At 72.5% G+C, this 57,671-nt stretch carries 26 protein-coding genes; 10 read left to right on the top strand and 16 right to left on the bottom strand.

Features of this window, described 5'->3' with window-relative positions:
• Positions 1 to 2 precede the first annotated feature (2 nt).
• From ACFVQ0_RS23170 to ACFVQ0_RS23115, 12 genes are all read right to left on the bottom strand, one after another.
• Positions 3 to 779, bottom strand: coding sequence for a 4'-phosphopantetheinyl transferase family protein (locus ACFVQ0_RS23170; RefSeq protein WP_390090897.1), 777 nt, complete (start codon positions 777 to 779; stop codon positions 3 to 5).
• Between the two features lie 45 nt (positions 780 to 824).
• On the bottom strand, positions 825 to 2,117 hold the full coding sequence (locus ACFVQ0_RS23165; protein WP_390090895.1) for an MFS transporter: 1,293 nt from the start codon (positions 2,115 to 2,117) through the stop codon (positions 825 to 827).
• Entirely contained in the window at positions 2,114 to 3,580 is a 1,467-nt protein-coding gene (gene argH, locus ACFVQ0_RS23160; protein WP_390090893.1) for an argininosuccinate lyase, read from the bottom strand. The genes ACFVQ0_RS23165 and argH overlap by 4 nt, the downstream gene beginning before the upstream one ends.
• On the bottom strand, positions 3,577 to 4,842 hold the full coding sequence (locus ACFVQ0_RS23155; protein ID WP_390090891.1) for an ATP-grasp domain-containing protein: 1,266 nt from the start codon (positions 4,840 to 4,842) through the stop codon (positions 3,577 to 3,579). Before ACFVQ0_RS23155 ends, argH begins: the two co-directional genes overlap by 4 nt.
• Positions 4,839 to 5,888: a PLP-dependent cysteine synthase family protein gene (locus tag ACFVQ0_RS23150; RefSeq protein WP_390090889.1), complete on the bottom strand. Its 1,050-nt coding sequence runs from the start codon at positions 5,886 to 5,888 to the stop codon at positions 4,839 to 4,841. The genes ACFVQ0_RS23155 and ACFVQ0_RS23150 overlap by 4 nt, the downstream gene beginning before the upstream one ends.
• Before the next feature lies 1 nt (position 5,889).
• Entirely contained in the window at positions 5,890 to 6,735 is an 846-nt protein-coding gene (locus tag ACFVQ0_RS23145) for a kinase (RefSeq protein WP_390090887.1), read from the bottom strand.
• Between the two features lie 265 nt (positions 6,736 to 7,000).
• A complete protein-coding gene (locus tag ACFVQ0_RS23140) occupies positions 7,001 to 14,086 on the bottom strand; it encodes an amino acid adenylation domain-containing protein (protein WP_390090885.1) in 7,086 nt (2,361 codons plus the stop codon).
• Complete coding sequence (locus ACFVQ0_RS23135; protein ID WP_390090883.1) at positions 14,083 to 25,458, bottom strand: amino acid adenylation domain-containing protein; 11,376 nt, start codon at positions 25,456 to 25,458, stop codon at positions 14,083 to 14,085. Before ACFVQ0_RS23135 ends, ACFVQ0_RS23140 begins: the two co-directional genes overlap by 4 nt.
• A gap of 114 nt (positions 25,459 to 25,572) precedes the next feature.
• Positions 25,573 to 26,838 (bottom strand): glutamate synthase-related protein, encoded by a 1,266-nt coding sequence (locus tag ACFVQ0_RS23130; protein WP_390090881.1) that lies wholly within the window; start codon positions 26,836 to 26,838, stop codon positions 25,573 to 25,575.
• On the bottom strand, positions 26,835 to 27,851 hold the full coding sequence (locus ACFVQ0_RS23125) for an asparagine synthetase A (RefSeq protein WP_390090879.1): 1,017 nt from the start codon (positions 27,849 to 27,851) through the stop codon (positions 26,835 to 26,837). Before ACFVQ0_RS23125 ends, ACFVQ0_RS23130 begins: the two co-directional genes overlap by 4 nt.
• Positions 27,848 to 29,245 (bottom strand): methylaspartate mutase, encoded by a 1,398-nt coding sequence (locus ACFVQ0_RS23120; protein WP_390090877.1) that lies wholly within the window; start codon positions 29,243 to 29,245, stop codon positions 27,848 to 27,850. Before ACFVQ0_RS23120 ends, ACFVQ0_RS23125 begins: the two co-directional genes overlap by 4 nt.
• The gene (locus tag ACFVQ0_RS23115; protein ID WP_390090875.1) at positions 29,242 to 29,694 is read right to left on the bottom strand and encodes a cobalamin B12-binding domain-containing protein; all 453 of its coding nucleotides are present in this window, start codon (positions 29,692 to 29,694) and stop codon (positions 29,242 to 29,244) included. The genes ACFVQ0_RS23120 and ACFVQ0_RS23115 overlap by 4 nt, the downstream gene beginning before the upstream one ends.
• Positions 29,695 to 29,955: 261 nt before the next feature.
• Here ACFVQ0_RS23115 and ACFVQ0_RS23110 point away from each other — a divergent pair, with 261 nt between their 5' ends.
• Positions 29,956 to 30,237 (top strand): hypothetical protein, encoded by a 282-nt coding sequence (locus ACFVQ0_RS23110; protein ID WP_390090873.1) that lies wholly within the window; start codon positions 29,956 to 29,958, stop codon positions 30,235 to 30,237.
• 167 nt (positions 30,238 to 30,404) lie between these two features.
• On the top strand, positions 30,405 to 30,617 hold the full coding sequence (locus ACFVQ0_RS23105) for an MbtH family NRPS accessory protein (protein WP_073739256.1): 213 nt from the start codon (positions 30,405 to 30,407) through the stop codon (positions 30,615 to 30,617).
• A gap of 88 nt (positions 30,618 to 30,705) precedes the next feature.
• Here ACFVQ0_RS23105 and ACFVQ0_RS23100 read toward each other — a convergent pair whose 3' ends face one another.
• Positions 30,706 to 31,632: an ornithine carbamoyltransferase gene (locus tag ACFVQ0_RS23100; protein WP_390090871.1), complete on the bottom strand. Its 927-nt coding sequence runs from the start codon at positions 31,630 to 31,632 to the stop codon at positions 30,706 to 30,708.
• 77 nt (positions 31,633 to 31,709) lie between these two features.
• Positions 31,710 to 33,074 carry a helix-turn-helix domain-containing protein gene (locus tag ACFVQ0_RS23095; protein WP_390090869.1) on the bottom strand — a complete coding sequence of 455 codons (1,365 nt, stop codon included), beginning with the start codon at positions 33,072 to 33,074 and terminating at the stop codon, positions 31,710 to 31,712.
• A gap of 275 nt (positions 33,075 to 33,349) precedes the next feature.
• Here ACFVQ0_RS23095 and ACFVQ0_RS23090 point away from each other — a divergent pair, with 275 nt between their 5' ends.
• Complete coding sequence (locus ACFVQ0_RS23090; RefSeq protein ID WP_390090867.1) at positions 33,350 to 36,364, top strand: BTAD domain-containing putative transcriptional regulator; 3,015 nt, start codon at positions 33,350 to 33,352, stop codon at positions 36,362 to 36,364.
• Between the two features lie 108 nt (positions 36,365 to 36,472).
• On the opposite strand, the gene ACFVQ0_RS23085 is transcribed toward ACFVQ0_RS23090, so the two are convergent.
• Both ACFVQ0_RS23085 and ACFVQ0_RS23080 read right to left on the bottom strand, forming a co-directional pair.
• Positions 36,473 to 36,736, bottom strand: coding sequence for a hypothetical protein (locus tag ACFVQ0_RS23085; RefSeq protein WP_390090865.1), 264 nt, complete (start codon positions 36,734 to 36,736; stop codon positions 36,473 to 36,475).
• A 156-nt stretch (positions 36,737 to 36,892) separates the two neighbouring features.
• Positions 36,893 to 37,285 (bottom strand): hypothetical protein, encoded by a 393-nt coding sequence (locus ACFVQ0_RS23080; protein WP_390090863.1) that lies wholly within the window; start codon positions 37,283 to 37,285, stop codon positions 36,893 to 36,895.
• A 321-nt stretch (positions 37,286 to 37,606) separates the two neighbouring features.
• Here ACFVQ0_RS23080 and ACFVQ0_RS23075 point away from each other — a divergent pair, with 321 nt between their 5' ends.
• From ACFVQ0_RS23075 to ACFVQ0_RS23045, 7 genes are read left to right on the top strand one after another with little or no spacing between them, the layout of a single operon-like run.
• Entirely contained in the window at positions 37,607 to 38,953 is a 1,347-nt protein-coding gene (locus tag ACFVQ0_RS23075) for an MFS transporter (RefSeq protein ID WP_390090861.1), read from the top strand.
• Complete coding sequence (locus ACFVQ0_RS23070; protein ID WP_390090859.1) at positions 38,937 to 42,455, top strand: amino acid adenylation domain-containing protein; 3,519 nt, start codon at positions 38,937 to 38,939, stop codon at positions 42,453 to 42,455. The genes ACFVQ0_RS23075 and ACFVQ0_RS23070 overlap by 17 nt, the downstream gene beginning before the upstream one ends.
• Complete coding sequence (locus ACFVQ0_RS23065; protein WP_390090857.1) at positions 42,440 to 43,492, top strand: MupA/Atu3671 family FMN-dependent luciferase-like monooxygenase; 1,053 nt, start codon at positions 42,440 to 42,442, stop codon at positions 43,490 to 43,492. Before ACFVQ0_RS23070 ends, ACFVQ0_RS23065 begins: the two co-directional genes overlap by 16 nt.
• Positions 43,492 to 48,216: an amino acid adenylation domain-containing protein gene (locus tag ACFVQ0_RS23060; protein WP_390090855.1), complete on the top strand. Its 4,725-nt coding sequence runs from the start codon at positions 43,492 to 43,494 to the stop codon at positions 48,214 to 48,216. The genes ACFVQ0_RS23065 and ACFVQ0_RS23060 overlap by 1 nt, the downstream gene beginning before the upstream one ends.
• Positions 48,213 to 52,163, top strand: a complete 3,951-nt coding sequence (locus tag ACFVQ0_RS23055; protein WP_390090853.1) for an amino acid adenylation domain-containing protein — start codon at positions 48,213 to 48,215, stop codon at positions 52,161 to 52,163. Before ACFVQ0_RS23060 ends, ACFVQ0_RS23055 begins: the two co-directional genes overlap by 4 nt.
• Before the next feature lie 5 nt (positions 52,164 to 52,168).
• Positions 52,169 to 55,465 carry an amino acid adenylation domain-containing protein gene (locus ACFVQ0_RS23050; RefSeq protein WP_390090851.1) on the top strand — a complete coding sequence of 1,099 codons (3,297 nt, stop codon included), beginning with the start codon at positions 52,169 to 52,171 and terminating at the stop codon, positions 55,463 to 55,465.
• On the top strand, positions 55,462 to 57,516 hold the full coding sequence (locus ACFVQ0_RS23045) for a beta-ketoacyl synthase N-terminal-like domain-containing protein (RefSeq protein ID WP_390090849.1): 2,055 nt from the start codon (positions 55,462 to 55,464) through the stop codon (positions 57,514 to 57,516). Before ACFVQ0_RS23050 ends, ACFVQ0_RS23045 begins: the two co-directional genes overlap by 4 nt.
• Positions 57,517 to 57,671 lie beyond the last annotated feature (155 nt).

The following is a 57,671-nucleotide window of genomic DNA, read 5'->3' as shown; positions in this document are numbered from 1 at the left end:
GGTCAGGGCGGGGCTCCCGCCGTCCGCAGGGCATCGCGGGCGTGGCGTACGACGTCGAGGCCGGAGAGCCTCTTGACGAACGGTCCCTCCACGCTCAGATCGCCGCGTACCGCCACCGCCGCCGCGTAGCCCCGGTCCACCGGGACGTCGAGCAGGGTCCAGCCGGACGGCGGGTACGGCCCCTCGGGGCGTCCGGAGCCGACGTAGTCGAGAGCGGGGTCGCGGCCCAGGCCCGTGCCGAGGCCCTTGAGGTAGGCCTCCTTGCGGGTCCACAGCCTGGCCAGCGCCCGAGGTCGCTCCGCCGGGCTGAGCGCGGCCAGTTCCGCCTGTTCGTCCACGTGCAGCATCGAGGCGAGTTCAGCGGTGCCCTCCTCGTCGCCCACCAGCTCCACGTCGACCCCTATGGGGGCCGCAGCGGTGCCGACGACGGCGAGGTCGCCTCGGTGGGACAGCGAGAAGAACAGCTGTTCTTCGGCGTCGAGCACGGTGGGCCGGCCGTGCGGTCCGCCGCAGCAGGGACAGGTGTCCCGGCCGAGGTGGACGTCCTCCGGGCGCAGGCTCAGGTACGAGCCCAGCAGCCGGCGGAGGGCGACGTGCGCGGCCGTGAACCGGGTGCGGTCGACGGCGTGCATGAGGCCGGCGGCTCGTTGACGCTCGGTCGCGTCGAGTACCTGTTCGTCCAGGATGCCGAGGGGGACATCCGAGACCCTCAGGAGCCAGAGGTCGAGTGAGCCGGGGGGTGGGAGCTCACGTACGACCCTCGGCAGGGTGTGTTCCACGGGGTCTCTCCTGTTCTTACGGGAGTGAGACAGGCGAGCCGGGTCTCACCGCGTGGCCGGCGCGACCGGCAGGTCGCGCCTTCCGCGCAGCGGCCCGGTCAGCAGGAGCAGCGGGGTCAGGGCGAGCCCTGCGGTGAGCACCCACAGGGCGGGCCGCAGGCCGAGCAGGGTGCCGAGGCCTCCGCCGAGGAGTGAACCGATGGGGATCACGCCGAAGTTCGCGACCGAGATGCTGGCCGAGACCCGGCCGAGCAGCTGGGGCGGACAGTAGCGCTGGCGGAACGCGCCCTGGATCACGTTGGCGAGTACGACACCGAGCGAGAGCACGGCGCTTCCCGCCACCAGCGCGGCCAGTCTCCAGTCCGTGTCGGACAGCGGGATGAGCAGGGCGAACGGGGCGCTGAGGACCGTGGCGACCAGCAGTCCGCGGGCCGAGCCGAACCGCGCGATCACTCGTTTCGCGGCGGTGGCCCCGAGGATGCCGCCGATACTGCTCGACGCGAGGAGCCATCCGGCGGCGCCTTCGGGTATCCCGAGTCCGCGGAGGATGAAAGCCGGCAGGACCGCCGCCTCTGCCGTGAGCACCAGATTGGTGGCGGTGCCGTAGAGGGTGAGCACCCGCAGGTAGGGGTCCTTGAAGGCGAAGCCGAGCCCCTCCTTGATGTCCTGCCTCAGCGCCGGGCGTTCCGGGGGCCGCTCAGGCCGCTCCTCCTGGCTGCGGATGCCGGAGAGGCAGAGCGCGGAGACGAGGAACGTCGCCGAGTTGGCGAGGAGACCGGAGGTGGCGCCGAAGGCCTGGGCGAGCAGCCCGCCCCCGCCGAGACCCGCGACCTGGGCGACCGATTCGCTGCCCTGGAGCTTGGCGTTGGCCTCCTGGAGGTGCTCGGGCTCGACGATGGAGGGCACGTAGACCTTGTAGGAGATCCCGAAGAACACCGCGGCGAAACCGTTGATCAGCGCCACGGTCAGCAGCTGGGTCATCGTCAGGATGCCGAGCCAGCCCGCGACCGGCACGCTGGCCAGGAGCACGAGCGGGATCACGTTGCAGATCTGCATGATCGGGCGCCGCCGCATCCGGTCCACCCAGGCGCCGGCCGGCAGGCCGATCAGCAGCCAGGGCAGCCAGGGCGCCGCGGCCAGCAGACTCGCGGAGAAGACGCTCTCCTTGAGCGTCACCAGGGCGACCATGGGCATGGCGACGGCGGTGATGTTGATGCCGACGCGGTTGGTCGTCTCGCCGATCCACAGCAGCCGGAAGTCGCGGTTGCCGCGCAGCCCTCTGCGCGGCGGCGGTTCGCGGTCCATGCCGGGGGCCCGCTCGGACAGTCCGGCGCTCATGACGTCACCGCCTTGAGTACGGCCCGGGTGAGCAGGGCGCTCCCGTCCGACCAGCGGGTGCGCCGGTCGGTCAGCTCGGCCTTGAGTACGTCGCGCCGGGTCGCCAACGCGCTTATCCCGTCGGATGTGGAGCCGGGTCCGCCGCCGTGGGCGCAGGCCTGGGCCACCAGGTCCGGGGCCAGTCCGCCGTCCTCGACCGCGGGGAAGCGGGCGGCGTCCACCAGCGACCGGCCGGAGTCCAGGGCACCGAGCACGGTCTCGCCGACCAGATGGTGCGCGGCCCGGAACGGCATCCCGTCCAGCACGAGCCGCTCCGCCAGGTAGGTGGCCGAGGTGAATCCGTCCACGGCCCTCTCCGTCATGCGTTCGCGTTCGGGTTCGGTGCCCGCGACCACCAGGCTCAGCAGTGTCACCGCGTCGGTGGTGTCGCTGAGTCCGGGCCACAGGTGGCGTACGGCTTCGGTGCCGACCGCGATGGCGTTGGTGTAGCCGCCGGTGGTCATGGCGGTCGCCGCGCCGACGAAGGCGCCGAGGCTCGCGGCGGACCGGCCCTGGATGTGTTCGAGAAGGAACGGGTTGCGTTTCTGCGGCATCATCGAGCTGGACCCGACGAGGGTGTCGCCCACCCTCAGCAGCCCGAACTCCTCCGACGTCCAGGTGCTCAGGTCGCGGCCGGTGCGGGCCAGCGCGACGCCGAGGACGGCGGACGCGGACAGCAGGTCCAGGACGAAGTCGCGGGAGGCCACCGCGTCGACCGAGTTGGGCGCGGCGGAGCTGAAGCCGAGGAGCTCTGCGGTGCGCCGGGGGTCGATGGGGACGGAGGTCCCGCCGATCGCGCCTGCTCCCAGCGGGTTGACGTCGATCTGGCGTCCGGCGTCGAGCAGCGACTCGTACGCGCGCAGTACGGCGCCGGCGACACCGGCGAGGTAGTGGCCGTAGCCGATCGGCACGGCGGGCTGCCCGTGGGTGTAGGCGGGCATGACGACGTCCCGGTACTCCTCGGCCTTGTCCAGGAGCACCCCCGCCAGCCGGTCGACCGCGTCGAGGAGGGCGAGATAGGGGCCGCGGACCTTGAGCCGGGTGGTGGTGGCGTTGAGGTCGTTGCGCGAGCGGCCGGTGTGCAGGATGCCGCCGGTCCGGTCGCCCAGCTGCTCGATGAGGTGGCCCTCGTAGGCGAGGTAGACGCCGCGCGGCATCGGTCTGGCCCTGACGGGTGCGAAGTCCTGCCCGCGCAGCTCCTCGATGGCGCGCAGCAGGGCCGCGGCCCGGTCCCGGTCGACGATGCCGCGCTCGGTGAGCATGATCAGGTGGGCCCGGTCGACCTCGCTGATGCTGCGCAGCTCCTGCCCGAGTCCGTCGGCGGTGTCCGGCAGGTACTGGTCGTAGACGATTCGGTGCGCCTCGGCGTCGAGCGCGGCCTTGAGCCGGCCGGTGTCGACGCCGTGCGCGGGCGCTGTGGTCATGCGTATGCCTCCTCTGTGTGCAGGTCCGCGTACGACACGGCTTCACCGAGCAGGGCCACGGACCGGCCGGCTGCCTCCGCCGCCCGTCCCGAGCGGTCGGCGACGGCGATGACGTGTCCGACGCGGCCCCGGAAGTCCGCCGCCGGGCCGACCGGTTCGCCGGGGGCCCGGTAGAACAGCGCCTCGACGGTGCCCGGTACGGTGCGGGCCCGGTCCACGGCGTCGTGCAGGGCGGCGGACCGCGCGAGGATGCCGTCCCGGTCGCAGGTGAGGAAGCGGATGGAGGCGCGGGCGTGGCCGACGCGCTCCAGTTCGGGGGCGGCGCCGAGCGCGGCGAGCACCTGGGCGCGTACGAGGTCGATCCCGCAGGCCCTGCGGACCAGTTCGGGGATCATGCCGCCGGCCAGCCTGGGGTTGACCTCGATGACCTGGGCGGTGCGGGTTCCGGTCAGCCGGAGTTCCACGTGGGCGGCGCCCCAGCCGAGTCCGAGCGCGCGCACCGCGCGTACGGCGGTCTCGCGCAGGGCGATCTCCTGTTCGCCGGGGAGTGCGGCCGGTACGTCGTGGCCGGTCTCGACGAACGCCGGGAGCGGGCCGACGTGTTTGGCGACGGTGACGACGGCTTCGGTGCCGAACACCTCGACGGAGAACTCGGGGCCCGTCAGGTACTCCTCGACCAGGATCCGGCCCGGTGCGGCGATGCCCCGTTCGTTGACGGTGGCCGAGAGCAGTGTCCCGGCGTGCTCGGCGACCTCGTCGAGGTCCGTGCAGAGCCGGACGCCCAGGCTTCCCGAGCCCTGTACCGGCTTGACCACCACGGGCAGTCCGATGCGGCGGGCGGCGTCGAGTGCGCCGGCCACCTCGGAGACGGCGGCGAACGCCGCGGAGCCGACGCCCGCGCCGGTCAGGGCCCGGCGCTGCTCGGCCTTGTCGCGGCAGGCCCGTACGGCATCGGCCGACGGGCCGGGCAGCCCGAGCCGGTAGGCCAGTGCGGCGGCGGTGGGTACGTAGTACTCGGAGCTGGTCAGGACGCCCGCGACGGTCGCCCCGTCCTCCAGTGTCCGCACGGCCGCCCACAGCGCGTCCTCGTCGGAGGTGTCCACGGTGACGGTCCGCAGCCGGTCCTCGACGGCGTACGGGTAGCGGCCCGGGTCCGCGCAGAGCAGCACGGGCACCACGCCCAGTTCGGCCGCGCGGCGGGCGAACAGCCGTCCCGTACCGGTGGTGTTGCTCTCCACCAGGAGCAGCAGGCGCTCGCTCATGAGCCGACCACCGGCATCACCACGTCGTCGAAGCCGCGGCGGGCCCACAGCAGCCGGGACCAGGCGGCGGTCGCGTCCAGCGGGTGCTCGACGGTGCGGGGGCCGCCGGCGGCGGGGGCGGGGACGATGCCCTGCTCCTTCAGCCAGGTGTCGTTGTACACCGTGGACTGGTAGCGGTAGCCCTCGTCCGGGAGCACCATCACGACGGTGCTTCCCGGGTTCTGCTCGGCCCACCAGGAGGCGACCTGGAAGGAGGCGCCGCTGGTCGGGCCCATGAACAGGCCGTGCTCGCGGTAGAGCTGGTGGGTCGCGTGGAACGCCTCGGGCGCGGTGACCCAGTGGACCTCGTCGTACGCGGTGTGGCTGACGTTGCCCGGGTGGATGCTGCTGCCGAGTCCGCGCAGGGTGCGCGGTCCGTCGGGGCTGCCGAAGATGATGCTCCCCTGGGTGTCGACGCCGACCAGGTGGAGGGCGGGGCCGGTCTGCCGCAGCGCGGCGGCGAGTCCGCCGGTGGAGCCGCCCGAACCCACCGGGCCCACCAGGCAGTCCACGGCGCCCACGGTGTCCCCGATCAGATCGGCGACGACGCCGTACGCGCCGGGGTTGTCGGGGTTGTCGTACTGGCCGGGGACGAAGGCCTCCGGGTCCTGCCGGCGCAGCTCGGCCACGCGGGCGAGCCGGGCGCCCTGGATGCCGCCGGCCTGGCCGGTGTGCTCGACGATCTCCACGGTCGTGCCGAGCATTTCGAGCCGGGTCCGCAGATCGCGGTCGATCGCCGAGTCTCCGACGATGGTCAGCGGGTAGCCGCGCAGCCGGCAGACCATGGCCAGGCCCAGCGCGAAGGTGCCGGAGGAGGTCTCGATGATCCGGGTGCCGGGTGAGATCAGGCCGGCGGCCTCCGCCCGGTCGAGGATGTAGCGGGCGGGCAGCAGCTTCATCAGGCTGAAGGCGGCCGCGTAGAGGTTGTCGGTCACCTTGATGATGCGGGGCAGCTCCGTCGCCTCCACGATCGAGGAGTGAGCCTTGGGGAGAGTCGTCGTCGTCATGTCAGTCACCCGTTGTGTAGTTCCACTGCTCGTGAATTCCGAGCTCTTGCAGGAGGTCCTGGGCCGTGCCGGTCCGTGCTTCGACCTCGGGGTCGTCCCGGTCGAAGATGAGTCCGGCGATGTCCCCGCTGTGCGCCGCCTGGATTCCGACGGCTCCGGTGGCCCGCGCGATGTCACGGATGCGGTCGAGCCGCGGGATCGGCAGATGGCGCTGGTTGATCTCGGTGCTGGCCGTGGCCACCGATCCCAGCAGGGCCACGTCCTTCATCTGGATGGCCTCCCGGAGCATGGACTGCAGCCGGGTGAAGAGGTCGATCTCGTCCTGCCCGTAGCGGGCCGGCGAGAAGGCCAGGGTGTCCACGCCGCGCCCGCCGCCCTCGGGCCGTGAGCCGAAGCCGAGGATCCGCAGGGCCGGCATCCGGTAGCCGAAGTCCTCGATCACCGTGCCCTCGCGCTGGGCGAACAGGACGGTGGACTCCTCGAACATCAGGGAGTCGGAGGCGGTTTCCGCCCGTACCGCGATCCTGGCGACCTCCTGCGGCGGGAGCGGGCTGACGAACGCGTCCTTGACCGCCCAGATGGCGGCGAGCACATCGCTCGTGGAGGAGCCGAAGCCCCGGCACAGCGGTACGTCACCGGTGAGGTCGAGGTGGCCGCCCGCCGGCTGTGCGCCCGGCGGGGTCACGGCGCGGACCGCGAGTTCGGCCGCGCGCCGTGCCTTGCCCTTCCAGTGCGGCGTGACGGTGACCTCGCCGCCGGGGGCGGGGATGAACGTCGCGCGGGTCGCGTGAATGGTGCAGGGAAGAGTGACGAGACCTCGGGTGAGCCCGCCGTCACCGGTGAACACGCCTTGCAGGATCTCACCGTGGTGGACGGGGGCTGAGGCTACCCCGACACGCCAGCCGGAATGATCAACCATTTCCTTGACTTTCTGTTGCCGGGACCGTGGCCTGCGGATGGCTTCACGCTATGCAGGCCGGAACGTGCCGCCCGGCGGCATGAGCGGCAGCCCGCGGGCAACTTGGGGTGCCGCCCCGGCGGGCCGCACACGCACAGGTGCCCGGGACCGCCGTGGTGGGCGGTCCCGGGCACCTGTGCGGTGTCGGCGGAGATCAGTGACGCGCTCCGCGCAACTCCTCGGCCAGCACCTTTCCGATCTCGCGCAGCGGCTCCGCGGTGGTCATGTCCCAGTGCGCGCAGTCGATGTCGTACTCCTCGATCCGGCCCAGGACATGGGGTGCCCAGGCCTCCGCGCCGGTCGTCGCGGCGGGTGTGCGGGAGGCGTTGAGGAACACCGCGTCGCCGCCGAACCGGCGCTGCGGCACGTACCGGTAGCGCATCTCCAGGTTCCCGGCCGTGACCGCGACGACGGAGGCGGCCTGGTCCGGTTCCAGCGCGCCCAGGATCGCGTCCTCGGCGCGCAGCACGGCGGCCAGCTCCGCCGCGTCCGGCGCCCCGTCGGCGCACCGCACGTCGAGTTCGGCGCCGCGGCCCCCGAGCAGCGCGGTCAGCACCTCGCGGCCGGTGACGGCGGGCGGCCGGAAACCGTCGGGCAGCGGGTAGGAGTCGAGCAGCGCCAGCAGGGCCACCTGCTCGCCCTGCTCCTCCAGCCGGGCCGCGATCGCGTGCGCCACGAGGCCGCCGAACGACCAGCCGAGCAGGTGGTACGGGCCGTGTGCCTGGACCGAGCGGATCTCGGCCGCATAGCTGTCGGCCATCTCCTCGATACCGGCCGGCCGGCCCGCCGGTTTCGTCAGCTCCTTGGCCTGGAGGCCGATCAGCGGCCGCCGTCCGCCGATGTGCCGGAGCAGCCCGGCGTACGACCAGCTCATCCCGGAGATCGCGTGGACGCAGAACAGCGGGGCCTCGTCGGCCTCGGGGGACGCGGCCCGGATCGGCAGCAGCGTCTCCATCGGGTCGCCGCTCGTGTCGGAGGCGATGTGTTCGGCGAGCAGCGCGGGCGTCGGGTACTGGAACAGGTCGCGGATGGTGACCCGGGTCTCCCAGACGGAGCGGATGCGGCCGATCAGCCGGGTGGCGAGCAGTGAGTGGCCGCCCAGTTGGAAGAAGTGGTCGTCGATGGTGACCGACTGCACCCCGAGGGTGGCCGCGAAGAGCCCGCACAGGACTTCCTCCGCCGGGGTACGCGGTGCCCGGCCGCCGCCGGTGGAGGACTGCGGCGGTTCGGGCAGGGCACGGCGGTCGAGCTTGCCGTTGACCGTGAGGGGCAGTGCGTCCAGCGGCACGATGGTGGCCGGCACCATGTACTCGGGCAGTGCGGCGACCGCGTGCCTGCGCAGTTCGGAGGCGTCGGGACTACTGCCCTCCGTGGGCACCACATAGGCCACCAGGCGCTTGTCACCGGGCCGGTCCTCCCGGATCAGCACCGCCGCCTGCGCGAGGGAGGGGTGCCGCAGCAGCGCCGATTCGATCTCACCCGGCTCGATGCGGAAGCCCCGCAACTTGATCTGCTGGTCGGCCCGGCCGAAATACTCCAGCGCGCCGTCCTGGCTCCAGCGGGCCAGGTCGCCGGTCCGGTACATCCGGGAGCCGGGCGCACCGTGCGGGTCGGCGACGAACCGTTCGGCGCTCAGTACGGGCTGCCCGATGTAGCCGTGGGCGAGTCCGTGTCCGGCGACGTACAGCTCGCCGGGGACGCCCGGGGGCAGCAGCCGCAGGTTCTCGTCCAGGACGTAGGCGTGCTTGCCGGCGATCGGCCGCCCGATCGGGATGGCGGGAGCGGGCGTGGTCAGGATGTGGGCGGTGGTGAAGCCCATGCTCTCCGCGGGCCCGTAGCCGTTGACCAGGTGGAGGTGGGGGTGGTCGGCCAGTGCCTTGGCGGTGTGGGCGGGCGAGGCCGCCTCACCGGCGGTCATCGCCTCCTTGATCCGGGAGAACACCACCGGGTGCTCGTCGAGCATGTGGTTGAACAGGCTCGCCGACATCTGGAGGGTGGTGACGCCGTGCCGTTCGACCAGTTCCGCGATCTGGTGCGGGTCGGTGTGCTGGCCCGGCTGCAGGACGCAGACCCCGCCGTGCAGCAGGGGTCCGAAGACCTCCAGGGCGAACGCGTCCCAGGAGACCGGCGAGCTCTGCAGGTAGGTCTGCTCCGGTCCGAAGTCCAGGTAGTCGGGGCCGATGAAGGTGGCGGCCAGCGCCCGGTGCGAGGCTGCCACCCCCTTGGGGAGTCCGGTCGAACCGGAGGTGAACATCACGCAGGCGATGGATTCGGGGTGGCCGCCCGTCTCGACCGGTGTCCCGGGCAGGGCGCTGACGGCGGGGAGCTCCTCGGTCAGGTCGACGACGGTGGCCGGGGTCGACAGTGCTGTCAGGTGGGCCTGGGTGACCAGCGCCGCCGGACCGGTCTGGCCGAGCACGGTGTTCAGCCGGTCGGCCGGGAACTGCGGGTCGAGCAGCGTGTATCCGGCCCCGGCCTTCAGGGCGGCGAGCAGTGAGGCGATGAGCTGCGGGGAGCGCTCCAGGTGGATGGCGACGACGGAGCCCGGTGTGACGCCGCGCGCGGTCAGGTGGCGGGCCAGCCGGTTGGACCAGATGTCCAGCTCCTGGTAGGTGACCTGCTGCTCCTCGTGGACGAGCGCCACCGAATGCGGTGTGCGGGCGGCCTGCTGTACGAACAGCGCGTCGAGTGCCAGGACCGGCGCGGGCGAACGGACGCCGCTCCACTCCCGCAGCCGGCCGTGCTCGTCCTCGGAGACGGTCTCCAGTTCCGCGAGCGGCAGGTCGGGGGCTGTCACGGCCCCGGTGAGGAGCCGGACCAGCCGGTCCGCGGTGGCCTCGATGGTGCGTGCCTCGTAGAGGTCGGTGGTGTACTCGATCAGGATGTCGAGGCCGTCGGGGTGGCCGTCGGCGGTGCGGTTCTCGGCGAAGGCGAAGGTGAGGTCGAACTTCGCCACCGAGGCCTCCGGAGAGGCGAACTCGCTCTCCAGTCCGGCGAGTCGCGGTACCTCGTTACTGGTGTCCCCGACGGTGAGCATGATCTGGAAGAGGGGGTGGCGGGCGGTGGTGCGCTCGGGGTTGAGGGCTTCGACGAGCCGGTCGAACGGCAGGTCCTGGTGGGCCCAGGCGGCGAGGTCGGTATCCCGGACCCGGGTCAGCAGCTCCCGGAAGGTCGGGCCGCCGCTCGTGTCGGTGCGCAGGACCAGGGTGTTGACGAAGAACCCGACGACGTCGTCGAGCTTCTGGTCGGTGCGTCCGGCGACGGGTGAGCCGAGCGGGATGTCGTGCCCGGCGCCGGAGCGGGCGAGCAGCGTGGCGACGGCCGCCTGGGCCACCATGAAGAACGTGGTCCCGGTGTCCTGGGCCAGCGACATCAGGGCGGTGTGCAGTTCGGCGGGGCAGTGCACGGCGTGGGTGCGGCCCCGGTTGGAGGCGGACGCGGGACGGGCGTGGTCCGCGGGGAGGGTGGCCTCCTCGGGCAGGTCCGCGAGGACCTCGCGCCAGTGGTCGAGCTGCCGGTCCTCGTCGCGCTCCAGGATCCCCTGCTGCCAGAGGGTGTAGTCGGCGTACTGGACGGGGAGCGGCTCCCACGCGGGGGCGGCGCCCTCGGTGCGGGCCTCGTAGGCGGTGGCCAGGTCGCGGAAGATCGGGCCGTTGGACCAGCCGTCGGACGCGATGTGGTGGATCACCAGCAGCAGTACGTGGTCCGCCGCCCCGATCTCCAGCAGCCGGGCCCGGAAGGGGATTTCGGCCGCCAGGTCGAAGGTACGGGCGGCCTCGGCGGCGAGCCGCTCCGGGAGCGCCTCCTGAGTGGTGCCGATCAGCGGGAGGTCGACGCCGGCCGGGGGCAGCACGTGCTGGTAGGGCGTGCTCTCGTGCGTGGGGAAGACGGTACGCAGGCCTTCATGACGGCTGATCAGGTCCGTGAGGGCCAGCTGGAGCGCCTCGTGGTCGAGAGTGCCCCTGAGACGCAGGGCGAGGGGGATGTTGTAGGTGGCGGACGGGCCTTCCAGCTGGTCGAGGAACCACAGCCGCTGCTGGGCCGAGGACAGTGGTACGCGCTCCGGACGCTCCTGCGGCGTCAGCGCGGGCCGCTGCTCCCCGCTGCCCTCTGCCGCGATCCGCTCGGCCAGCTGTGCGACCGTCGCGTACTGGAACAGGTCCCGGATGGTGATCTCGGTGTCCCAGACGGCACGGATACGGCTGATGAGGCGGGTGGCGAGCAGGGAGTGTCCGCCGCGCCGGAAGAAGTGGTCGTCGATGGTGACCGAGGGCAGTCCGAGAACGGCCGCGAAGAGACCGCACAGGACTTCCTCCGCCGGCGTCCTGGGCGGGCGGCCCCCGGCGTCGGCGGTCAGCAGCGGCGCGGGCAGGGCGCGCCGGTCGACCTTCCCGTTGGCGGTGAGCGGGATCTCGTCCAGGACCACGAAGGCGGCCGGGACCATGTACTCCGGGAGTCCACCGGAGATCTCGCGGTGCACGGACTCCGTGTCGACGCGGGCGCCTTCGGTGGCGACGAGATAGGCGACGAGGCGCTTGTCGCCCGGCCGGTCCTCCCGGACGACGACGGTCGCCTGGCCCACACTGGCGAGCGCGGTCAACGCCGTCTCGATCTCGCCCAGTTCGATACGGAAGCCGCGCAGCTTCACCTGCTGATCGGCACGCCCGAGGTATTCGAGGGAGCCCTCGGCGTTCCAGCGGACCAGGTCACCGGTCCGGTACATCCGCGTACCGGCGGGGCCGTACGGGTCCGCGACGAAGCGCTCCGCGGTCAGCGAGGCACGGTTGAGGTAGCCCTGCGCCAGACCGGTCCCCGCGATGTACAGCTCACCGGGGGCGCCGGGCGCGGCGAGTTGCAGCGCGGCGTCCAGGACGTAGGCCCGGTGGTTGTCGAGAGGCTCCCCGATCGGGACGGCACCCGCGTGGTCCAGGGGGCGTTGGATGCGGTGGGTCGTCGCGAAGGTGGTGGTCTCCGTCGGACCGTACCCGTTGACGACGGTCACCTCCGGGCAGTGCTCCATGACCCGGCGCACCGCCTCGGGCGGCACCACGTCGCCGCCCGCCCACACCTCGCGGACCCCGGCGAACGCCGCGGGCGCCTCCTCCGCCATCACGCGGAACAGCCCGGCCGTCAGCCACAGCGCGGTGACGCGGTGCTCGGCCAGCAGCCGCTGGTAGTCGGCCGGGGCGAGGTGGCCGCGCGGTGCCACCACGACCGTGCGGCCGTTCAGCCACGGGACCCAGATCTCGTACGTCGAGGCGTCGAAGGCCGCCGGCGAGTGGAACAGCACGCGCCGGTGCGCGCCGTTGGCGTACATGGTCTGCGCGGCCAGGTCCGCGACGTTGCGATGGGTGACCGCGACGCCCTTCGGCACGCCCGTCGAGCCGGACGTGAACATCGCGTAGACGGGCTGGTCGGGGTGGATGGAGAGGTCCGGAGCGGTGGCGGGCAGGTGGCCCAGCTCCGTACCGGCGCCCAGCACGACGACCTGCGCGTCGGCGTCCAGGACGACCTGGTGGTCCGACAGCGCCTGATCGGTGAGCAGGACGGGCGCCCCGGTATCGGCGAGGATCCGGACGAGCCGGCTGTCGGGGTCACTGGTGTTCAGCGGGGCGTACACGGCCCCGGCCTTGACCACGGCGAGCAGAGCGGTGAGCAGTTCGGCCGACCGCTCCATCAGGACGGCGACCACGTCGTGCTGCCGGATCCCGAGGCCGATGAGGTGGTGGGCCAGCCGGTTGGTCGCTTCGTCGAGTTCGGCGAAGGTCAGGTCGTGGTCCGCGTCCACCAGGGCTATCGCGTCCGGGGTACGGGCGGCCCGGTCGGCGAAGAGCTCCGCCAGGCTCTTCCCGGACGATCCGGTGACGGCGCCGCTCCGCTCCTCCAGGAGCAGCCGCCGCTCGTGCTCGCCCAGCAGGTCGAGGACGGAGAGCGGGGTGTCCGGCGAGGTGACCACGGCCTCCAGGAGCCGGTTGAGCCGCGCCATGAGCGCCTCGATCGTCCGGGCGTCGTAGAGGTCGGTGGCGTACTCGATGGTGATGTCGAGCCCGTCCGGCCGGCCGTCGCGGGTGCGGTGCTCGGCGAAGCCGAACGTCAGGTCGAACTTGGCGATCTGGAGTGCGCTGTACTCGGTACGGGCGTCGAGCCCCGGGAACCCGATGACGTCGGACCCGGCCTCGCCCATGGTGAGCATCACCTGGAACAGCGGGTGGCGGGATGCGGAGCGCTCGGGGTTCAGCACCTCGACCAGCCGGTCGAACGGCAGGTCCTGGTTGTCCCAGGCGGCCAGGTCCGTCCTGCGGACCCTGGAGAGCAGTTCGCGGAAGCTGGGGTCGCCCGTGACGTCGGTACGCAGCACCAGGGTGTTGACGAAGAAGCCGACCAGCCCGTCGAGCGCCTCGTCGATGCGCCCGGACACCGGGGAGCCGATCGGGATGTCGAGGCCGGCGCCGGAACGCGACAGGGCGGTCGCGACGGCGGCCTGGACGGCCATGAACAGCGTGGCGCCGGATTCCCGCGCGAGGTGGGTCAGACCGGCGTGGACGTCGGCGGGCAGCCGGGCGTCGCAGGTGGCTCCCACGTAGGAGGCCGATGCGGGGCGCGGCCGGTCGGCCGGAAGTGTCCCCTCCTCCGGCAGGTCCGCCAAGGCCGAGCGCCAGAAGTCCAGTTGGCGTGATCCCGCGCTCTCGGGGTCGTCGCCCTCGCCCAGCAGCTCCTGCTGCCAGAGGGTGTAGTCGGCGTACTGGACCGGCAGCGGCTCCCAGTCGGGTACGGCGCCCCGGACCCGCGCCTCGTAGGCGGTGGCGAGGTCCTGGAGCAGAGGGGCGGTCGAGCCGCCGTCCGACACGATGTGGTGCATCACGATGAGCAGGACGTGCTCCCGCTCACCGAGGGCGATCAGTCGCGCCCGGACCGGCAGGTCCACGGCGAGGTGGAAGACCTGCGCGGACTCCTGCGCGAGGACGGCCGGCAGCGTCGCGGCGTCGGCCGGTACGACGTCGAGCGCGAGCTCCACCTCTTCCTCGGCCAGGATGCGCTGGTACGGGGTGCCGTCCTGGTCGGGGAAGAGGGTCCGCAGGCTCTCGTGCCTGCCGACCAGATCCAGGAGCGCCGACTGTAGGGCGGGGCGGTCGAGTTCGCCGTTCAGTCGCACGGCGAGCGGGATGTTGTAGGTGGTCGACGGGCCTTCCATCTGGGCGATGAACCAGAGCCGCTGCTGGGCGAAGGACAAGGGGATCACTTGGTCGCTCCCATCCGGCGCATCGGCCGAAGTCTGGGCCGCGCGGCCGAGGCGCCGTCGAGCTTCTCGACGAGCGTGGCCACGATCGGGTTCTCGAAGAGGGTCGCCACGGAGAGCTCGACCCCGAGTACGGTGCGGATCCGGCCGGCGAGCCGGGTGGCGAGGAGGGAGTGCCCGCCGAGGTGGAAGAAGTGGTCGTCGATGGTGACCGAGGTCAGTCCGAGGACCTCCGCGAAGAGGCCGCAGAGCACTTCTTCCTTGGCGGTACGCGGTGCGCGCCCGGTGGTGTCGTTGACGGTCTGCGGTACGGGCAGGGCGCGCCGGTCGACCTTGCCGTTGACGGTGAGCGGGATCTCGTCCAGGACCACGAAGGCGGACGGGACCATGTAGTCGGGCAGCAGCCCGGACACCTGCCGCTGTACGTCGCCGGGCTCTATCCGTGCGCCGTCCACCGCGGTGAGGTAGGCGACGAGGCGTTTGTCACCGGGCCGGTCCTCGCGGACGACGACGGTGGCCTGGGCCACGCCCGGCCGGCCGACGAGCACGGTCTCGATCTCGCCGGGTTCGATGCGGAAGCCGCGCAGCTTGACCTGCTCGTCGGCACGGCCCAGGTACTCCACCGAGCCTTCGGTGTTCCAGCGGACCAGGTCACCGGTCCGGTACATCCGCGTACCGGCAGGACCGTACGGGTCCGCGATGAACCGGTCGGCGGTCAGCGACGGGCGGTCCAGATAGCCCTGCGCCAGACCGGCACCCGCGATGTACAGCTCACCCGGCGTACCCGGAGCGACCAGCCGCAGCCCCTCGTCCAGGACGTACACCCGGTGGTTGTCCAGCGGCTCCCCGATCGGGATGGCACCCGCGTAGTCGAGGGGCCGGTGGATGCGGTGGGTGGTGGCGAAGGTGGTGGTCTCCGTCGGACCGTAACCGTTCACCACGGTCACCTCCGGGCACCGGTCCATGACCCGGCGCACCGCCTCCGGCGGCACCACGTCACCACCGGCCCACACCTCACGCACCCCGGCGAACGCCTCCGGAACCTCCTCCGCCATCACACGGAAGAGTCCTGCGGTCAGCCAGAGCGAGGTAATGCCGTGTTCGGCCAGCAGCCGCTGGTAGTCGGCCGGGGCCAGGTGTCCCGCGGGGGCGATGACGAGTGTGCCGCCGTTCAGCCACGGCACCCACATCTCGTACGTGGACGCGTCGAACGCCATCGCCGAGTGGAACAGCACCCGGCTGTGCGCGCCGTTCGCGTACATCGTCTGCGCCGCCAGATCCGCGACATTGCGGTGGGTGACCGCGACGCCCTTCGGCACCCCCGTCGAACCGGACGTGAACATCGCGTACACCGGCTGATCCGCATGGACCGCGACCGCCGGATCGGAGGAATCACCCTCACCGCCCGAGACCGACACCGGGTTCAGCACCCGGACGCCCGCCGGCACCGCCCACACACTCGCGTCCCGGTCCGTCACGACATGCGACACACCCGACTGACCAACAATCAACTCCACCCGCTCAGCCGGATAACGGGTATCCAACGGCACATACACCGCACCCGCCTTCACCACGGCCAACGTCATCACCACAGCACTCACCGAGCGCTCCAGGAACAACGCCACCCGACCCCCCGGCCGCACCCCCTCACCGATCAACCGATGTGCCGCCACGTTCGCCAACGCGTCCAGCTCACGGTAGGAAAGCTCACGCCCCTCACCCACCACCGCCACCGCATCCGGCGTCCGCGCCACCTGCGCCGCGAACAACGCACCAAGCCCCACACCCGGAGAACCGGTCACCTCACCCGACCACTCCCCCAACAACACCTCACGCTCACCAGCGGACAGCAACTCAAGCTCACCCACCGGCACATCCGGAGCCGACGCCGCACCCTCCAGCAACCGCACCAGACGCTCACCCGCCAACTCCACCGACCGCGCGTCAAACAGATCGGTCGCATACTCGATCGTGATGTCCAGCCCACCCGGCCGACCCTCACCCGTCCGATGCTCCGCGAAGCCGAAGGTGAGGTCGAACTTGGCGATCTCCACCTTCGAGAACTCGTACTCCGCCTCCAGACCGTGGAGTTCGGGGGCCTCTGCGGACATGTCGCCGACGGTGAGCATGACCTGGAAGAGGGGGTGACGGGCGGTGGTGCGCTCGGGGTTGAGGGCTTCGACGAGCCGGTCGAACGGCAGGTCCTGGTGGCTCCAGGCGGCAAGGTCGGTCTCCCGGACCCGCGTCAGCAGCTCCCGGAAACTCGGGTCACCGCTGGTATCGGTCCGCAGGACCAGGGTGTTCACGAAGAACCCGACAAGATCGTCGAGGGCCTGATCGGTGCGTCCCGCGACGGGTGAGCCGAGCGGGATGTCGTGCCCGGCGCCGGACCGGGACAGCAGGGTCGACACCGCCGCCTGCGCCACCATGAACAGGGTGCTGCCGGTGTCCTGGGCCAGCGTGGTGAGCGCATCGTGCAGCCCCGCCGTGCAGTGCACGGTGTGGGTGGTGCCCCGGTTGGACGCGGTGGCCGGCCTGGGCCGGTCGGCCGGGAGCGTGGCCTCCTCCGGAAGTTCGGCCAACACGGTTCGCCAGTAGTCGAGTTGACGTTCCTCGTCGCTGCCAAGAAGTCGTTGCTGCCAGAGTGAGTAGTCGGCGTACTGGACCGGGAGCGGCTCCCACGCGGGGGCGGCGCCCTCGGTGCGGGCCTGGTAGGCGGTGGCCAGATCGCGGAAGAGCGGGCCGTTGGACCAGCCGTCGGAGGCGATGTGGTGGATGACCACCAGGAGGATGTGCTCCTGCTCGCCCAGCGAGACCAGGTGCGAGCGGATCGGCGGCTGGACGGCCAGATCGAAGGTGGCCGCCGAGAGCGCCGCCAGCCGTGCGGTGAGCTCCTCCTCGGTGGTGTTGATCAGGGGCAGCTCCATGTCGGCCGGGGGCAGGACGTGCTGGTGCGGGGTGCCCTCGTGGGTGGGGAAGACGGTGCGAAGGCCTTCGTGACGCGTGGTGAGGTCGGTGAGGGCCAGCTGGAGTGAGCGGTGGTCGAGGGGGCCCTTGAGGCGCAGGGCGAGGGGGATGTTGTAGGTGGCGGACGGGCCCTCCATCTGGTCGAGGAACCACAGCCGCTGCTGGGCCGAGGAGAGCGGGATGCGCTCCGGACGCTCCTCGGGCATGAGGGCCGGCCGGGGCAGTTCGCCGCTGCTCTCGGTGACGCACTCCGAGAGGGCGAGCACGGTCGGGTTGCGGAACAGGTCCTTCACGCCGAGCTGGACGCCGAACGCCCGCCGGATGCGGCTGATCAGCCGGGTGCCGAGCACCGAGTGGCCGCCCCGGTGGAAGAAGTGGTCGTCGATGGTGACCGACGGCACTCCGAGAACGGCCGCGAAGAGGCCGCAGAGCACTTCTTCCTGCGGTGTGCGCGGCGCACGTCCGTTTGTGGCGTGCGCGATCTGGGGCGCGGGCAGGGCGCGCCGGTCGACCTTCCCGTTGGTCGTGAGCGGGATCTCGTCCAGGACCACGAAGGCGGCCGGGACCATGTACTCGGGCAGGGCGGCCGTGACGTGTGCCCGCAGCTCTGCCACGTCGATGCGGGCGGCCTCGGTGGCGACGAGGTAGGCGGCGAGGCGCTTGTCGCCGGGCCGGTCCTCCCGGACGACGACGGTCGCCTGGCCGACACTCGGGTGCGCGGTCAACGCCGTCTCGATCTCGCCCAGTTCGATGCGGAAGCCCCGGAGCTTGACCTGCTGGTCGGCGCGGCCCAGGTATTCGAGCGAACCCTCGGCGTTCCAGCGGACCAGGTCGCCCGTGCGGTACATCCGCGTACCCGGCTCCCCGAACGGGTCGGCGACGAAGCGCTCCGCCGTCATGCCCGGCCTGCCGAGGTAGCCACGGGCGAGACCGGCGCCGGCGATGTACAGCTCGCCGGGGGTGCCCGGCGGGACGAGCCCCAGCCCCTCGTCCACCACGTACACCCGGTGGTTGTCCAGGGGCTCCCCGATGGGGATGGCACCCGCGTAGTCCAGGGGGCGGTGGATGCGGTGGGTGGTGGCGAAGGTGGTGGTCTCCGTCGGACCGTAACCATTCACCACGGTCACCTCCGGGCACCGGTCCATGACCCTGCGCACCGCCTCCGGCGGCACCACGTCACCACCGGCCCACACCTCACGCACCCCGGCGAACGCCTCCGGAACCTCCTCCGCCATCACCCGGAACAACCCGGCCGTCAGCCAGAGCGAGGTGATGCCGCGTTCGGTCAGGAGTCCGCCCAGGGTCCCGGGGTCGAGGTAGCCGGGGGGTGCCACGACGACCGCGCCACCGTTCAGCCACGGAACCCAGATCTCGTGTGTCGAGGCGTCGAAGGTGTGCGGCGAGTGGAAGAGCACTCGGGTGTGGCCGCCGTTGGCGTACATGGTCTGCGCGGCCAGGTCCGCGACGTTGCGGTGAGTGACCGCGACGCCCTTCGGCACCCCCGTCGAACCGGACGTGAACATCACGTACAGCCACTGGTCGGGGTGGGTGGGCAGGGTCGGCGGCGTCGACGGAAGGTGGGCGAAGCCCGAGGTCCCGTCGAGCACGACGGTCTGCGCGGTGGTCCGGGCCACCACCGGGTGCTCTGCCAGCACCTTGTCCGTGAGCAGGACGGGCGCACCGGTCTCCGCGAGGATCCGCAGCAGGCGGCTGTCCGGGTCCGCGGTGTTGAGCGGGGCGTAGACGCCGCCGGCCTTGACCACCGCGAGGAGCCCCGTGAGCAGGTCCGCCGACCGCTCCATCAGGACGGCGACGACGCTCTCCTGCCGGACGCCGAGGCCCACGAGGTGACGGGCCAGCCGGTTGGCGTCCGCGTCCAGCTCCGCGTAGGTCAGCTCCCGGACGCCGTCGACCACGGCGATCGCGTCCGGGGTACGGGCGGTCTGCGCGGCGAACAGCTCCGCGAGCCCGGCTTCGGGGGAGGCGGTGACCGCGCCGTTCCATTCCTCCAGCAGTTGGTGCCGCTCGTCGGGGCCGATGAAGTCGAGCTCGCGGACCGGGACTTCGGGGCGTTCGACAGCGTCGCCCAGCAGCCGGACCAGTCGGCCGGTGACCGCCTCTACGGTCCCGGCGTCGTACAGGTCCGTGGCGTACTCGACCCTGATGTCCATCCCGTCCGGGCTGCCGTCCGCCGTGCGGTGCTCGTGGAAGGAGAAGGTCAGGTCGAACTTGGAGATGTCCAGCGAGGTGAAGCCCGACTCGGCCGAGATGCCCGGCAGTTCGACCGTGGGCGTGACGGCCTCCTGGAGGGTGAGGACCACCTGGAACAGCGGGTGCCGGGCGGTGGAGCGCTCGGGGTTGAGGGCCTCCACCAGCCGGTCGAAGGGCAGGTCCTGGTGGGCCCAGGCCGCCAGGTCGGCGTCCCGTACCCGGGTCAGCAGCTCACGGAATCCGGGGTCGCCCGTGAGATCCGTGCGCAGGACCAGGGTGTTGACGAAGAAGCCGACCAGGTCGTCGAGGGACTGCTCGGAGCGGCCCGCGATCGGGGCGCCGATCGGGATGTCCTCCCCGGCGCCGGAGCGGGACAGCGCGGTCGCGACGGCGGCCTGGGCCACCATGAACAGCGTGCTGCCGGTCTCCCGGGCCAGCCGGGTCAGCGCGTCGTGCAACGCCGCCGGAACGTGGACGCTGTGGGTGGTGCCGCGGTAGGTGGCCACCGCCGGGCGGGGGCGGTCGGCCGGCAGCGTGGCCTCGTCGGGCAGCCCGTCCAAAGTCTCGCGCCAGAACTCCGCCTGCCGCTCCCCGTCCGCCGCGAGGAGTTCCCGCTGCCAGAGGGTGTAGTCGGCGTACTGGACCGGCAGCGGCTCCCAGCCGGGGGCGCCGCCCTGGGTGCGTGCCGTGTAGGCGGCCGAGAGGTCCCGCAGCAGCGGGGTGGTGGACCAGCCGTCGGAGGCGATGTGGTGCATGACCACGAGCAGCACGTGCTCCTCGCCGCCGAGCGCGAACAGGACTGCCCGGACGGGCAGTTCGGATTCGAGAGCGAAGCTGCGGGCGGCGTGATCGCCGAGTTGCGCCGCCAGCGTCTCCTCGGTCGCCGCGACGACGGGCAGTGCCACGTCGACCTCGGCCGCCGGGAGCTGCCACTGGTAGGCGGCGTCGTCCGCCATGCCGAAGAGGGTGCGCAGCGACTCGTGCCTGACCACCAGGTCGGTGAGCGAGAGCTGAAGGGCCTGCGTGTCGAGTGCGCCCTTGAGGCGCAGCGAAAGCGGAATGTTGTACGTCGCGGACGGGCCCTCCAGGTGGTGCAGGAACCAGAGGCGCTGCTGGGCCGAGGAGAGCGGTACCCGCTCGGGCCGGTCGGCCTGCCGCAGGGCGGGGCGCTGTACGGCCTGCTGCTCGCCGCCCGCTTCGACGTACTCGGCCAGAGCGGCCACCGTCGGGCCCTGGAAGAGGTCCCGGACGGTGATCTGGACGCCGAAGGTCTGCCGGATGCGGCTGATGAGGCGGGTGGCGAGCAGGGAGTGCCCGCCGAGGTGGAAGAAGTGGTCGTCGATGGTGACAGACGGCAGTCCGAGAACCTCCGCGAAGAGGCCGCACAGCACTTCCTCGCCCGGTCCACGGGGCGCGCGCCCGGTGGTGTCGTTGGCGGTCTGCGGTACGGGCAGGGCGCGTCGGTCGACCTTGCCGTTGACGGTGAGCGGGATCTCGTCCAGGACCACGAAGGCGGACGGGACCATGTACTCGGGAAGGACGCCGGCCAGCGCTCGGCGCACGGCCTCTGTGTCGATGCGGGCAGGGCCGGCGGCGACGAGATAGGCGACCAGGCGCTTGTCGCCCGGCCGGTCCTCGCGGACGATGACGGCCGCTTGGCCCACGCCCTCCTGGGCGCTCAACGCCGTCTCGATCTCGCCGGGTTCGATGCGGAAGCCGCGGAGCTTGACCTGCTGGTCGGCGCGCCCGAGGTACTCCACCGAGCCCTCGGCGTTCCAGCGGACCAGGTCACCGGTCCGGTACATCCGCGTACCGGCAGGACCGTACGGATCAGCGACGAACCGGTCAGCGGTCAGCGACGGGCGGTCCAGATAACCCTGCGCCAGACCGGCACCCGCGATGTACAGCTCACCCGGAGTACCCGGAGCGACCAGCCGCAGCCCCTCATCCAGGACGTACACCCGGTGGTTGTCCAGCGGCTCCCCGATCGGGATGGCACCCGCGTAGTCCAGGGGGCGGTGGATGCGGTGGGTCGTCGCGAACGTCGTCGTCTCCGTCGGACCGTAACCATTGACGACGGTGAGTCCCGGGCAGCGGTCCATCACGCGGCGCACGGCCTCCGGCGGCACCACGTCACCACCGGCCCACACCTCACGCACCCCGGCGAACGCCTCCGGAACCTCCTCCGCCATCACCCGGAACAACCCGGCCGTCAGCCAGAGCGAGGTGATCCGGTGCTCCGAGATCAGACCCTCGTACGCTGCCGCGTCGAGGTGTCCCGCGGGGGCGACGACGAGGGTGCCGCCGTTCAGCCACGGCACCCACATCTCGTACGTGGACGCGTCGAACGCCATCGCGGAGTGGAACAGGACCCGGCTGTGCGCACCGTTCGCGTACATCGTCTGCGCCGCCAGATCCGCGACATTCCGGTGGGTGACCGCGACGCCCTTCGGCACCCCCGTCGAACCGGACGTGAACATCGCGTACACCGGCTGATCCGCATGCACCGCGACCATCGGATCGGACGAATCACCCTCACCGTTCAGGGCCGGGCTCAGCACCCGGACGCCCGCCGGCACCGCCCACACACTCGCGTCCCGGTCCGTCACCACATGCGACACACCCGACTGACCAACAATCAACTCCACCCGCTCAGCCGGATAACGGGTATCCAGCGGCACATACACCGCACCCGTCTTCACCACGGCCAGCGTCATCACCACAGCACTCACCGAGCGCTCCAGGAACAACGCCACCCGACCCCCCGGCCGCACCCCCTCACCGATCAACCGATGTGCCGCCACGTTCGCCAACGCATCGAGCTCGCGGTAGGAAAGCTCACGCCCCTCACCCACCACCGCCACCGCATCCGGCGTCCGCGCCACCTGCGCCGCGAACAACGCACCAAGCCCCACACCCGGAGAACCGGTCACCTCACCCGACCACTCCCCCAACAACACCTCACGCTCACCAGCGGACAGCAACTCAAGCTCACCCACCGGCACATCCGGAGCCGACGCCGCACCCTCCAGCAACCGCACCAGACGCTCACCCGCCAACTCCACCGACCGCGCGTCAAACAGATCGGTCGCATACTCGATCGTGATGTCCAGCCCACCCGGCCGACCCTCACCCGTCCGATGCTCCGCGAACGAGAACGTCAGGTCGAACTTGGCGAATCGCAGCCAGGTGAACTCCGATTCGGTGTCCAGGTCCTCGGCGGTGAGTGTCGGGGTGGCCGCGTCCGTGAGCGTCAGCATCACCTGGAACAGCGGGTGCCGGGCTGCCGAGCGGTCCGGGTTGAGGGCCTCCACCAGCCGGTCGAACGGCAGGTCCTGGTTGGCCCAGGCGGCGAGGTCGGTCTCCCGGACCCGCGTCAGCAGCTCCCGGAAACTCGGGTCACCGCTGGTATCGGTCCGCAGGACCAGGGTGTTCACGAAGAACCCGACAAGATCGTCGAGGGCCTGGTCCGTACGGCCGGCGATCGGTGAGCCGAGCGGGATGTCGTGCCCGGCGCCGGACCGGGACAGCAGGGTCGACACCGCCGCCTGCGCCACCATGAACACCGAGGCACCCGATTCGCTCGCCAGCTCCGCGAGCGTGGTGTGCACGGCCTCTGAGCAGTGCACGGTGTGCGTGGCGCCCCGGTAGGAGGCGACGGCCGGCCGCTGCCGGACGGCGGGCAGGGTGACCTCCTCCGGGAGGTCTGCCAAAGCCTGCTTCCAGTGGTCGAGTTGACGGGAGGCGACACTGTCCCGGTCCGCCGGGTCACCGAGGACGCCCCGGTGCCAGAGGGCGTAGTCCGCGTACTGGGCGGGCAGCGGCTCCCAGGCCGGGCGCTCGCCGCGGGAGCGGGTCGCGTACGCGGTGCTCAGGTCGCGCATCAGCGGCTGGTAGGACCAGCCGTCGGAGACGATGTGGTGCATGACCACCAGGAGTACGTACTCCTGCGCGCCGAGGCTGAACAGCCGTGCGCGGAAGGGCAGATCGGCCGCCAGGTCGAAGACGCGCTCCGACTCGGCGGTGATCAGCGCGGCGACGGTCTCCTCGGTTGCGGTGGTGAGCGGCAGCTCCACGCGGACGTTGTCGGCGGGCAGGATTCGCTGGTAGGTCTGTCCCTCGGCCTGCCCGAACGTGGTGCGCAGGCTCTCGTGCCGTCCCGCGACATCGGTGAACGCCGCTTCCAGGGCGGTCACGTCGAGCTCGCCCCGCACCCGGACGGCGAGCGGGATGTTGTAGGTGGCCGAGGGGCCCTCCAGCTGGTCGAGGAACCAGAGCCGCTGCTGGGCCGCGGAGAGCGGCAGCGGCTCCGGCCGTGCCTGCGCCGTCAGGGCCGGACGGGCGGGCTCGCCGCCGCCCGTGGCGACGTACTCGGCGAGCAGGGCCACGGTCGGGTACTCGAAGAACTGCCGCAGCGTCAGCTCGACGTCGAGCACGCCGCGCACCCGGCTCACCAGTCGGGTGGCGAGCAGGGAGTGGCCACCGATCGCGAAGAAGTCGTCGTCGATACCGACCGACGGGAGGCCCAGGGAGTGGGCGAACAGCCCGCTGAGGACCTCTTCCACGGGGTTGCGGGGGGCCCGGCCGTTGCTTGCCGTGTTCGCTCGGGGGGCGGGCAGCGCGCGCCGGTCCAGCTTGCCGTTCGGGGTCAGCGGGAGGGCTCCCAGCGGCACGACGGCCGAGGGCACCATGTACTCGACGAGCTGTTCGCCGACGTGGCGGAGGAGTTCGGCACCGTCCAGGACCCCGGCCTCCGCCGGTACGGCGTAGGCCACCAGGCGTTTGTCGCCGGGCCGGTCCTCGCGGACGATGACGGCGGCCTGGGCGACGGAGGGGTGGCGGACGAGCACGGTCTCGATCTCGCCGAGTTCGATGCGGTTGCCGCGGAGTTTGACCTGCTGGTCCGCGCGGCCGAGGAAGACGATCTCGCCGTGCTCGTTCCAGGCGGCCAGGTCGCCGGTGCGGTACATGCGGCTGCCGGCGGGTCCGTACGGGTCGGCGGTGAACCGTTGCGCGGTCATGGCCGGGAGTCGGCTGTAGCCCTGGGCGAGGTGCGGTCCGGCGACGTAGAGTTCCCCGGTTTCGCCGGGGGCGGTGTGGCGCAGTCCGGCGTCCAGGACGTACATGGCGGTGTTCGCCATCGGGATGCCGAGGTGCAGCCGGTCGAGGGTGCGGGTCTCGGGGGTGAAGGCCTGGTAGCTGCAGAAGACCGTTGCCTCTGTGGGGCCGTAGACGTGGACGAACGTGGTGTCCGGGCAGTGGTCCAGGGCGCGTTGGAGGGCGACCCCGGACAGGACGTCGCCGCCGGTCCAGATCTCGCGCAGCTGCTTGAGCGCGTCGATCGCCTCGCCGGCCATGGCGTCGAAGAGGGCGGTCGTGAAGTAGGCGGCGGTGACGTCGTGGCGGGCGATGGCCTCGGCCAGTTCACCGATGTCGATCTTCGGGGCGGACAGGACGACGGCCAGTCCGCCCCGGAGCAGCGGGACCCAGAGTTCGTAGGTGGAGGAGTCGAACGGCAGCGGCGAGTAGGCGAGGACGCGCTGGTGGGCCTGGGCGCCGAAGCCGGGGTCCAGGGCGAGTTCGACGACGTTGCGGTGGGTGTTGACGACGCCCTTGGGGGTGCCGCTGGAGCCGGAGGTGAACATGATGTACAGCGGCTGGTCGGGGTGGACCGTGACATCGGGCGCCGTGGGCGCGGTGTCGGCCGTGGCGCTCCGGTCGTCGAGCCGCAGGGTGGGCAGGTCGGCGGCGAAGTCCGTCTCCCCGGCGGCGCGGTCGGTCACCAGGAGGGTGGCGCCGGTGTTTCCGAGGATCCAGCCGAGCCGCTCGGCGGGCTGGCGGGGGTCGAGGGGAACGTACGCGCAGCCGCTCTTGAGTACGGCGAGGACCGTGATGACGTAGGCGAACGAGCGGTCGAAGAGGAGTCCGACGGCGTCGCCGGGGCGCAGCCCGTCGGTGACGAGCCGGTGCGCGAGTGCGTTGGCCGCGCCGTCCAGCTCCCGGTAGGTGAGGCTGCGGTCCTCGCGGACGAGGGCGACGGCCTCCGGGGTGCGGGCGGCCTGCGCGGCGAAGAGCGTGTGCAGCGCACCCTCGGGAAGGTCCTCCGCCGTGTCGTTGTACGTGGCGACGTGTGCGGGGACGTGCGCGGGTTCGCCGACGCCGAGGGAGAGGGCTGGGTCTGCTTGCGGCTGGGACATCTCGACACCTTCTTGGTAGCTCGGATCTCGTGGTCTCGCGGCGTGCCGGGAGACCGACGGAGCCACGGTGGATGACGTGCGGATTGATGCGAAGTCGTGCGGCGGGGCGGGGAGTCAGCCGGTGCGGGATGCCGCCGCCGCGTCGGCGGGGAGCAGGATGTCGTCCGCTTCCAGCGCGTTCGCGTGGTACTTGCCGACGGAGCTGATCAGCAGCCGGAGCTCCAGTGCGATGCTCTCGGCCAGCCGGACCAGCCCGGTGTCGGCGTCCTCGTCGACGGCGAGCAGCGCGGCCCGGCCGAGGCCGACGGCGCGGGCGCCGAGCGCCAGGGCCTTCGCGGCTCTGCCGCCCTCCCAGATCCGCCCGCTGGCGAGCAGGCAGTGGTCGGTGGGCCCGATGCGGGTGAGGCACTCGCCGAGCGGGAGTCCGACCTGGCCGAGGAAGCCGGTCGGCGCCCAGGCGGTGCCGCCCTCCGCGCCGTCCACCGTGACGGAGTCGGCGCCGGCCGCCCAGGCGGTGGCGGCCGCGAGGGCGATGTCACGCCCGGGGTGCAGTTTCACCCACACCTTCACGCGGGGGAAGTTGTTGCGCATCAGCCGGATCTGCTGGCGCAGGATCTCCTCCGTGAAGGTGCCGGGGCTGCTGATCCGCAGGACGGATTCGCTGTCCGGGCCGAACACCGGGTCCATGGCGTACTGTTCCGCGACCCTGCCGCCGGCCTCTCGGCCCAGGACGGTGAGTCCGCCGAGTCCCGGCTTCGCTCCCTGGCCGACCTTGAGTTCGAAGGCGAGCCGGCCGGTGGCGAGCAGCGGTTCGGAGACCGGGTCGCTGTAGACGAGGTTCCACACCTCTGCGTCCGCGTCCTCCGTGGACTGCTGGACCACCACGCCGCCGTGCTCGTCGTCGGCGGCGGCGGTGTACGCGGCGATCCGGCCGAGCAGCGGGGAGGTCCCGGAGTCGGAGGCGGCGCGGTAGCCGTTGACCGGCACCACGTTCTCCCCGATGACCATCGGGATGCCGAGCTGTCCGGCCTGGCGTCCGGCGGCCTCGCCCAGGTCGTGGCTGGCGACCTGGGTCGAGCCGAACGCGGAGACGTACAACGGCAGCCGGGAGGTGAAGCCGCCGACGGACGTGCCGAGTTCGACATCGGTGTAGAGCGGTTCACGGGCCAGGTCGATGAGCTTCTTCAGCCGTTCCGGCATGAATACCGGGGGGACGATCCTGGCCCGCTCCAGCAGGTCCTGCGGGTCGTGGCCGGCCGGGATCGCGCCCAGCAGGCTGCTGCCGTACGACTCCAGGGCGGGGAAGACCGCCGCCGCTCCGGCTCTGGCCCGGTGCCGCACCTGTTCCTCGGGAAAGCCTTCGGCGCTCAGTACGCTCATGCCGACACCACTCCGGGGAGCTTCGGGTAGGCGCTGGCCTCCCAGGCGGCGGTGCGTCCGGTGACGTACCGGGTGAAGCGCTCCAGGCCGATGCCGAAGCCCGAGCTGGCGGGGATGCCCCGGCGGGCCAGGTCGAGGTACCAGCCGTACTTCGCGGGGTTCTCGCCGGTCTCGCGCATCCGGGTGACCAGGGCCGCGTAGTCGTGTTCGCGCTCGCTGCCGCTGGCCAGTTCGCCGTAGCCCTCGGGGGCGATCAGGTCGAAGTTGCGCAGGATTCCGGGGCGTTCCGCGTCCTCCTGGTCGTAGAAGCCGCGCGAGCCCTTGGGGTAGTCGACGACGAAGAACGGGCGGCTGGTCTTCGCGGAGAGGATCTCCTCCCCCTCCCAGTCGATCTCGGCGCCCGGGTCCTGCGGGTGGCCGAGCACCACCAGGTCCGCGGTGGCCTCCTGGTGTGTGGTGCGGGCGAAGGCCCCCCGGACCACTTCCCGGAACGCGTCCCGGTCCCGGCCCAGGAGCTCCAGGTCGCCGGGCATCTCGCGGACGACCTCGTCGACGACATACGCCACGAGCCGCTCGGCCAGCTCCATCGCGTCCTCGCGGCCGGCGTCGCGGATCTCCACGTCTATCTGGTGGAACTCAGCGAGATGGCGGTGGGTGACGGCCGTCTCCAGGGGTTCCAGACGCACGTTGGGCGCGATGTAGAAGATCTTCTCGAAGGCCATCAGGGAGGCCTGCTTGTAGAGGATCGCGCTGGTCATCAGCTTGTACTTGTGGCCGTAGAAGTCGATGTCCACCTGCTTGGAGCCCCGGATGCCGGGGTCGGTGACCGGTCCGATGACCGGCGGCAGCAGTTCCTGGAACCCCTGACCGGTCAGGAAGGCGCGGGTGGCCGCGAGCATGCGGCTCTGCACCCGCAGGGTTGCCCGGGTGGTCTCGGCCATCAGGTGCTGGTCGGGAGAGACCGGGAACGTCGGCGCGAGGCGGACGCGGGGCTCGGCACTCGTGCTGGTCATGGTGCTACCTCCTGGGTGTGCTGCCGATGGGCCGCCGGTCGACGGGCCGCCGGGGGAAGCGGGGTGCGGGAGTGGGACGGGGGAAGGGTGCGGTCGTGCCTGCGCTGGACGAAGGACAGGGCGTCGAAGAGTCCGGCGGCGGTGAGCCGCCGGCCCCGGTCGCGGACGGGCCCCAGGGGCATCGCCCCGATCTCGGACCAGGTGAGGCGGCCGGATCCGTCGATGCGGCTCCGGGATCGGCCCGCGTTGTCGGGGTGCAGGCAGAAGGGGACGTCGAGGTAGCCGCGGGCGAAGGCCTTCAGCAGCGCCTGGCCCAGGTCGTCGTCGAGGTTCAGCACGGCTTCCACCAGGGCGCGGGCCTCCGCGTAGACGGCGTTGTCGGCGGCGGCGGGCGGGTCCGGCAGGATTCCGGGACCGGCCGCCGCCCGGTGCCGGGACGCGGCGCGGGCGGCGACCCGCAGTGCCTCGACGTTCTCCGCCACCGTCGGGATGCGGTGTGCTTCGGCGACCGTTTTCACGATCAGCCGGGCCGCCCCGGTCTCCACGGCCAGTTCGGCCGAGCGCTCCAGGAGGTCCAGGGAACCGCTGCGGGTCTGCGGGTAGAGACCCATGTAGGTGTAGAGGACGATGTGCCAGTCGGTGTCCGGCAGGAACTCCCCGGCCAGCCGGCGCAGCGCGTGCACCGCGTCGCGGTCCTGCGCGGCGTTGGTCTGCTGGGCGTAGCTGAGCGAGATGCTGCGCAGTCCCGCGCGGTGGAAGAAGAGTGCCTCCAGGGCGCTGATCGCGACGAGGAGTCCGGGCGGGCAGAGCTGGCCGAGCATGCAGCCGCCGAAGGTCTCCAGGTGCGGTTCGGCGCCGGTGGCGCGCAGACCGGCCAGGAACTCGCAGCTCTCCTGCCAGTTGCGTACGGAGTCCAGGAGCGGGGTGCGGCCGTAGGGCAGGCAGTAGGAGACCGGGCCGCCCTCCGTCGCGTCCAGGCCGAGCCTGGCCAGTGCGGTGACGATGCGCTGGGGGCGTGCGGAGCCGTGCCGGATCTGGACCGGGAATCCGGCGTCCCGGACACCGTCCAGGACCCAGTGCGAGGTGTGGGGGCTGTAGGAGGTGATGGGGAACCCGTTGAGCGGGACGCCGCTGTTCAGTGCGCGGACCGCGGACGCCTCGTCGCTCACCCGGGTGTAGCTGTCGATCGTCATGGTGCCGACGACCGCGTCCGCGGCGCCCTTGGTGGCCAGCAGTCCGGCCCGCATCAGGGCGGGTCCGGAGAAGCCCATGCGGGGCTGTACGACCAGGGCGCCCCGGTCCTGGGCCTCGGACACGAAGCGGCCGAAGGAGAGCGGGCGCCGGTGCACGGTGGTGCGGCTGTCCGGGGGTGCCGCGAGGGTCTGCGAGGTCATCGTTCCACCTCCCTGGGCAGTGAGCCGACGTAGGACTCGAAGGCGGTGAGGTCGACGCCGTCCTGGAAGACCGCGTCGAACCCGGCCCTCCTGAGGACGTCGGCCTCCTTCTCCCCGCCGCCCGCGACACCGAGCTTGCCGCCGATGACGGCGGGCAGACCGGTCAGCTCCCAGCGCGACCGGATGGCCCCGATCAGCGGCTGGGCGTCGTTGAAGCCGTGTCCGTTGACGCTGCTGACGACCAGCAGGTCGGGCTGGAACTTGCAGCAGGACTCGACGATCTCGTCCTCGGGCACGCAGGAACCCAGATTGACGACCTTGTGCCCGAGGTCTTCGAGCAGCAATTGGATGTAGATGAGATTCCAGGTGTGCGCATCGGATGGCAGTCCGGTGACAACAACATCCAGCGGCCCGGATCGATGACGAGCCGCCCATTCCGCAGGCTTCATTGTTCGCTTCGTCCACATCATTGGATGACAGGGGGAGAAAGAGGTCCAGACGTGGCCTGAACTTCCTTTCGGTCACCAACGTAGATTCGCCGCGGAGCCGAATCCGGCGTGACCGGCGGCAACTGGGCGGCAGGACAGCAGCAGTTGACCGACAGCGCCGTGCCGGGCGGGTGGCGGGGCGTGAGACTGGCCGGACTGCGCCCGCAGAATTCAGCGCCCGGCCCTGTGCACACCGCCGGCGAACGACCGAGGAGTCATGACATGGCAGAGACCGGCCACAGCGTCCGGGCGGCGGACGTGCTCGCGGACGTCCTGGCACAGGTTCGGGAGAAGGTCGACCGGCGGGAGGCGCTCGGTGAGGCCCAGGTCGCCGTGCTCGAAGCGGCGGTGAACATCGTCCGTGCCGGTCAGACCGGGTTCGAGGCGATGCCGGCGGAGCGGTCCGAGCTGGTGCGCGAGGCGCTCGGCGCGGTGCGTGCGGCGACCGTGGCCACCGGGGTCGCCCTGACGTACGCGCACCAGTCGGCCCGTGTGCCCGCCTGATCCCGCGCGGCGTGGTGCCGCCGATCTGCCTGGGCTTCTGCCCGGCGAACGGGTCGGCGGCTCCTAGCCTTTGATACAGGCGACGACGGAACAACCGCGACGACAGAACAACAGGCGACGAAGCAGTCAGTCAGACCCGATATCCCAATGACCCGAGGTGAAAAATCATGGCAACCAACCCGTTCGAGGACTCTCAGGGCCGTTATGTGGTGCTGGCCAACGAGGAGGGTCAGTATTCGCTGTGGCCGGCCCGGATCCAGCAGCCGGCCGGCTGGGAACTGGTGAAGGACGAGGGCAGCAAGCAGGAGTGCGGCGAATACATCGAGGCGAACTGGACGGACATGCGGCCGCGTTCGGTCGTCGCGGCGATGGGTGGCTGATCCCGTCGCCCCCGTACGGAAAGGGCGGGTGCGAGACGCGTACAGCGTCTCGCACCCGCCCTTTCTGCTCATGATGCGAAAAGGGCGGTCAGTCCCGGGAGCCGGTGACGCACCACTCCAGGACCGCGGCGGCGGCGGTCATCTTGTGGTGGGCCTGGCGCCAGGCCAGGCTCGCCGGGCCGTCGAGCACCTCGTCGGTGACCTCCTCGCCCCGGACCGCGGGCAGGTCGTGCAGGAAGACGGTCTCCGGGCCGCCGAAGCGCGCCAGGAAGCCGGCGTTGATCTGGAAGCCGTCGAAGTCGCGGAGCCAGTCGGGGTTCTCCTTCGTCACCCCCATGGTCTGCCAGCGGCTCGTGTACACCGCGTCGACCGGGCCCCGCACCTCGTCGGGCGTCACGATCTGGTCGACCAGGGCCTTGCCGCCGCTGAGTTCGGCCGCCAGGTCCAGGGTCTCCTTGGGCACCTCGTATCCCCGCGGGCAGAGCAGGGTGAGGCGCAGGCCGGGGGTGAGCGCGGCGGCGAGCGCGAGGGCGGCACCGGAGCTGTTGCCCTCGCCGACGGCGAGCAGGTGCAGGCCGTCGAGCGAGCCGAACCGTTCGGTGAGCGTGGCGAGATCGGCGATCGCCTGGGTCGGGTGCTCGTCCAGGCTCAGGGCGTTGACGACAGCGAGGTCCTCGCTGCTGCCGAGCCGCCGCATCTCGTCCGCGTCCCCGTTGGTGCGTACGACGAGGGCGTCGAGGTACTGCCCGAGCACCCGGGCGGTGTCCTCGACCGTCTCGCCGGTGGTGAGCTGGAGTTCGTTGGGGCCGAAGGTGATCACGTCGGCGCCGAGCCGGGTCGCCCCGCTCCAGAAGGAGGTACGGGTCCGGGTGGAGGACTTGCGGAAGTAGAGGCCGACCTGGCGTCCGGCCAGCGGCTTCGGCACGATGCCGTCGCGGCCGAACGAGACCGCGCGCCGGACCAGCTGGTCCAGCTCGGCGGGGGTGAGGTCGGCGAGCGAGATCAGGTTGCGCATGGGTGAGGTGCCTTTCGTGAGGGCGGGAGCGGGGTGGGACGGAGGGCCGGGCTTCCGGGCGGGCGGGGCTGCCCGGCTCATCGGGCCGACGCGGAGACGAGAGCGGCGGGCGCAGCTTCCCTGTCCTGCGCCGTGAGCACCGCACGGACCAGGTTGAGCACCGTGAAGCCGACCGGGTCGCCCGCCGTGGCGGGCAGTCGGCGGATCAGGCCATGGACCAGCAGGGCGTGGACGTCACGGGCGGTCCCGGCCAGCGGGGTTCCGCAGGCGCGGGCGGCGCCGTCCACCGTCCACGGGTCCTCCAGGGTCGCCAGTGTGCGCAGCAGAGCGGCTGCCCGCGGGGCGAGTCCGGTCACGGCGGCGGTGAGCCGTTCGCTCAGGGTGGGACCGGCGGCGGGATCGGACGGGGTGACGCCGTCGAGCAGCACCAGCGGAGTGGTGCGGGCGATGTCCAGGAGTTGCTGGGGCGAGTAGAGGAGCAGCCACGACGCCGCGCCCTCCAGTGCCTGCGGCATCCCGTCCAGCGCCCGGCAGATATGGGCGACGGTGGTGACGACCGTGTCCGTGGGGAGGAAGTCGGGCCGTGCGTAGCTGACATGGGAGAGCGTCAGCTCGACGGCGGGCACGTCCGAGACGAGCGTGTCACCGGCCACCTCGCCGGCCAGCTCCGCGGCGGACGGTACCGCGAGCGGCGCCAGTGGCAGCAGCCGCCCGCCGGGCAGCTGCACCGGCCGGTCGGAGGTGGTGAGTATTTTCAGGCGGTCGCAGGCTCGCAGCAGATTCAGCAGCCGAGGGGTGACATTCGGTGACGCATCGTGACCGTCCAGGACGATGAGGGTCTCCTTGGACCCGATGAGCGTGGCCAGCTCCTCGAATTCCCCACCGTCGCGGACGAGTGCGCGCACCCAGCCGGCGACGGTCGACTGCGGGCTGCCGTCGCCCATTTCCGCGGTATCGGCCGGGTCGTCCAGACTCACCCACAGGACCGGAACCCGGTCCCTGGTGTGAATGACGGACGCGGCTTCCTGGGCGAGCCGGGACTTTCCCACTCCCGGCAGACCCACCAGTGTCAGCAGCCGCTCGTGATCCGTACTCAACCGGGCGGTGAGCGCCTCCAGTTCGGGGCGCCGGCCGATCAGCGGGCGCAGCGCGGGGGGCGGTGTGGCGAGGTCCGCCCCGTAACTGTCCTGGAAAACACGGCCGACCGCCTTCGCATCGACGGCGAGTTCGAGCTCGACACGTCGGGTGTCACTCAGTCGCATGGCATTGGCGAGAAGCTTCAGCGTTTCCCTGCGCGGGTGCTGAACCCTCCCCAGCTCCAGGTCCCGAATGGCCCGGACGCTCACGGTGGAAAGCCCGGCGAGCTGTTCCTGAGTGAGCCCGGCCCGTCTGCGCGCATTCTGCAGAAGAACGTCAAGCCCGTGTGCAGGCTGGGAATTCATCATTGTCTCCTCGGTCTCCACACGATCAGAAAGGCAATAGCCGGTTGTCCGGCATCCAAGGACTGTCCGGAACGCGCCCCCCGGACCGGGATCTTTCCGGCCCGCTCACGCTCCGTACTCTCCGCGACGGTGAAGGTCCGCCGTCGATGAACAGCGTCCATCGAGCCATTCCCGAAGTCTTCCCGGTGCGGTACCGCGACTTCCTTCACGCAGGGGCTACGATCACTTCGCGCCTGGGTAGAGCTGCGGGTGGGCAGAGCTGACGGGGAGGATGCGTGTCAACAGCGGAAGAGGTTCGGCTGCGCTTCAACATTCTTGGCCCGATCGAGGGGTGGTCGAACGGGACGCGGCTCCGGCTGGGGGGAGTCATCCAGGAGCGAGTTCTGGCCACGCTGCTCCTGGAGCCCGGAAAGGTACTTCCGGTTTCGCGTCTGGTCGAGGCGGCCTGGGACGAAGAACCGCCGCCGACGGCACCGCACCAAGTACGCAAGGCGGTCGCGGATCTCCGCAGGCGGATACCCGGCGGCGCCGACGTCCTGCTCACCGATGGGCCCGGCTATCGCGTCGCGGACGAGCAATGCGAAATCGATCTGGCTGAATTTGGCCTACTGATACGGAAAGCGAAGCAGACGGCTTCCGAGGGCCGCGCGGCCGAGGCGGCGGAGATATTGCGCGGCGCCCTCGCCCTGTGGCGGGGGCCTGTTCTGTCCGGCGGGGGCGGTCCGGTCATCGCGGCCGCGTCGACCTCCATAGAGGAGCGCCGGCTGACCGCCGCGGAACAGCTCTTCGAACTCCACCTGGGCCTGGGTGAGGCCGCCGAACTCGTCGTCGAACTCCGCGAACTGGTCCAGCAGCACCCGCTGCGCGAGTCCCTGCGCGGGCAGTTGATGATCGCCCTGTACCGGTCAGGGCGGCAGGCGGAGGCCCTTGAGGAGTACGGAAAGGTCCGCGAGCTCCTCGTCGAGGAACTGGGCATCGACCCCGGCCCCAATCTGACCAAGCTCTACGAGGGAATCCTGCGGGAGAGCCCCGAGCTCGCCGGCCCCGGCCCGGCGGCCGCCCCGGTGGCACCGGTGATACTGACCGCGGAACCGCCCAGCACCCTCCCTTACGACCTCTCCGACTTCACCGGGCGGGACCGGGAGCTGGCCGAGATTCAGCGTGCCGCGGAGGACGGCGGTGGACAGGGCCCGCAGATCGTGGCCATCGACGGCATGGGCGGCTGCGGCAAGACCTCGCTCGCTGTGCGGGCGGCGCACCGGCTGGCACCCCAGTACCCGGACGGCCAGCTCCACATAGACCTGCGTGGGTACACGCCCGGCGACCAGCCGGTGACCGCGGGCATGGCCCTCGACACCCTGCTGCGGGCGCTCGGCGTGCCGGGCGGCCTCATACCCGACGACGTACCCGCCCGCACCGCCCTGTGGCGGGCCACCCTGATCGGCAAGCGACTGCTGATCCTCTTCGACAACGCGGCGGACGCCGCCACCGTCCGCCCGCTGCTGCCCGCCTCCTCCGGCAGCCTGATCATGGTCACCAGCCGGGCCCGGCTGGTCGATCTGGACGGCGCGCGGTGGATCTCCATCGGTGTGATGCCGCCCCAGGACAGCGCGATGCTGGTGGCCGAGACCCTCGGCGCCCAGCGGGTCGCCGCCGAGCCCGAGGCCGCCGCCGAACTCGCCCGTCTCTGCGGCCACTTGCCCCTCGCCCTGCGGATCGCCACCGCCCGGCTGCGCAACCGCCCGCGCTGGACCCTTCAGTACCTGGCGGAGCGGCTGCGCGACGAGACCCGAAGACTCGACGAGCTCAGCTCCGGCGCCCGCAGCGTCTCCGCCACTCTGCGCCTGTCCTACCAGGCCCTGGACGAGGAGTGCCGGAACGCGTTCTCGACGCTGGCCCTGCATCCGGGCAGCGACATGGACATCCACGCGGCCGGTGCGCTCCTCGGGGCTGGCGCGCGGGACGCCGAGGACCTGCTGGAGATGCTGCTCGACGTCCATCTCGTACAGCAGCCGGAGATCGGCCTCTACACCTTCCACGATCTGGTCCGCAGCTTCGCGCAGAGCCTGCTCGTCGAGTCCGCCGAGCCCGCGGAGAGCTCGGACGCGGTGGAGCGGCTGCTGAGCTACTACCTCACCGCCACGGAGGAGGCGTGCGACCTCCTGTACTCCGGGCGGCGCCGGCGCAGCACGGGCATCCCGCCCTCCACGGCCGAACTGCCCGACCTCGGCACGGCCGAGCGGGCGCGCAAGTGGTTCCTGCGCGAGCAGACCGCGCTCCTCGCGGCCGTGACGCTGGCGGAGCGCAAGGGCCACGACCGCTATGTGGTGTGTCTGTCCCGCAATCTCGTCTTCCAGCTCAACGACCTCGGTCTCCTGGAGGAGTTCGGTGAACTGAGCCGGGTCGCGGTCGCCGCGGCCGGACGGCTGCAGGATCTGGCGCTGCTCGGGGTGAGCCTCTCCAACCTCGGCGTCGCCTGCTGGAAACTGGGCCGTCTCACCGAGGGGCTCGAAGCCGCCAGGAAGAGCAGGGACGTGGCGATCCAGCTCGGCGATCTGCACACCCAGGCCCACAGCGAGAGCATCCTCGGCCAGTTCAACAGCCTGCTCGGTGACTTCTCCGAGGCCCTGGGCCACATGGAGACGGCGATCGCGCACGAACGGGACCTGGGCATGCCGCGTGCGGAGGCGGAGAGCCTGACCATCCTGAGCACGCTGTACGAACAGTGGGGGCGGTACGAGGAGGCGCGGGACGCGGCCCAGCGGTCGGCCGAACTGAGCCGGCAGCTGGGGCAGCACGAGGGTCTGCCCGGCGCCATCACCGATCTCGCCTTCGCCCATGTCGGTCTGGGTGCCTACGAGGAGGCCGACCGCTGCCTGGTGGAGGCCCGCGCGCTGTACGGGGACGCCGGCAACGAGGTGAACCTCGCCCTCACCCTGGCGCTGTCCGCCGATGTGGACGACCTGCTGGGCCGGCCTCCCCGGGAGCCGGACCAGGCGGAGCGGGCGCTGGACCTGATGCGGACGAACTCCTCTCCCCTGCGCCGGGCGAAGGTCGAGAACATGGTGGGGCGGCTGCGCCGGCGCCAGGGCGACACGACGACGGCGCTCGCGCTGCACACCCATGCCCATGACCTCTCCTCGTCCCTCAGCTACCGCATCGAGGAGGCGTACGCCCTCTCCGGCATGGCCGACGCCCTCGGTGACACGCCCGACGCGGTCCAGTACCGGGCCGAGGCCGAGAAGCTCTTCGCCGCGCTGGGTGTGCCGGCGGAACACCGCCGCGGCTGACGGCCGACGCACGACGGCTGTCGCACGACGCGTATCGATCGACGCCCGGACAGCACCGCGCCCCGCACCGTGACTCCGGTGCGGGGCGCGCTTGTCGAGATGCGGGATTCAGATCGCGGGGGACGTCGGGCCCTTGTCGTCGTTGGTCGTGTCGGTGGGGCCCTTGTCGTCGTTCGGGGTGGCGACGATGACGGTGGGGCCCTTGTCGTCGGCGAGTGTGTGGGTGCCGATCACCGTGGGGCCCTTGTCGTCGGCCACGACCTGCTGAGTGCTCCGGGGGCTGTGCGTCTGTCCGGCTTCGGCGGTCACGCCGATACCGAAGGCCAGCGTCGCCGCGATGATCCCGAAGAGCCCAGCAAGCTTGTGTCCCATGGTCCCGCCCCTAAGTGGTGTTTGTGGGTTTTTGCGGTGTTCCGCTTCCCGACACCACTGATGTTGCTGACCGGCGTTCCCGGTCCGTTCCTGCCCCGATACCGCCGCCGGAACTGCCGCAGGAACGGGGCAGGAACTGCCTGCGGACGACGGGCCCTAGGCCCTGTCCGGCTCCAGCTGGCAGGCGGCGACGCGGGGGCCGACGGGCGTGAGCACCACACGGGTACGGGCGGTTCCCGACTCGTGGCCGGCCAGGTCGAGCAGCGATCTGACCAAGGAACGGAGCACCGCACGCTCCGTCTCGTCCAGGACGGCCACTCCGCCGTCACCCCCGGGCGGCCACGCCTCGATCCCCGCCACCGTGTGCATGCCGTCCTCGGTTCTGGTCTCGACGCTCAGCTGGGGGCCCTCCAGGGACTCCGGCGTGTTGTACGGGTGGGAATGGGCGCCGGACGCGACGTGCTCGGCCCACCGTTCCACGGTGGACAGGTCCTGGAAGGCCTGGCGCAGCTCCGTCCCGTCGGGGGAGCGATCCCTGGGGTCCTTCACTTGAGTACTCCTTACTGCAGACAACTTCCCGGCCACCTTCGCCGTACGGGCTCCCGGTTCCCTCCCATTTCGTTCCCGCTTCCTTCCCGTTCCCTCGTTCGCCAAGGGAACGCAGCGGTAATCGGTGGCCGCATGATGACCCCGTTCCGATCAGACAGGGATCCGTGGTGATCCGCAGGGGATGCGATATCCGGGAGACAGAGGCGTGGTAACCAAACCATTCGACGGCGGCGGCCCATCGGGCCGGACGCCGGTGCACAACGGGCCCGAATCCTGATGGGCGCCCGGATATCAACGGACATTCCCGGTCGATTCTCGGGAATGGGGCCGTTTCTCCTTGTCTGGTCCGGTCAGGCGGTTTCCCTGGCAGGCAGCGCGGCGGTCCGGTTCGCCTTCATCGTCGAGGTGTGGTCGTCCGGTGAGCGGGCGACCGCCGTCACCATTCTTTCGCTGTGCGCCATGCTGCCGCAGGCCATTTTCAGTCCCATTGCGGGCGCAATCGTCGACCGGATATCGAAGCGCGCCGCGCTGCAGATAGCCGACGCCGGCGGACTCCTCGTCGTGGGCTCGCTGGCCCTGCTCCACTACGTCGGCGCGTTCCAGGCCTGGCAGGTCTATCCGGCCTCCGTGCTGCTCGGGGTCTGCGCCGCCTTCCAGTTCCCGGCGCTGTCCTCCGCTGTTCCGCTGCTGGTCCGCAAGGACCAACTGGACCGCACCAACGGCCTGCTGGCCGGGGCGAAGAGCGCCGCGGGGATCGGCGGCCCGGCGCTGGGCGGTCTGATGCTCGCGCTCTTCGGGATCGGCCCGACGCTCCTGCTCGACGCGGCGAGCTACACGTTCGCCCTGATCGGCGTCCGGATCGTGCGCTTCGTCGGTGACCGGGTGACGACCACGCCAAGCGCGCCTCGGCGGCGGATCACCGCCGACTCCGTCGAGGGGCTGCGCTATCTGTTCCGGGTGCCCAGCCTGCGCGACCTGATCATCAACTTCTGTGTCGTCAACCTGGTCATGGTCTTCGGTTTCGCGCTCATCTCGCCGATGGTGCTGCTCCGGGCCGGGAACGGCGCGCTCGCCGCGGTGAACACCTCCGTGGGCGTCGGCGGAGTCGCCGGCGCCCTGCTCATGGCGGCCTGGGGAGGGCCCGCGAACCGGGGCCGGGGCATGATGCTCGGCGTCGTCGGCATGTGCCTGTCCGGACTGGTGGCGATGGGCCTGGTGGGCGGTGTGACCGGCTGGTGTCTGACCATCCTGGTCGGCGCCCTGCTGATGAACGTGGTCAACGCCTCGATGCAGACGATCGTGCAGACCAAGGTCCCCCACGAGTGGCAGGGCCGGGTCTTCGGCGCGGTGATGTTCCTGTCGCAGATCTCCGTCCCGCTGGCCATGGCGGTCTCCGGACCGCTGGCCGACCACGTCTTCGAACCGCAGGCCGCCCAGGGAACCGGTCTCTTCACCGTGCTCGGCCCGCTCGTCGGTGACTCTCCGGGCAGCGGCATGGCGGCCATGTTGTTCCTGGCCGGGATCGGCGGGACCGGGGTCGCCCTGTGGGGTCTTGCCAGCCGTTCGATCAGGGACATCGACACCCTGCTGCCCGATCTCGACGCTCCGGGGGACCCGGTCGGCCAGAGCGACCGCCAGGGAGGTGAACGCGATGAGGTGCGCGCATGAGCTGTTCGAGGAACAGGCGGACCTGACCCCCGGCGCGACCGCGCTGATCCACGGCGACGAGCGGATCGGGTACGCCGAACTCGACGCACGGGCCGACCGGCTGGCCGGTCTGCTGACCGCGAGAGGAGTCCGGTCCGGCGATACGGTCGGGGTGTACCTGGACCGTTCCGTCCCGCTCGTCGTGGCGGTGCTCGGCATCCTCAAGGCCGGGGCCGGCTATGTGGTGCTCGACCCGGGATTCCCCGCCGAACGGCTGCGCGTGATGGCCGAGGACGCCCGTGCGGCCCTGGTCGTCTCGGCCGGCGGCGCCGCCTTCGACGGGCTCGGCGCGGCGCGGGTGGACATCGAGGACGCCGCCGGGGCGCGGCCGCTGCCGCGCGGCACGGTCCGGGTCCGGCCGGACGACATCGCGTGCGTGATGTTCACCTCGGGATCGACCGGGCGGCCCAAGGGCATCGCGGCACCGCACCACGCGCTCACCGCGACGCTCACCGGGCAGGACTTCGCCTCCTTCGGCCCCGGCGCCGTCTGGCTCCAGTGCGCGCCGCTGTCCTGGGACGCGTTCGCCCTGGAGCTGTGGGGGCCGCTGATGAACGGCGGGACCTGTGTCCTGCACCCCGCCGGGCGGCCGGAGCCCCTCCTGATGGCGCGGCTCGTCGCCGAGCACGGCATCACCTCGATGTACCTCTCGGCATCCCTCTTCAACGTCGTCGTCGACGAGTACCCGCACCTGCTGGACGGGGTGCGGGAGCTCGTGGTGGGCGGCGAGGCACTGTCCGCCCCGCACGCGGCCCGCGCCCTGGAGCGCAGCCCTGAACTGCGGCTGAGCAACGGCTACGGCCCCGTCGAGTGCATGGTCTTCCTGACCGTCCACCCGGTGACCCGCGCCGAACTGGACGACGGACCGGTGCCGATCGGCCGACCGCTCGCGGGAAAGCGGCTGTACGTCCTCGACGAGGAACTGCGGCAGGTGCCGGACGGGGCGGCCGGTGAGCTCTACGCGGCGGGCGCGGGCCTCGCCCGTGAGTACCGGGGCCGGCCCGCGCTGACCGCCGAACGCTTCGTCGCGGCTCCGTCAGGCGAGCGCCTCTACCGCACCGGTGACCTCGGCCGACGGCGCCACGACGGGGTCCTCGAATACCTGGGGCGGGCCGACAGCCAGGTGAAGATCCGGGGTTTCCGGGTGGAGCCGGGCGAGGTGGAGAGCGTGCTGGCCCGGCACCCCGGCGTCGACCGGGCGGCGGTCGTCGCCCATGAGCACCCGGCCGGTGACCGGCAGCTGACCGCGTACGTCGTACCGAGCGGCGGCGCCCGGCAGGGCTTCCGGGAAGCGGAGTTGCGCACGTACGCCCGCGAGACGCTGGCCGAGTACCTGGTGCCCGCGGCGTTCGTGGTGCTGGACGCGCTGCCGCTGACGCCCAGCGGAAAGCTGGACCGGGCCGCGCTTCCGGAGCCCGCATCCGTGGCGGCCGTGACCGGCCGGCCGGCGGCGGACGGAACCGCGGCCGCGCTGTGCGGGCTCTTCGCCCAGGTGCTGCACGCGGAGGCGGTCGGCCCGGACGACGACTTCTTCGCCCTCGGCGGCCACTCGCTGCTGGCCGCCCGGCTGCTGGGCCGGATCCGCACCGTGCTCGGCGCCGAGATCGACATCCGGGGGCTGTTCGAGGCACCCACCCCGGCGCTGCTCGCGCCCCTCGTCGACACCGCTCCCCCGGTGCCGTCGGAGGCCCCGGGCGGCGCCACCGCCTCCGGTGGACTCCCGGTCTCGCACGCCCAGCACCGGCTGTGGTTCCTGGACCGGACCGGGGCCGGGGCCGCGTACAACCTGCCGATGCTGGTACGGCTGCGGGGCCCGGTCGACGCGGCGGCGCTGGGCGACGCCCTGGCGCAGGTCGCGGAGCGGCACGAAGTGCTCCGTACCGTCTTCGGGGAGGCCGACGGCTCCCCCGTACGGCGGGTCCTGAGCGGCACGGCTGCGCGGCCGCCCTTGCGTCAACTGAGCGTCGCCGAAGGCTCTATGGACCGGGAGATCGAGCGGGAGGCCCGGCACCGCTTCGACCTCGGGGCCGAAATCCCTTTCCGGGCCACCCTGTTCACCGCCCGGGGGCGCGAGGACGAACACGCGCTGCTGGTGCTGGTCCATCACATCGCCGGGGACGGCTGGTCCCTGCGCCCGCTCTTCCGCGATCTGTCCCGTGCCTACGCGGCCCGGGTCGCCGGTGCCGGTACCGGACTTGAGCCGCTCGCCGTCCCGTACCCGGTCCACGCCCGTGACCAGCTCGGCCGGCTCGGCTCACCGGCCGATCCGCACGCGCTCGCCACCCGCCAGCTCAGGTACTGGCGCAAGGAACTGGACGGGCTGCGGTCCGGCGGCCCGCTGCTGCCGCGCCGCGCCGGGCGGCCGGCCGTACCGGGCCCGGACGCGCGGGTCGTGGTGGCCCGGCTGGACGCGGCGGCCCACACCCGGATCGTCGAGTCGGCCCGCTCCCGGGGCGCCACCCTCTTCATGGCCCTGCACACCGCGCTGGCCGCCGTGCTCGTACGGGCAGGTGCGGACGAGGACCTGGCGGTCGGCGCACCGGTGGCCGGCCGGGCCGGGGACGGCGGCGTCGAGGACGTCGTCGGATTCTTCGTCAACATGCTGGTGCTGCGCACCGATCTGTCCGGCGACCCCACGGCGGGCGAGCTGCTCGCCCGGGTACGGGAGACGGACCTCGCCGCGTTCAGCCACCAGGACGTGCCGTTCGAGGACGTGGTCGGGGCCCTCAACCCGCCGCGCTCCCCCGGCCGTCAGCCGTTCACCGATGTGGTCCTCGCGCTTCAGAACAACGCACGGGCCGAGGTGACGCTGCCCGGCGCCGAGCACGGCGTCGAGGTCGTGCGCACCGGCGCCGCCCGGTTCGAACTCCTGGTGGACGTCACGGACTCGACCGCGCCGGACGGTTCGCCGGACGGGCTGACCCTGACCTTCGAGTACCGGGACCAGGCGCTGGAGGCGGACTTCGTCCAGTGGCTCGCCCGCGCCCTCCCCGAGACCCTGGAGGCAGCCGCGGCGGAGCCCGGCACCCCGCTGTCGCGGCTGGTCGCGACCCCACCGCCGAGGCAGGCCGGACAGGGCGACCGGATCACGGCCGCGACCAGCGGGCCGAGCCCCGCAGAGCGCCCGATGACCGCTCTGGAGCGGGAGACCGCCGCCGTGTGGTGCGAGGTCCTCGGTGTGCCGAGCGCCGGCCCGTACGACGACTTCTTCGCGCTCGGCGGCAACTCGCTGCGCGCGGTACGCGTCGTGGCCCGGCTGGCCGCCGGGCGGCCGGTGACCGTGGCCCAGCTGTTCGCCGCCCCGACCGTCGCCGCCTTCGCGGCCGAGCTGGAACGGGCCTCCGCCCTGCCCGGACCGGCCGCCGCCACCCCCATCCCGCGCCGCCCCAGGGTGCCGCGCCGTCCGGAAACCCCGACCCAGCCCAGCAGGAAGCAGGAGGAGCGGCAGTGGACCTCAGTGTGATGTTCTTCGGTGCGGACAGCACCACCGCCGGCCAGGCCCGGCACACCGAGACGTACGAGGACATCCTCGCCGTGGCCCGGACGGCCGACCGGCTCGGGTTCCACGCCGTCTGGACCCCGGAGCGCCACTTCCAGCAGGTGGGGCAGGTCTTCCCCAGCCCGCCGGTGCTCAGCGCGGCGCTCGCCGTCGCCACCGAGCGGATCGGGATCCGCGCGGGCAGCGTCGTCCTGCCGCTCCACCACCCGCTGCGGGTCGCGGAGGACTGGGCCGTCGTGGACAACCTCTCGCACGGCCGGGTGGGCCTCTCCGTGGCGACCGGCTGGCACTCCAAGGACTTCACGCTGGCCCCTGAGCAGTACGCGGACCGGCGGCGGACCGCCCTGGAGACCATCCCCCGGCTGCGGGCGCTGTGGGCGGGCGAATCCGCCGAGTACCCGGACGGCACCGGCACCCCGGTCTCCGTGACGCCCCAGCCCCGGCCCGTCCAGGACACCCTGCCGCTGTGGGTCACCACGTCCGGCAACCCGGAGACCTGGTCGGCGGCGGGCGCACTGCGCGCCGGGGTGCTCGGCGCGACCGTCGGGCAGAGCCGGGAGGAGCTGGCCGAGAAGATCGCCCTCTACCGCACCGCCTGCGCGGCCGCCCCCGAGCAGCGCGGCACCGACGCGCACGGCCGGGTCACGCTGATGGCCCACACCTACGTCGGCGCCGACGACGCGGAGGTGCGCCGGATGGCGGGCGCACCGCTGAAGACGTATCTCGCCTCGTACGTCCGCCAGACGGCGGCCAACCGGGCGGCGGACCCCACGACGGCGCGACTGACAGAGGAGCAGACGGCGATGCTCGCCGACTTCGCCTTCGAACGCTATCTGAGCTGGGGCAGTCTGCTCGGCTCCCCTGGGCACTGCGCCAAGATGCTCGCCGATCTGGCCGAGCTGGGCGTCGACGAGGTCGCCTGTTTCATCGACTTCGGTATCGGACGGGACGACGTACTGGCCGGGCTGCACCGGCTGGCCGAACTGAAAGAGAACCTGTGATGAGCGCCCCCACCGTCTCGCGCGCCGTTCGAGGCGTCGCGTCCCCTTCGCTTTCCATGGCCGACCGGTTCGGCGCGCTCGGCCGGGAGCAGCGGGTCCGGCTGATGCGCCGCCTCCTGGAGGCGGGCCGGGCCCGTGAGATACCGGCCGTCATCCCGCCGCGCGACCCGGCCCGCCGGGTGCCGCTCAGCCCGGCCCAGCACGACCTGTGGGTGTACGACTCGCTGTATCCGGGCACCCCCGCGCTCAACCTGTGCGCCGCGTACCACTTCGAGCGGCCGGTGGACCCGGCGCATCTGGCGGCGGCGCTGACGCTGATCCAGCGTCACCACGACATCCTGCGGACCCGGATCGTCACGGACCCGGCGGGCGAACTGCACGTCGAGTTCCCCGAGGACGGGGAGTTCGACCTGGAGCGGGAGGATCTGCGGGGCACCGGCGGGACGATCGGCGCGGCCTTCGAGGCGTTCCGCAACCGCCCGTTCGACCTGAGCCGGGACAAGCTGATCCGCGCCAGGTTCGTCCGGGTCGACGAGCGTCGCTCCACGCTGATGCTGAGCCTGCATCACACCATCAGTGACTGGTGGTCGTTCGACGTGCTGCAGAACGAGTTCGCCCAGGCGTACGGCGCCCTGCGCGACGGTGTCGAGCCGCCCCTCACCCGGCCCCGGATCCAGTACGCCGACTTCTCGTCCTGGCAGAGCGAGCTGACGGAGGCCGGGGTCTTCGGGAGCCGGCTCGACTTCTGGCGCCGCTATCTCGCCGATCCGCCCGGTCCGCTGACCGTGCCAGGTGCCGGTACCGGCACCACCACCGGGGGCGACGGCATCGCGAACGTCCCCTTCCGCATCGACGCGGCGACCACCGCCGCCGTACGGGCCCTGGCGCGGGAGCGCGGCTCCTCCGTCTACGTCGTCCTCATGGCCGCCTTCGCGGTCCTGGCGCACCGGGTCAGCGGCGCCGAGGACCTGGTGATCGGGACCCCGATCGCCAACCGGGCGGCCAAGGGCCTCGACCAGGTCATCGGGTACGTCATGAACGCCGTGCCGACCCGCTGGCAGGTGCGCCCCGACCGGTCGTTCACCGATGTGCTCGCCGGGTTCGCCGCCGACTTCCCGGATCTGATGGCCAACGCGGACGTGCCCGTCGGCCGGATCGTGTCGGCCGCCGCGCCCGAGCGCAGCGCGGGCCGGGCCCCGTTGTACCAGTGGGTGTTCATGCACCTGACGCAGCAGCCGAGCGTCACGGTGATGAAGGAGTTCGCGGAGCCCGAGCGCATCCACACGGGCGGCGAGCACGATCTCGTCGGTGTGGTGAAGGACAGCGGCGACGGCATGGAGGGCAGCTTCGGTCTGCGTACCGATGTCTTCAGCCCGGCGACGGTGGCCCGCTGGACGCAGTGCTACGTCGAGTTGCTGCGCCGGATCACCGCCGATCCCACGGCGCTGATCGGCGACATCGACCTGGTGCCGGAGGCCATGCGCGGTGAACTGCTCGCCGCCTCCGCCGGATCCGCCGCCCCCGGCCCGGAGTCGCTGCCCGCTCTGGTGAGCAGGCGGGCGGCCAGTACGCCGGACGCGCCGGCCATCGAGTCCCCGTTGCCGGGGCGCGGTCTGAGCTATGGAGAACTGGACGACCGGGTCGCCCGGCTGGCCGGTCTGCTGGTCCGTCTCGGGGCCGGTCCCGGGCGGACCGTGGCGCTGGCCCTCCCGCGCGGCAGCGACTGGCCGGTGGCGGCGCTGGCCGTCCAGCGCGCCGGGGCCGCGTATCTGCCCGTCGACCCCGCCCACCCGGCGGAGCGCGTGCGCCGGGTCCTCGAAGAGGCCGGGCCGGTGCTCCTGATCACGGAGCCGGGTGCCGAGCCCCCGGTGACGGATATCCCGGCGCTGGTCCTCGACGAGGACGCCTGGGCCGGTCCGCCGCTGCCGCCGGGCGGTCCGGAGCCGCACGACGTGTCCCACGTCATCCACACCTCGGGTTCCACCGGCACCCCCAAGGGCGTGCTGGTCACCCATGCCGGTGTGGCCGCGCTCACCAGGAGCCTGGTGGACGGTGTCGCACTCGACGCGGGGAGCCGGGTGCTCCAGCTGGGACCGCCCACCTTCGACATCTCGGTCGGGGAACTGTGCCTGGCCTTCGGCTCGGGCGGCACCCTGGTGCTGCCGCCACCGGGACCGCTGGTGGGCGAGGACCTCGGGGCGGTGCTGACGGAGCGGCGGATCTCCTGCGCCTTCGTCCCGCCGTCCGTGCTCGCGACGGTACCGGCCGGCCCGCACCCGTGGCTGCGCGCGCTCGTCGTCGGCGCGGAGGCGTGCCCGCCGGACCTGGTGGCGCGCTGGGCCGTCGGGGGGCGGCGCTTCCACAACGCCTACGGGCCCACCGAGTCCACCGTCGTCGCCACGGTCTCCGTGCCGCTGGACCCCGACTCCACGGTGCCGCCCATCGGTTCCCCGGTGGCGGGCACCACCGCCTACGTCCTGGACGAGCGGCTGCGGCCGGTCCCGGCCGGGGCGGGCGGCGAGCTCTACCTCGCGGGCGCCGCGCTGGCCCGCGGTTACCTCGGGCGGGCGGCGCTCACCGCGGAGCGGTTCGTCGCCGACCCCTACGGTCCGCCCGGCAGCCGCATGTACCGCACCGGCGACCTGGTCCACCGCGACGACAGCGGGATCACGTACTACCTGGGGCGCGGCGACGAGCAGGTGAAGCTGCGCGGGCTGCGGATCGAGCCGGGCGAGATCGCCGCCGCCCTGGTGGAACACCCCACCGTGGAGCGGGCGGTGGCCGTCGTACGGCACGACCGGGGCACCGCGCAGCTCGTCGCGTACGTGGTGCCCGCGCGGGGTGCGGAGACCGACGAGGACGGACTGCTCCTGCACGCGGCCGAACGGCTGCCCGCCGCCATGGTCCCGGCCGCCGTGGTGGTGCTGGACGCGCTGCCGCTGTCGTCCCACGGCAAGCTCGACCGGTCCGCGCTGCCGGCCCCGGCCGAGCGGACCGGGGACACGGTCCGGCTGCCCGGATCGGCGCGCGAGGAGATCCTCTGCGGGATCTTCGCGGAGCTGCTGGACGTCGGACAGGCCGGTGCCGACGACGACTTCTTCCGGCTCGGCGGCGACAGCATCATGGCGATCCAGCTCGCCGCACGGGCCCGTGCGGCAGGTCTGGTGCTCTCACCGCACGACGTGTTCACCTTGCGGACCCCGGCCCGGCTGGCGGTGCTGGCCCGTACCCCCGACAGCGAGGGCCCGGCAGAGGAGGACACCGGGACCGGGCGGCTGCCGCTCACCCCGGTGATGCACTGGTGGCGCGAACAGGCCGGGGACACCTCGGCGTTCACCCAGTCCATGCTGTTCCCGCTGGCGCCCGGCACCGGACTGGCCGCGATCGAGGCGGCTGTCACCGCGCTGACCGAGCGGCACACCGCGCTGCGGATGCGTCTGGTGCGCGACGACGACACGGGCTGGGAGTTCGACGTGCCCGTCGCCGGGACACCCGCCGGGGCGCGGGCCGTCCGGCTGGCCGTACCGGCGGACACCGACCTGCACACGCGGGCCACGGAGCTGGCGCGCACCGCGACGCTGCGGCCGGAGGACGGCGAGATGGTGCGGGCGCTGTGGCTGGACCCCGGTCCGGGCCGGGCCGGCGCCCTGGTCCTGACCGTGCACCATCTGGCGGTCGACGGGTTCTCCTGGCGGGTGCTCGGCCAGGAACTCGCCTCGGCCCTCGACCCGCGTCCGGGCCACGAACCCGCCGCCGCCACCGCCTCTTTCACCCGATGGTCCCGGCTGCTCTCCCAGGAGGCCGGTCTGCGTACCGATGAACTCCCGTGGTGGGAAAGGCAGCTGGCGGACCCGGCGGCACGCCTCACCGGTGGCGGGCAGCCGGGCGGACGCCGGGAGACGTTCACCTTCGAACTGGGCGCGGAGCTGACCCGGAGTGTGCTCGTCACGCTGCCGGCCGTCTTCAACTGCCGCCCCGACGCGGTGATGCTGACGGCGCTCACGGCGGCGGCCGTCCGGCGCCGGGGCACCGGTTCCGCTCTTCTCGTCCACCTGGAGGGGCATGGCCGCGAGGTGATCTCCACCGAGGTCGACGTCTCCGCCACGGTCGGCTGGTTCACCACGCAGTACCCGGTCCGGCTGGACCTCGGCGCCGCCGCCGTGGAGCCGGGCGGCCGGCCGGGCGAGGCGCTCAAGTGCGTCAAGGAGCAGTTGCGGGCGGTGCCGTCCGGCGGGCTCGGCTGGGGGCTGCTCCGCTACCTCCACCCGGAGACCGGCCCGGCGCTCGCCGCGCTGCCCGCACCCGATGTCCGCTTCAACTATCTGGGCCGGTTCACCGCGACGGACGCGGCGGGCGGGCGGCTGCTCGATCTCGGGCCGGACGCGGTGCCGCTCGCGCACACCCTGGAGGTGGACGTGCTGGCCCGCGAGGAGAACGGCGAGCCCCTGCTGGAGGCGAGCTTCTCCTACCCGTCCGGGGTGTTCACGAAGGACGAGGTGCGCGAACTGGCCGGGGCGTGGTCGGAGGCGCTCGGCGTCCTGGCGGACCACGGCGGGGCGGACCACGGCGGACCGGGCGGCGCAGCCGTCCACACCCCGTCCGACTTCCCGCTCGTCGACCTCACCGGGGACCAGCTCGAACTGCTCGCGCAGGAAATGGACTTCGGTGACCTCGACGGCTTCGGCCCCGCGCAGGACGACGACGAAGAAGGGGAACGACGATGAACGCGCGCATCGCGGACGTACTGCCGCTCTCCCCGCTCCAGGAGGGCCTTCTCTTCCACGCCGCCCGGGAGACATCCGGCCCGGACCCCTATCTGGTGCAGGCCCGGTTCCGGATCGGCGCCGGGACAGCCTCGCGCACGGTACGGGACGCGGTCACCGCGCTCCTGGACCGGCACCCCAATCTGCGCTCCTGCTTCCGGCACGAACGCCTGGACCGGCCGGTCCAGGTCGTGCCGGAGAGGGTCTCGGTGCCGTGGACCGAGGTGGACCTGACGGGTCTCGCCCCGGACGAGGCGGGCGCGCGCGCCGATGAGGTGCTGCGCCAGGACGCGGCGCTCCGCTTCGACGTGGCCCGGCCGCCGCTGGTGCGTGCCACGTTCCTGCGGGACGATTCCGGCGGCGACCTCGTCGTGTCGTTCCACCACATCCTCCTGGACGGCTGGTCGATGCCGGTCGTCGAACGGGACCTGGCGGCCCTGGTGGCGGGCCGCCCGCTGCCGCCCGCCGTGCCCTACCGGGACTATCTGGTGTGGCTCGGAGCCCAGGACCGGGGCAGGGCGGAGGCCGCGTGGTGCGAGGCGCTGGAGGGCCTGGAACGGCCCGCGCTGCTGGCCCCCACCGGACCGGACACGGCACCCGACCGCTCGCGGGTCTGGCTGACCGCAGAGCTCACCGGGATGCTGGTCCGGCGGGCCGCGGAGGCGGGCGTCACCCTGAACACCCTGGTGCAGGTCTCCTGGGCCCTGGTGCTGGCCAGGCTGACGGGCTCCCGCGACCTGGTCTTCGGCGCGGTCGTCTCGGGCCGCCCGCACGATCTGCCCGGCGTCGAGTCCATGGTGGGCCTGTTCATCAACACCCTGCCGGTACGGGTCCGGCTGCGGGACGGCGAGCGGGTGGACGAGCTGCTGCGCCGGATCCAGGACGAGCAGTCCCGGCTGCTGGCCCACCACCACGCCCGCGCGGCACAGGTGCAGCGTGCCGTGGGGGCCGGTGAACTCTTCGATTCGATCCTCGCCTTCGAGAACTTCCCCCGGACCGGCGGCGGCGAGGACGCCCCGGACTCGGTGCGCCTGGCGAAGGTGACGGACGCGACCCACTACCCGGTCACCATCGCGGCGGTCGCAGAGGACCGGCTGCTGCTCTCCGTGAGCTGCCGCCGGGGCATCTCGGCGGCAGCGGTCACCGCTCGGCTGGCGCACGTACTGGAGCGGCTGGCCCGTTCCCCGCAGGAGCCGGTGGACGAGATCGACGCCCTGCCCGTCGCGGAGCGGCACGAGCTGCTGGCCCTGGCCGACGGGCCGTTCCGGACGCCCGCCGCGCCCGCCACCGTGACCGGACGGTTCGCCGCGCAGGCGGCCCGTACGCCCGACGCCCCGGCCGTCGACACGGACGGCGAGATCCTCAGCTACGCCCAACTGGACGCGGCCTCCGACCGGCTGGCGGGCCGGCTCGTCCGGGCCGGGGTCGCGCCGGGGCGGACCGTGGGCCTCCTGCTGGCCCGCTCCGCGGCCGTGGTCGTCGCCCAGCTCGCGGTCCTCAAGGCGGGCGCCTGCTGGCTCCCGCTCGACCCCGCGCACCCGGCGGAGCGGCTGGCCCGGCTCCTGACGGCGGCGGAGCCCGTCCTCGTCCTCACCGACCGGCCGGATTCCGCCGCGACCCGGCTGCCCGTGGGGACGGCGGTGCTGGACCTCACGGAGGAGTCCGGCCCGGAGCCCTTCGACGGGGTGGCGTCCTCCCCCGGTGCCGCCGCCTGCGTGATCTACACCTCGGGCTCCACCGGCGAGCCCAAGGGAGTGGTCGTCCCGCAGCGGGCGATCACCGAACTCGCCGCGGACGGCCGGTTCGCGGGCGGCGCCCACCACCGGGTGCTGCTGCACAACCCGTACACCTTCGACGCCTCCATCTACGAGGTGTGGGTCCCGCTCCTGAACGGCGGGACCGTGGTCGTCGCCCCCGCGGAGGCGATCACCCCCGACCTGCTGAAGCGGGTGGTCCCCGACCGGGGGGTCACCGCGCTGATGCTCACGCCCGAACTGCTGCGCACCGTCGCGGAGATCGCGCCCGACGCGCTGTCCGGACTCCGCGAGGTGTGGTCCGGCGGCGACGTCCTCGCGCCCGGCACCGTGCGCCGTCTGCGCGAGCACTGCCCGGGGACCGTCGTGGTCAACGGGTACGGGCCCACCGAGACGACGGTGTTCGCGACCGCGCACACCGCCACGGCGGAGTCGGCCGGCCTGCCGGGCGGCGTCCCCATCGGGCGCCCCCTGGACAACACCCGCGCGCATGTCCTGGACGAGCGGCTGCGCCCCGTTCCAGCGGGCGCCACCGGTGAGCTGTACCTCGGCGGCAGCGGGCTGGCCCACGGCTACCTCGGGCGGCCGGTGGCCACCGCCGAGCGGTTCGTCGCCGATCCGTACGGTCCGCCGGGCAGCCGGATGTACCGCACCGGGGACCTGGCCCGCCGGATGCCCGACGGCGCGCTGGAGTTCGCGGGCCGGGCCGACGACCAGGTCAAGGTGCGCGGTTTCCGCGTGGAGCCCGCCGAGGTCGAGACGGTGCTGACCGGCTGCCCCGGAGTGGCGCGGGCCGTGGCCGGTGCCCGGACCGACGCGGCGGGCGGCAAGCTGCTGGCCGCCTGGCTGGTGCCGGACGACGCGGCCGAACCGTGGCAGGCCCTCCTCGACCGGGTACGGGAACATGCCGCCCTCCAGCTGCCCGCGCACTTGGTGCCGTCGCTGTGGGCCCGTATCGACGCGGTACCGCTCACCCGGCACGGGAAGGCCGACCGGGGCGCGCTCCCCGATCCTGGACCCGCCGGGCAGCCGGTGGCGCGACGGAGTCCGGGCACGGCACGCGAGCGCGAGCTGTGTGCCCTGTTCGGCACGGTGCTCGGCCTGCCGGCGGTCGGGCCCGACACCGATTTCTTCCTGGCGGGCGGCCATTCGCTGACCGCGCTGCGGCTCAAGTCGAAGATCGAGACGGTGCTCGGGGTCCGTATCCCGCTCGCCGCGCTGTTCGACGCCCCTACCCCGGCGGCCCTCGCCGCCAGGCTCGACGCGCCGCCGGCCGGGAAGGGCGCGGCGCCTCGGATCGCGCTGCGGCCGGGCCGGGGCCGTCCCGCGTCCGGGAAGGAGGTGGCCGGTCCGCAGCACAACAGCCTGGCGCCCGTGCTCACCCTGCGGGCCGGCGGGGGCCTCACGCCGCTGATCTGCGTGCACCCGGGGCTCGGCCTCGGCTGGTCGTACGCGAACCTGCTGCCGCACCTGGATCCGGCCCGGCCCGTGCACACCCTCCAGAGTCCGGCGCTGCTGACCGGGGTGGACGGGCTCCCGGAGTCCATCGGCGCGATGGCGGACCTGTATCTGCCGCGCGTCCGTGAACTCCGGCCGCGGGGACCGTACCTGCTGCTCGGCCGGTCCTTCGGCGGACCGCTCGCGCACGAACTGGCGGTGCGGCTGCGGCAATCCGGTGAGGAGGTGCGGATGCTCGCCGTGGTGGACGCCATGCCGATGCCCGAGGAAATCCTCGACACGCCGCTGGACCCCGCCGCCGTCGAGGACGAGATGCTGCGCATCCTGCTCCACTCGCACGCCCCCGGCGCACCCGTACCGGACGGCCCGCTGGACCGGGCCACGGTGTTCTCCACCGCCCACGAGGGAGCCTTCGACGGCCTCTCCGAGGCCGCGCTGCACACCCTGGTCGACATCGGGGCACACCACAGCGCGCTCGTACGGACCTGGCGGCCGTCCGGTTACGGGGGCGGGCTCACGCTCTTCTCCGCGACGCACGACAGCTGGCCGGGTACGGCGGAGAAGACCGCGGCGTGGCGGCGCGTGACCGCTTCGCTCGACGTGCACGAACTGGACTGCGGTCACAGCGACGTACTCAATCCGGGCCCGGCGGCGGAGATCGCCGCGGTCCTCGAATCCGCCCTCCGAGGGGACTGAAACCCATGACCGTCGACACAGTCGAGCTCATCGACCTCTACGCCGGGGAGGGCGGCGGGGACGAGGAGTACGAGTTCCCCGCCTCCGACTCCCAGAGCCGCCTGCTGGTCCTCGACCAGCTGAATCCGGGCACCGCCCAGTACAACGTGCCGGTCGCCTTCGCCGTGCACGGGCCCTTCGACACCTCGGCGTTCGGCCGGGCGCTGGACGGGCTCGTAGCCCGCCACGAGGCACTGCGCACCGTCTTCCGTACCGCGGACGACGGCACCCCCGCCCAGCGGGTGTCCGCCGTCGGGCGGGTGCGGCCCACGATCCACCGGGACGTGCCGGCGGACCGCGCGGACGCCCTGGTCCGTCAGGAGGCCGCCCGCCCCTTCGACACCGCGCGGGGGCCGCTGCTGCGCTGCGCCGTGTACGCGGTGGACGACGGCAGCCACCGGGTGCTGCTGGTCGCCCATCACCTGGTCTGCGACGGCTGGTCACTCGGCCTGATGCTGGACGGCCTGTCGGAGGCGTACGCGCACGAGATCGGGGGAACCGTCCACCGGCCGGCCGAACTCCCCCTCCAGTTCCCCGACTACGCGGCCTGGCAGCGCGAACGCACCGCGGACGGCGCGTTCGAGGGGTCCGTGCGGCACTGGGCAGAGCGGCTGCGCGGCGCCCCCACCGTCCTGGACCTGCCACTGGACCGCCCGCGCCCGCCGGTCCGCACCGCCGCCGGCGGCACCGAGCGCTTCCTTCTCGGCGCCGATGTCAGGGCGCGGCTGGCCGAGGTCGCCGCCGCCCAGGGCGCCACCCCGTTCATGACGATGTTCGCGGTGTACGCCGCGTTCCTCTCCCGGCTCTCGGGCGTCGAGGACCTGGTCGTCGGCTACCCGGCGTCCGGCCGCGAACGGCCCGAACTCCAGGAGATGGTCGGGATGCTGACCAACACCCTGGCGCTGCGCGTGGACGTGTCCGGCGATCCGTCGCTCGACGAGCTGACCGGCCGTGTCCGGGCATCCCTGCTGGCGGCCCAGCCGTACCAGGACGCGCCGTTCGAAGCGGTGGTCGACACCCTCGCCCCGGTCCGTGAGACCAGCCACGACCCGGTGGTGCAGGTGGCGCTCAGCTACGAGGACGAGGCGGCGCCCGGTCTGCGGCTGCCCGGTGCCACCACCGAGCGGCTCGCCCTGACCCTGGACACCGCCAAGTTCGACTTCCACCTGTTCATGGAGCGCTGGGGCGACGAGCTGGCCGCCCAGTTCATCTACCGCAGCGATCTGCTCGACGCCGCGACGGTCCGCCGCTGGACGGACAACTTCCGCACCCTGCTGGCCGGGCTGCTCGCGGACCCGTCCGCGCCCCTGTCCACCGTGGAGCTGGTGGGGCCCGCCGAGGGTGCCCGGACCATCGACGGCGCCGACCGGCTCGCGGAGGCCGCGCCGCTGGACCGCCTGGTGCCCGAGCTGATCGCGGACCGGGCGGCCGAGCACCCCGACGCCACGGCCCTGGTCTGCGGCGACCTCCGCCTGAGCTACGCCGAACTGCTCGGCCGGGCCGACGCGCTGGCCGCCCGGCTGCGCGCCGCCGGGGTGCGGCCCGGCTTCCGGGTCGGCCTGCTGCTGCCCCGCTCGGCGGACCAGGGCATCGCGGCCCTGGCCGTCCTGCGCGCGGGCGGCGCCTACGTACCGCTGGACCGGGCGCACCCGGAGGCCAGGCTCCGCCACATGCTGACGAGTTCGGGCACGGGACTCCTGCTGACCGCCCGGGAGACCGCGGAGACGGGCGCTGCCCTGGGGGTGCCGTGCGTCCGGGTCGACCGCCCGGCCGTCACCGACCCCGTCTGCCCCGCACCCGCCGAGCCCGCCGCCGCACCGTCCGCCGGGGACCTCGCCTACGTCCTGTTCACCTCGGGCTCCACCGGCGTCCCCAAGGGCGTCGCCGTCGAGCACCGGGCGCTGGTCAACCTCACCCGGGCGGTCCGGCACTCCTTCCCGGTCGACGCGGACGACCGGGTGCTGCAGTTCGTCTCGTTCGGCTTCGACGTCGCCGTCTCCGACCTGTTCTTCCCCTGGGTGGCCGGAGCGGAGCTGCACATCCCGAGCGAGGACGAGCGGATCGGTGAGGGGCTGCTGAAGCGGCTGCGGGATTCCCGCATCACCTATGTGTTCCTGCCGCCGTCCGCCGCGATGCTGCTGCCCGACCTCACCGGGCAGCTGCCGGACCTGCGGACCGTCGCGGTCGGCGGCGAGGCCTGCCCGCCCGAGCTGGTCGGACGGCTCAGCGCGCCCGGCCGGCGCGTCGTGAACGCGTACGGGCCCAGCGAGGTGACCGTCTACGCGACCACCGGGGACCTCACCCCCGGTGAGCCCGTGGCGCTCGGCGGCGCGGTCCCGGGGGCCCGTGTCTACGTCCTCGACGAGCGGCTGCGGCCGGTGCCCGCCGGGGTGGCCGGCGAGATCTACGTGGCCGGTGCCTCACTGGGGCGCGGCTACATCGGCCGGCCCGGCCTGACCGCGGAACGGTTCGTCGCGGACCCGCACGGCGCGCCCGGAACCCGGATGTACCGCACCGGCGACCTCGGCCGGATCGACGCGCACGGCCTCATCCACTACCTCGGACGCACCGACCTCCAGGTCAAGCTGCGCGGCGTACGCATCGAACTCGGCGAGATCGAGACCCTGCTGGCGGGTGCGCCGGGGGTCGCGCTGGCGGCGGCCACCGTACGCGGCACGGGCACCGAACAGCGGCTGGTGGCGTACGTGGTGGGCCGGGACGGGGCCGCCCCGCCGGACGCCGAGCTGCGCGCCCATCTCGCCCGGCGGCTGCCCGGCTCCATGGTGCCCGAGGTGTTCGTGCGGCTGGACGAGATGCCGGTCAGCGGGAACGGCAAGCTCGACCGGGCCCGGCTGCCGGAACCCGTCACCGTGGCGTGCCGCCCGGACGGCTCCGCCACCGTCGTGGGCACGCCCACCGAGCAGCTGGTGGCCGGTCTGTGGGCGCGGGTCCTCAACCTCGAACGGGTCGCCGTCACCGATCACTTCTTCGAACTGGGCGGCAACTCGATCCGGCTGCTCAGTGTCCTGGCCGCGCTGCGCGAGCTGGGGACGTACGGCGAACTCAGTCTCGTCGACCTGTTCCGCCACCCCACCGTGGCCGCCCTCGCCGCCCATCTCGACGGGTCGGTCCCCGGCCCCGCCGCCGGGGCCGCCGACACCGGCCCCACCGCCGCGACGGCCGCCGCGCGCGGCGACGACCGGCACGCACGACGCACCGCCGCCGCTCGACGACTCAGCTACCGGAAAGGCTCCACACGATGACCGAGAACGCAAGCGCCGCCGAGCCCCTCGCAGCCGACTCCGCGATCGCGGTCGTCGGAATGAGCGGACGCTTCCCCGGCGCCCCTGACCTGGACACCTACTGGCGCAACCTGCTCGGCGGGCTCTGCTCGGTGACCGACTTCACCGAGGAGGAGCTGATAGCCGACGGCGCCGACCCGCAGGAGGTCCGGGGCCGCGACTACGTACCGTCCAAGGGCCGTCTCGCGGACGCGGACCGCTTCGACGCGGAGCTGTTCGGCTTCAACCGTACGGAGGCCGCGGCCCTGGACCCCCAGCACCGGCTGCTCCTGGAGACGGCCTGGTCCGCGCTGGAGAACGCCGGCCGCAACCCGCGCGGTGGCACGGCCCGTACCGGTGTGTACGTCGGCGGCGGGGTCACGGAGCACATGCTGGCGGCCCAGACCGATCCGGGGCTCGCAGCGTCCATCGGGGCGCTCCAGGTGCGCATCCTCACCGACCGCGAGTTCCTCGCCCCGTGGATCTCCTACCGGCTGGGTCTGGAGGGCCCGAGCCTGACGGTGCAGACGGCCTGCTCGACCTCGCTGACCGCCGTGCACCTCGCGGTGCAGTCGCTGCTGCTCGGTGAGTGCGACACCGCGCTGGCCGGCGGCGTCGCCGTGGACACCGTGCACAGGAAGGGCTATGTCCACCACCAGGGCGGCATCTTCTCCCCCGACGGCCGGTGCCGCCCCTTCGAGGAGCGGGCCGGCGGCACCGTGCCCGGCAACGGGGTGGGGGTGGTCGTGCTGCGCCGGCTGAGCGACGCGCTCGCGGACGGCGACCCGGTCAGGGCGGTCATCCGGGGCAGCGCCGTCACCAACGACGGTGCGACCAAGGTCGGGTTCACGGCGCCCGGCGTCGACCAGCAGACCGCCGCGATCGTGGAGGCGTGGGCGGCGGCCGGTCTCGACCCGGCGGACGCCCAGTACCTGGAGGCGCACGGTACGGCCACCGCGCTCGGTGACCGCATCGAGGCGGCGGCGGCGAGCGCCGCGTTCAAGGGGGCGCTCGGTACCGGGCGGATCGGGATCGGCTCTGTGAAGTCGAACATCGGCCACCTGGACGCGGCGGCGGGCGTGGCCGCGCTGATCAAGTCGGTGCTGATGCTGGAGCACGCCACGCTGGTGCCGAACGCCGACGCCGGCCGCCCGCATCCCGAACTGGGCTTCGAGGACTCGCCGTTCCACCTGATCGAGCGGGCGGCCCCGTGGGCCGAGCCCGGTTCCGGCCCCCGGCGGGCCGGGGTGAGCTCGGTCGGTATCGGCGGCACGAACGTGCACGTGGTGCTGGAGCAGGCTCCGCCGCGCGGTGGGGCCGAGGCGCCGGACGGACCGGAGGTGCTGCTGCTGTCCGCCCGCACCCGGCAGGATCTCGACGCGCTGGCGGGCCGGCTGGCCGAGGCGTTGCGGGCCCCGGACGCCCCGTCCCTCGCCGACACCGCGTACACCCTGCGGGTGGGCCGTGCCCCGATGACGGTACGCGGCTATGTGCGGGCCGTGGACCGCGCGGAGGCGGCGGAGCTACTGGCCGGGCTGGCGGCGGGTGGTGCGCCCGCCTCGGGCGGACCGGATGTGCTGGGCGAGGCGTGGCTGGCGGGCGATCCGGTACAGGTACCGGAAGCGGAATCGGCGTCGGCGGACCGGGGTGGCCGGCGGACCGCGCTGCCGTCCTACCCCTTCGCCGGGGAGAGCCACGGCGCGTACCGCCTCGCACCGGTCGCACCGGCCGGGGAGCGGGCGGAGGCGGCCGGGCCCGCCGCGGACCCGGAGCAGGAGATCCGGGCGCTGATCGCCGGGGCGCTGGGGCTGGAGGACGCCGACGACCCGGAGATGACGTACTTCGCGGCGGGCGGCGACTCCCTGACCGCCGTCCACCTGGTCGGCTGCCTGCGGGACGAGTTCGGCCTCGATGTCCCCATCACGCTGTTCCTTGAGCAGTTGACGCTGCATGAGATGGCCCGTCGGATCATGGCGGTGCGGGACGGTGACGACTCCCTCGACGCCCTGCTCGCGGAGTTCGAGGCGGAGTGAGAGACCACATTGCACAGGGGTGGGGGGGGCCCCCCCGGGGGGGGGGCCCCCCCCCCGGGGGGGGGGGGGGGGGGGACCCGGGAGGGTTTTGGGGACGGGTGGAGGAGCGAAGGGGTGGCGCCCCCCCCGGCCGGCGGACCGCACAAGGTGAAGCA

The organism is Streptomyces sp. NPDC057900, from assembly GCF_042887885.1.
Lineage (GTDB): Bacteria > Actinomycetota > Actinomycetes > Streptomycetales > Streptomycetaceae > Streptomyces.
The sequence above is the reverse complement of the archived record's forward strand: the minus strand, read 5'-3'. Positions and strand labels throughout refer to the sequence as shown.

What these genes read in the sequence shown, in the direction of transcription:
- ACFVQ0_RS23110 (WP_390090873.1), top strand. Translation starts at nt 29,956, where the DNA reads ATGGCAGAGACCGGCCACAGCGTCCGGGCGGCGGACGTGCTCGCGGAC.
- ACFVQ0_RS23085 (WP_390090865.1), bottom strand. Translation starts at nt 36,736, where the DNA reads ATGGGACACAAGCTTGCTGGGCTCTTCGGGATCATCGCGGCGACGCTG.
- ACFVQ0_RS23130 (WP_390090881.1), bottom strand. Translation starts at nt 26,838, where the DNA reads ATGAGCGTACTGAGCGCCGAAGGCTTTCCCGAGGAACAGGTGCGGCAC.
- ACFVQ0_RS23165 (WP_390090895.1), bottom strand. Translation starts at nt 2,117, where the DNA reads ATGAGCGCCGGACTGTCCGAGCGGGCCCCCGGCATGGACCGCGAACCG.
- ACFVQ0_RS23150 (WP_390090889.1), bottom strand. Translation starts at nt 5,888, where the DNA reads ATGACGACGACGACTCTCCCCAAGGCTCACTCCTCGATCGTGGAGGCG.
- ACFVQ0_RS23100 (WP_390090871.1), bottom strand. Translation starts at nt 31,632, where the DNA reads ATGCGCAACCTGATCTCGCTCGCCGACCTCACCCCCGCCGAGCTGGAC.
- ACFVQ0_RS23045 (WP_390090849.1), top strand. Translation starts at nt 55,462, where the DNA reads ATGACCGAGAACGCAAGCGCCGCCGAGCCCCTCGCAGCCGACTCCGCG.
- ACFVQ0_RS23095 (WP_390090869.1), bottom strand. Translation starts at nt 33,074, where the DNA reads ATGAATTCCCAGCCTGCACACGGGCTTGACGTTCTTCTGCAGAATGCG.
- ACFVQ0_RS23075 (WP_390090861.1), top strand. Translation starts at nt 37,607, where the DNA reads ATGGGGCCGTTTCTCCTTGTCTGGTCCGGTCAGGCGGTTTCCCTGGCA.
- argH (WP_390090893.1), bottom strand. Translation starts at nt 3,580, where the DNA reads ATGACCACAGCGCCCGCGCACGGCGTCGACACCGGCCGGCTCAAGGCC.
- ACFVQ0_RS23135 (WP_390090883.1), bottom strand. Translation starts at nt 25,458, where the DNA reads ATGTCCCAGCCGCAAGCAGACCCAGCCCTCTCCCTCGGCGTCGGCGAA.
- ACFVQ0_RS23055 (WP_390090853.1), top strand. Translation starts at nt 48,213, where the DNA reads ATGAACGCGCGCATCGCGGACGTACTGCCGCTCTCCCCGCTCCAGGAG.
- ACFVQ0_RS23120 (WP_390090877.1), bottom strand. Translation starts at nt 29,245, where the DNA reads ATGACCTCGCAGACCCTCGCGGCACCCCCGGACAGCCGCACCACCGTG.
- ACFVQ0_RS23105 (WP_073739256.1), top strand. Translation starts at nt 30,405, where the DNA reads ATGGCAACCAACCCGTTCGAGGACTCTCAGGGCCGTTATGTGGTGCTG.
- ACFVQ0_RS23155 (WP_390090891.1), bottom strand. Translation starts at nt 4,842, where the DNA reads ATGAGCGAGCGCCTGCTGCTCCTGGTGGAGAGCAACACCACCGGTACG.
- ACFVQ0_RS23125 (WP_390090879.1), bottom strand. Translation starts at nt 27,851, where the DNA reads ATGACCAGCACGAGTGCCGAGCCCCGCGTCCGCCTCGCGCCGACGTTC.
- ACFVQ0_RS23060 (WP_390090855.1), top strand. Translation starts at nt 43,492, where the DNA reads ATGAGCGCCCCCACCGTCTCGCGCGCCGTTCGAGGCGTCGCGTCCCCT.
- ACFVQ0_RS23070 (WP_390090859.1), top strand. Translation starts at nt 38,937, where the DNA reads ATGAGGTGCGCGCATGAGCTGTTCGAGGAACAGGCGGACCTGACCCCC.
- ACFVQ0_RS23115 (WP_390090875.1), bottom strand. Translation starts at nt 29,694, where the DNA reads ATGAAGCCTGCGGAATGGGCGGCTCGTCATCGATCCGGGCCGCTGGAT.
- ACFVQ0_RS23050 (WP_390090851.1), top strand. Translation starts at nt 52,169, where the DNA reads ATGACCGTCGACACAGTCGAGCTCATCGACCTCTACGCCGGGGAGGGC.